The organism is Streptomyces sp. NPDC058401 (assembly GCF_042722885.1).
GTDB lineage: Bacteria > Actinomycetota > Actinomycetes > Streptomycetales > Streptomycetaceae > Streptomyces.
In genome coordinates this window covers 1-56,200 of sequence record NZ_JBHXKA010000028.1, presented here as the reverse complement: position 1 = coordinate 56,200, position 56,200 = coordinate 1, and the positions used below count along the sequence as shown (strand labels likewise).

The 56,200-nt window shown below is 72.0% G+C and carries 55 protein-coding genes (1 of these 55 cut by a window edge); 36 read left to right on the top strand and 19 right to left on the bottom strand.

The genetic code is table 11. The features are described 5' to 3' along the window. Both ACFWNV_RS13450 and ACFWNV_RS13445 read left to right on the top strand, forming a co-directional pair. On the top strand, window positions 1-859 hold the 3' portion of the coding sequence (locus tag ACFWNV_RS13450; protein WP_383945161.1) for a sensor histidine kinase. 437 nt of this gene lie to the left of the window's left edge; the window shows 859 of its 1,296 coding nt (coding positions 438-1,296); its start codon lies off the left edge, out of view; the stop codon is at window positions 857-859. A 45-nt stretch (window positions 860-904) separates the two neighbouring features. Then, window positions 905-1,513 carry a DNA-binding response regulator gene (locus ACFWNV_RS13445; RefSeq protein WP_250745316.1) on the top strand — a complete coding sequence of 203 codons (609 nt, stop codon included), beginning with the start codon at window positions 905-907 and terminating at the stop codon, window positions 1,511-1,513. A gap of 21 nt (window positions 1,514-1,534) precedes the next feature. Here the strand turns inward: ACFWNV_RS13445 and ACFWNV_RS13440 are convergent, their stop codons facing one another. Beyond that, window positions 1,535-2,167: a hypothetical protein gene (locus ACFWNV_RS13440; RefSeq protein ID WP_383945158.1), complete on the bottom strand. Its 633-nt coding sequence runs from the start codon at window positions 2,165-2,167 to the stop codon at window positions 1,535-1,537. Between the two features lie 257 nt (window positions 2,168-2,424). Between ACFWNV_RS13440 and ACFWNV_RS13435 the strand changes: the two genes are divergently transcribed. From ACFWNV_RS13435 to ACFWNV_RS13420, 4 genes are all read left to right on the top strand, one after another. Then, on the top strand, window positions 2,425-3,621 hold the full coding sequence (locus ACFWNV_RS13435) for a YcaO-like family protein (RefSeq protein WP_383945155.1): 1,197 nt from the start codon (window positions 2,425-2,427) through the stop codon (window positions 3,619-3,621). Beyond that, window positions 3,618-5,003, top strand: a complete 1,386-nt coding sequence (locus tag ACFWNV_RS13430; protein WP_383945152.1) for a TfuA-like protein — start codon at window positions 3,618-3,620, stop codon at window positions 5,001-5,003. The genes ACFWNV_RS13435 and ACFWNV_RS13430 overlap by 4 nt, the downstream gene beginning before the upstream one ends. A 160-nt stretch (window positions 5,004-5,163) precedes the next feature. Further along, window positions 5,164-5,922, top strand: a complete 759-nt coding sequence (locus ACFWNV_RS13425) for a response regulator transcription factor (protein WP_383945150.1) — start codon at window positions 5,164-5,166, stop codon at window positions 5,920-5,922. 5 nt (window positions 5,923-5,927) lie between these two features. Further along, a complete protein-coding gene (locus ACFWNV_RS13420) occupies window positions 5,928-6,698 on the top strand; it encodes a sensor histidine kinase (protein ID WP_383945148.1) in 771 nt (256 codons plus the stop codon). Here ACFWNV_RS13420 and ACFWNV_RS13415 read toward each other — a convergent pair. From ACFWNV_RS13415 to ACFWNV_RS13385, 7 genes are all read right to left on the bottom strand, one after another. Next, window positions 6,644-7,138 (bottom strand): nuclear transport factor 2 family protein, encoded by a 495-nt coding sequence (locus ACFWNV_RS13415; protein ID WP_383945146.1) that lies wholly within the window; start codon window positions 7,136-7,138, stop codon window positions 6,644-6,646. The two genes, ACFWNV_RS13420 and ACFWNV_RS13415, sit on opposite strands and share 55 nt — an antisense overlap. 23 nt (window positions 7,139-7,161) lie before the next feature. Continuing rightward, window positions 7,162-7,416, bottom strand: a complete 255-nt coding sequence (locus ACFWNV_RS13410; RefSeq protein ID WP_383945143.1) for an acyl-CoA carboxylase subunit epsilon — start codon at window positions 7,414-7,416, stop codon at window positions 7,162-7,164. A 13-nt stretch (window positions 7,417-7,429) separates the two neighbouring features. Next, window positions 7,430-9,007: an acyl-CoA carboxylase subunit beta gene (locus ACFWNV_RS13405; RefSeq protein ID WP_383945218.1), complete on the bottom strand. Its 1,578-nt coding sequence runs from the start codon at window positions 9,005-9,007 to the stop codon at window positions 7,430-7,432. Window positions 9,008-9,046: 39 nt separating this feature from the next. Continuing rightward, the gene (locus ACFWNV_RS13400; RefSeq protein WP_383945140.1) at window positions 9,047-9,859 is read right to left on the bottom strand and encodes a 4'-phosphopantetheinyl transferase family protein; all 813 of its coding nucleotides are present in this window, start codon (window positions 9,857-9,859) and stop codon (window positions 9,047-9,049) included. Then, window positions 9,856-10,224, bottom strand: a complete 369-nt coding sequence (locus ACFWNV_RS13395) for an acyl carrier protein (protein ID WP_383945137.1) — start codon at window positions 10,222-10,224, stop codon at window positions 9,856-9,858. The genes ACFWNV_RS13400 and ACFWNV_RS13395 overlap by 4 nt, the downstream gene beginning before the upstream one ends. Before the next feature lie 265 nt (window positions 10,225-10,489). After that, entirely contained in the window at window positions 10,490-11,614 is a 1,125-nt protein-coding gene (locus tag ACFWNV_RS13390; RefSeq protein WP_383945215.1) for an FAD-dependent monooxygenase, read from the bottom strand. 167 nt (window positions 11,615-11,781) lie between these two features. Then, window positions 11,782-12,537 (bottom strand): helix-turn-helix domain-containing protein, encoded by a 756-nt coding sequence (locus ACFWNV_RS13385; protein ID WP_383945134.1) that lies wholly within the window; start codon window positions 12,535-12,537, stop codon window positions 11,782-11,784. Between the two features lie 239 nt (window positions 12,538-12,776). On the opposite strand from ACFWNV_RS13385, the gene ACFWNV_RS13380 reads away from it, so the two are divergent. Beyond that, window positions 12,777-13,448: a DUF4097 family beta strand repeat-containing protein gene (locus ACFWNV_RS13380; RefSeq protein WP_383945132.1), complete on the top strand. Its 672-nt coding sequence runs from the start codon at window positions 12,777-12,779 to the stop codon at window positions 13,446-13,448. A 128-nt stretch (window positions 13,449-13,576) separates the two neighbouring features. Beyond that, window positions 13,577-15,865 carry a DPP IV N-terminal domain-containing protein gene (locus ACFWNV_RS13375; protein ID WP_383945129.1) on the top strand — a complete coding sequence of 763 codons (2,289 nt, stop codon included), beginning with the start codon at window positions 13,577-13,579 and terminating at the stop codon, window positions 15,863-15,865. A gap of 79 nt (window positions 15,866-15,944) precedes the next feature. Here ACFWNV_RS13375 and ACFWNV_RS13370 read toward each other — a convergent pair whose 3' ends face one another. Both ACFWNV_RS13370 and ACFWNV_RS13365 read right to left on the bottom strand, forming a co-directional pair. After that, window positions 15,945-16,688, bottom strand: a complete 744-nt coding sequence (locus ACFWNV_RS13370) for a class I SAM-dependent methyltransferase (protein ID WP_383945126.1) — start codon at window positions 16,686-16,688, stop codon at window positions 15,945-15,947. Window positions 16,689-16,897: 209 nt separating this feature from the next. Continuing rightward, on the bottom strand, window positions 16,898-17,371 hold the full coding sequence (locus ACFWNV_RS13365) for a DUF1772 domain-containing protein (protein ID WP_375955133.1): 474 nt from the start codon (window positions 17,369-17,371) through the stop codon (window positions 16,898-16,900). Between the two features lie 195 nt (window positions 17,372-17,566). Between ACFWNV_RS13365 and ACFWNV_RS13360 the strand changes: the two genes are divergently transcribed. From ACFWNV_RS13360 to ACFWNV_RS13265, 20 genes are all read left to right on the top strand, one after another. Then, the gene (locus tag ACFWNV_RS13360) at window positions 17,567-18,799 is read left to right on the top strand and encodes an FAD-dependent monooxygenase (RefSeq protein ID WP_383945122.1); all 1,233 of its coding nucleotides are present in this window, start codon (window positions 17,567-17,569) and stop codon (window positions 18,797-18,799) included. A gap of 144 nt (window positions 18,800-18,943) precedes the next feature. Next, window positions 18,944-19,915 (top strand): ACP S-malonyltransferase, encoded by a 972-nt coding sequence (gene fabD / locus ACFWNV_RS13355; protein ID WP_383945119.1) that lies wholly within the window; start codon window positions 18,944-18,946, stop codon window positions 19,913-19,915. A gap of 82 nt (window positions 19,916-19,997) precedes the next feature. Then, a complete protein-coding gene (locus ACFWNV_RS13350) occupies window positions 19,998-20,420 on the top strand; it encodes an acyl carrier protein (protein ID WP_383945116.1) in 423 nt (140 codons plus the stop codon). A gap of 131 nt (window positions 20,421-20,551) precedes the next feature. Beyond that, on the top strand, window positions 20,552-21,319 hold the full coding sequence (locus ACFWNV_RS13345) for an SDR family NAD(P)-dependent oxidoreductase (protein ID WP_266914467.1): 768 nt from the start codon (window positions 20,552-20,554) through the stop codon (window positions 21,317-21,319). A 42-nt stretch (window positions 21,320-21,361) separates the two neighbouring features. Next, window positions 21,362-21,814 carry a 3-hydroxylacyl-ACP dehydratase gene (locus tag ACFWNV_RS13340; RefSeq protein ID WP_383945112.1) on the top strand — a complete coding sequence of 151 codons (453 nt, stop codon included), beginning with the start codon at window positions 21,362-21,364 and terminating at the stop codon, window positions 21,812-21,814. After that, window positions 21,811-23,088, top strand: a complete 1,278-nt coding sequence (locus ACFWNV_RS13335; protein ID WP_383945109.1) for a beta-ketoacyl-[acyl-carrier-protein] synthase family protein — start codon at window positions 21,811-21,813, stop codon at window positions 23,086-23,088. Before ACFWNV_RS13340 ends, ACFWNV_RS13335 begins: the two co-directional genes overlap by 4 nt. Further along, entirely contained in the window at window positions 23,085-23,579 is a 495-nt protein-coding gene (locus tag ACFWNV_RS13330) for a 3-hydroxyacyl-ACP dehydratase FabZ family protein (protein WP_383945106.1), read from the top strand. Before ACFWNV_RS13335 ends, ACFWNV_RS13330 begins: the two co-directional genes overlap by 4 nt. Further along, the gene (locus ACFWNV_RS13325) at window positions 23,576-24,865 is read left to right on the top strand and encodes a beta-ketoacyl-[acyl-carrier-protein] synthase family protein (RefSeq protein ID WP_383945103.1); all 1,290 of its coding nucleotides are present in this window, start codon (window positions 23,576-23,578) and stop codon (window positions 24,863-24,865) included. Before ACFWNV_RS13330 ends, ACFWNV_RS13325 begins: the two co-directional genes overlap by 4 nt. Window positions 24,866-24,899: 34 nt before the next feature. Next, window positions 24,900-27,266 carry a beta-ketoacyl synthase N-terminal-like domain-containing protein gene (locus ACFWNV_RS13320; RefSeq protein ID WP_383945100.1) on the top strand — a complete coding sequence of 789 codons (2,367 nt, stop codon included), beginning with the start codon at window positions 24,900-24,902 and terminating at the stop codon, window positions 27,264-27,266. Window positions 27,267-27,268: 2 nt separating this feature from the next. Further along, a complete protein-coding gene (locus ACFWNV_RS13315) occupies window positions 27,269-28,378 on the top strand; it encodes a 3-oxoacyl-ACP synthase III family protein (protein ID WP_383945097.1) in 1,110 nt (369 codons plus the stop codon). Between the two features lie 28 nt (window positions 28,379-28,406). After that, window positions 28,407-29,276, top strand: a complete 870-nt coding sequence (locus tag ACFWNV_RS13310) for an ester cyclase (RefSeq protein WP_383945095.1) — start codon at window positions 28,407-28,409, stop codon at window positions 29,274-29,276. Between the two features lie 121 nt (window positions 29,277-29,397). Beyond that, window positions 29,398-30,390, top strand: a complete 993-nt coding sequence (locus ACFWNV_RS13305) for an aldo/keto reductase (protein WP_383945092.1) — start codon at window positions 29,398-29,400, stop codon at window positions 30,388-30,390. Between the two features lie 33 nt (window positions 30,391-30,423). Beyond that, window positions 30,424-31,608: an FAD-dependent oxidoreductase gene (locus ACFWNV_RS13300; protein ID WP_383945089.1), complete on the top strand. Its 1,185-nt coding sequence runs from the start codon at window positions 30,424-30,426 to the stop codon at window positions 31,606-31,608. Between the two features lie 46 nt (window positions 31,609-31,654). Then, window positions 31,655-32,311, top strand: a complete 657-nt coding sequence (locus ACFWNV_RS13295) for a thermostable hemolysin (RefSeq protein WP_383945086.1) — start codon at window positions 31,655-31,657, stop codon at window positions 32,309-32,311. After that, complete coding sequence (locus ACFWNV_RS13290) at window positions 32,301-34,016, top strand: AMP-binding protein (protein ID WP_383945083.1); 1,716 nt, start codon at window positions 32,301-32,303, stop codon at window positions 34,014-34,016. The genes ACFWNV_RS13295 and ACFWNV_RS13290 overlap by 11 nt, the downstream gene beginning before the upstream one ends. Next, window positions 34,013-34,951 (top strand): TauD/TfdA family dioxygenase, encoded by a 939-nt coding sequence (locus tag ACFWNV_RS13285; protein WP_383945080.1) that lies wholly within the window; start codon window positions 34,013-34,015, stop codon window positions 34,949-34,951. The genes ACFWNV_RS13290 and ACFWNV_RS13285 overlap by 4 nt, the downstream gene beginning before the upstream one ends. A gap of 42 nt (window positions 34,952-34,993) precedes the next feature. After that, window positions 34,994-35,563 (top strand): cupin domain-containing protein, encoded by a 570-nt coding sequence (locus ACFWNV_RS13280; protein ID WP_383945078.1) that lies wholly within the window; start codon window positions 34,994-34,996, stop codon window positions 35,561-35,563. Between the two features lie 137 nt (window positions 35,564-35,700). After that, window positions 35,701-36,168: an ester cyclase gene (locus ACFWNV_RS13275; RefSeq protein WP_266886876.1), complete on the top strand. Its 468-nt coding sequence runs from the start codon at window positions 35,701-35,703 to the stop codon at window positions 36,166-36,168. A 163-nt stretch (window positions 36,169-36,331) separates the two neighbouring features. Then, window positions 36,332-37,855, top strand: a complete 1,524-nt coding sequence (locus tag ACFWNV_RS13270) for a DHA2 family efflux MFS transporter permease subunit (RefSeq protein ID WP_383945075.1) — start codon at window positions 36,332-36,334, stop codon at window positions 37,853-37,855. A 155-nt stretch (window positions 37,856-38,010) separates the two neighbouring features. Next, window positions 38,011-38,625, top strand: a complete 615-nt coding sequence (locus ACFWNV_RS13265; RefSeq protein ID WP_383945072.1) for a dTDP-4-dehydrorhamnose 3,5-epimerase family protein — start codon at window positions 38,011-38,013, stop codon at window positions 38,623-38,625. Window positions 38,626-38,698: 73 nt separating this feature from the next. On the opposite strand, the gene rfbB is transcribed toward ACFWNV_RS13265, so the two are convergent. Then, complete coding sequence (gene rfbB, locus ACFWNV_RS13260) at window positions 38,699-39,694, bottom strand: dTDP-glucose 4,6-dehydratase (protein ID WP_383945069.1); 996 nt, start codon at window positions 39,692-39,694, stop codon at window positions 38,699-38,701. After that, complete coding sequence (locus ACFWNV_RS13255) at window positions 39,691-40,758, bottom strand: glucose-1-phosphate thymidylyltransferase (protein WP_383945066.1); 1,068 nt, start codon at window positions 40,756-40,758, stop codon at window positions 39,691-39,693. The genes rfbB and ACFWNV_RS13255 overlap by 4 nt, the downstream gene beginning before the upstream one ends. A gap of 156 nt (window positions 40,759-40,914) precedes the next feature. Here ACFWNV_RS13255 and ACFWNV_RS13250 point away from each other — a divergent pair, with 156 nt between their 5' ends. Continuing rightward, window positions 40,915-41,334: an ester cyclase gene (locus tag ACFWNV_RS13250; protein WP_383945063.1), complete on the top strand. Its 420-nt coding sequence runs from the start codon at window positions 40,915-40,917 to the stop codon at window positions 41,332-41,334. 83 nt (window positions 41,335-41,417) lie between these two features. Here the strand turns inward: ACFWNV_RS13250 and ACFWNV_RS13245 are convergent, their stop codons facing one another. Then, window positions 41,418-42,428, bottom strand: a complete 1,011-nt coding sequence (locus tag ACFWNV_RS13245; protein ID WP_383945061.1) for a Gfo/Idh/MocA family protein — start codon at window positions 42,426-42,428, stop codon at window positions 41,418-41,420. Beyond that, entirely contained in the window at window positions 42,425-43,822 is a 1,398-nt protein-coding gene (locus ACFWNV_RS13240; protein ID WP_383945059.1) for an NDP-hexose 2,3-dehydratase family protein, read from the bottom strand. Before ACFWNV_RS13240 ends, ACFWNV_RS13245 begins: the two co-directional genes overlap by 4 nt. Window positions 43,823-43,991: 169 nt before the next feature. Between ACFWNV_RS13240 and ACFWNV_RS13235 the strand changes: the two genes are divergently transcribed. After that, window positions 43,992-45,164 (top strand): glycosyltransferase, encoded by a 1,173-nt coding sequence (locus tag ACFWNV_RS13235; protein WP_383945057.1) that lies wholly within the window; start codon window positions 43,992-43,994, stop codon window positions 45,162-45,164. 319 nt (window positions 45,165-45,483) lie between these two features. Here ACFWNV_RS13235 and ACFWNV_RS13230 read toward each other — a convergent pair whose 3' ends face one another. Beyond that, window positions 45,484-47,160 (bottom strand): condensation domain-containing protein, encoded by a 1,677-nt coding sequence (locus ACFWNV_RS13230; protein WP_383945055.1) that lies wholly within the window; start codon window positions 47,158-47,160, stop codon window positions 45,484-45,486. A 128-nt stretch (window positions 47,161-47,288) separates the two neighbouring features. Here ACFWNV_RS13230 and ACFWNV_RS13225 point away from each other — a divergent pair, with 128 nt between their 5' ends. Next, on the top strand, window positions 47,289-47,879 hold the full coding sequence (locus tag ACFWNV_RS13225; protein ID WP_383945052.1) for a TetR/AcrR family transcriptional regulator: 591 nt from the start codon (window positions 47,289-47,291) through the stop codon (window positions 47,877-47,879). Between the two features lie 8 nt (window positions 47,880-47,887). On the opposite strand, the gene ACFWNV_RS13220 is transcribed toward ACFWNV_RS13225, so the two are convergent. Both ACFWNV_RS13220 and ACFWNV_RS13215 read right to left on the bottom strand, forming a co-directional pair. Further along, window positions 47,888-48,340 carry a DUF2871 domain-containing protein gene (locus ACFWNV_RS13220; protein ID WP_383945050.1) on the bottom strand — a complete coding sequence of 151 codons (453 nt, stop codon included), beginning with the start codon at window positions 48,338-48,340 and terminating at the stop codon, window positions 47,888-47,890. 388 nt (window positions 48,341-48,728) lie between these two features. After that, complete coding sequence (locus ACFWNV_RS13215) at window positions 48,729-49,160, bottom strand: IPT/TIG domain-containing protein (protein WP_383945047.1); 432 nt, start codon at window positions 49,158-49,160, stop codon at window positions 48,729-48,731. 196 nt (window positions 49,161-49,356) lie between these two features. Between ACFWNV_RS13215 and ACFWNV_RS13210 the strand changes: the two genes are divergently transcribed. From ACFWNV_RS13210 to ACFWNV_RS13195, 4 genes are all read left to right on the top strand, one after another. After that, window positions 49,357-50,568, top strand: a complete 1,212-nt coding sequence (locus ACFWNV_RS13210) for an NAD(P)/FAD-dependent oxidoreductase (protein ID WP_383945045.1) — start codon at window positions 49,357-49,359, stop codon at window positions 50,566-50,568. A gap of 144 nt (window positions 50,569-50,712) precedes the next feature. After that, window positions 50,713-51,021 (top strand): hypothetical protein, encoded by a 309-nt coding sequence (locus ACFWNV_RS13205; RefSeq protein WP_383945042.1) that lies wholly within the window; start codon window positions 50,713-50,715, stop codon window positions 51,019-51,021. A 35-nt stretch (window positions 51,022-51,056) separates the two neighbouring features. Continuing rightward, the gene (locus ACFWNV_RS13200; RefSeq protein ID WP_383945039.1) at window positions 51,057-51,719 is read left to right on the top strand and encodes a serine protease inhibitor; all 663 of its coding nucleotides are present in this window, start codon (window positions 51,057-51,059) and stop codon (window positions 51,717-51,719) included. Window positions 51,720-52,393: 674 nt separating this feature from the next. After that, entirely contained in the window at window positions 52,394-52,747 is a 354-nt protein-coding gene (locus ACFWNV_RS13195; RefSeq protein WP_383945037.1) for a hypothetical protein, read from the top strand. Window positions 52,748-52,891: 144 nt separating this feature from the next. Here ACFWNV_RS13195 and ACFWNV_RS13190 read toward each other — a convergent pair whose 3' ends face one another. Continuing rightward, the gene (locus ACFWNV_RS13190; protein ID WP_383945034.1) at window positions 52,892-53,179 is read right to left on the bottom strand and encodes a hypothetical protein; all 288 of its coding nucleotides are present in this window, start codon (window positions 53,177-53,179) and stop codon (window positions 52,892-52,894) included. A 344-nt stretch (window positions 53,180-53,523) separates the two neighbouring features. Then, a complete protein-coding gene (locus ACFWNV_RS13185; protein WP_383945031.1) occupies window positions 53,524-53,676 on the bottom strand; it encodes a hypothetical protein in 153 nt (50 codons plus the stop codon). 157 nt (window positions 53,677-53,833) lie between these two features. Between ACFWNV_RS13185 and ACFWNV_RS13180 the strand changes: the two genes are divergently transcribed. Continuing rightward, entirely contained in the window at window positions 53,834-55,297 is a 1,464-nt protein-coding gene (locus ACFWNV_RS13180; protein ID WP_383945029.1) for a hypothetical protein, read from the top strand. Window positions 55,298-56,200 lie beyond the last annotated feature (903 nt).

The window sequence follows — 56,200 nt, the reverse complement described above, 5'->3', positions numbered from 1 at the left end:
CATCTCGGGCGTGGTGCTGTGGTGGGCGGTGGGACAGGGCGGCACCGTGCTGGACCTCGCGTACTCCACCATCTCCACCGCGCTCACCGGACTGGTGGTGTACGGCCTGACCCGGCTGACCGACCTGGTCCACGAAGTGCACGAGACCCGTGCGGAGATGGCGCGGATGGCCGTCATCCAGGAACGGCTGAGGTTCGCCCGGGACCTGCACGACCTCCTCGGCTACAGCCTCTCGGCCATCTCGCTGAAGTGCGAGCTGATCCAGCGGCTCGTCGTCAACAACCCCGAGCGGGCCCGCGAAGAGGTCGTCTCCGTGCTCGGGGTGTCCCGCCAGGCACTCGTCGACGTCCGGGCGGTCGCCCGCGGCTACCGCGACATGTCGCTGGCGGCGGAGGCCCTGTCGGTGGCCGACGTGATGGCCTCGGCCGGCGTGGAGGCGGAGGTCGACATCGACTGCGGGCGGCTCCACCCGCTGGTGGACACCGTGCTGGCGACCGCCCTGCGCGAGGGCGTGACCAACATCCTCCGGCACAGCAAGGTGCAGTCCTGCACCATCAGGGCCGCGGTCGACGAGGAGATGGTGGAACTGGTGATGGAGAACGACGGGGTGGTGGCCGTCGGGCTCGCCGACCCGGTGGACCGGGGCAGCGGGCTGGGCAACCTGGCCACGAGGCTCGCCGCGATCGGCGGGACCCTGACCGCGGGCATCGAACCGCGGGGCCGGTTCCGGGTGACGGCGAGGGCACCGATGAGACCGGTCGCCCCCGACCCTCCGGACGGCGTCGGACCACAGGGGCGCGGGTACGACGGGAGCGCAGGAACGGCGTCCGTCGCGGCGCTGGAACGTCGAGCCGGCTGAACCGGCGCGAGCCGACCGGCACGAGGGGTATACGGGGGAACAACCATGCTGTCGCTGCTTCTTGCCGAGGACGTCCACATGGTCCGCGGCGCACTCATCGCATTACTCGAACTGGAGCCTGACTTCCAGGTCGTGGCTTCCGTGGACCGCGGTGACCTCATCGTGGCCTCCGCGCTCGAATCGCGCCCCGACGTGGCGATCATCGACATCGACCTGCCGGGGATGGACGGGCTGACCGCGGCCGCCGAACTGCGCGAACGCCTGCCCGCCTGCCGCACGCTGATCCTCACCAGCCTCGGCAGACCCGGCACCCTGCGCCGGGCGATGGCCGCCCGCGTCTCGGGTTTCCTGCTCAAGGACTCCCCGCCGGCCCGGCTCGCCCAGGCCGTACGGGCCGTGGCCAACGGGCAGCGGGTGATCGACCCCGATCTCGCCCTCAGCGCCTGGGAGGCCCTGGACAATCCGATATCCCCGCGCGAGACGCAGGTGCTCCGGCTGGCCGCCCGGGGCGCCGACGCCGGCGAGATCGCCGAGCAGCTCTTCCTGAGCGAGGGCACGGTACGGAACTACCTGACGGCCATCGTGGACAAGCTCAACGCCCGCAACCGGATCGACGCCATCCGCATCGCCGAGGAGGCGGGCTGGATCCCGTAACGCCGGGCGCGGGCGGCAGGCTCAGGCCGCCCGCAGGACCCGGGTCGACTCCTCGGTGACCTCGGCCGCGGCGGACAGCCCCGCCAGCCGGCCCCGGTAGCCCTCGCCGGCGCGCACGCGCGCCCAGGCACCGGTGTCCAGCCACCACAGCACGCCCAGGTAGGACCGGGGATCGGCGGCCGAGCGGAGCAGATCGCTGCCGCCGAAACCGCTGTCCGACACGCACTGCGCGACGAGGGCGCCGAAGTCGAGCTCGAACTGCTTCGGCGGGCCGTCGAGCACGGCCCGGACCAGCACGACGTGGGCGGCCTCCGAGAGCTCGCCCCCGACCGTCATCCGCCCGACGGTGACCATCAGTTCGCTGGAGGACTCCGTTCCCGGACCCAGCCCCGGGTGCCGCACCGGCGACGGCCCGTCCTCGTGCCCGGACTCGTGCGAGGCCTGGAGCAGCCGGTCCAGGGTGCTCCACTGGTCGAGGTGGACGTAGCTGCCGGGGCGGTCCGGGCAGGCGGCCGTCACGAGCGCCTCGAAGCCCTTGGCGGACTCCCGGTGGCGCGCGTAGCCGACGAGTGCCCGCTCGAACGAGGAGGGATCCCCGGTCGTGGTCATCCGCTCGACGACCGTCACCTGCCGGCCGCGCTCCCGCTGGGACATCGGCGGCTCCCCTCCTGCTCCCTGCACGGCATAACCGGTGCATTGTCGGCACACGCCGCTAGAGCGCCGATGGAACCGGCTTCCGTACGGGCCTCCGCGCCCCTCCCGCGGACCCCGCGGCAGGGTTTTCACCACCCGTGCCGAACTTCTGCCGTTCCCTTGCCGGTCGGCTGGCCGTCGCCCGCGCACGCTGGTGGACAGGACGCCGGGAACACGGCGACCGACGGCCTCCGGGACGGGGCAGGGGAGGACGACGCGTGAAGAAGGTGCACTTCGCGGGGACCCACAGGGTCCGCCACCCCGAGGAGACCTGGGCCCGCCTCGGCGAGCTCCGGGACTCCTTCGGGATCACCCGGATCGCCGATGTCACCGGCCTCGACACCCTCGGCATCCCGGTCTTCGCCGCGGTCCGGCCCGCCGCCCGGACCCGGCCGCTCGCCTACGGCCGCGGAGCCACCCCGCTGCTCGCCAGGATCTCCGCCGTCATGGAGTCCGTGGAGCTCTGGCACGCCGAGTACGCCTGCCCGCCCGCCGAAGTGCTGCGCACGCCCGCGCGTGAACTCGCCCTGCCCTACGACGTACGGGCCCTGCCGCTGCAGCCCGGCAGCCTGCTCAGCGAACACACCCCGCTGGACTGGGTCGTCGCCGCCGACCTGGTCACCGGCGCCCCCGTCCCCGCCCCGCGGGCCTGCGTCGCCGCGGGCGAGGAAGCCGGCCCCGAGTGGCGGCCCCCGCTGCTGCGCGCCACCGCCGACGGACTGGCCGGCGGCAACAGCTTCGAGGAGACCGTGGTCCACGCGCTCTACAACGTGATCGAGCAGGACTGCGCCCTCGCCCCGGCCGCCACCCCCGCCCCGGTTCTCTACGCCCCGGCCGGGCCCGGCGCCACCGGTCCCGTCGACCCCGCCGGCGTCGACGACCCGCTCTGCGCCGAGCTGCTCGCCCGCCTCGCCGCCGCCGGAGTCCGGGTCACCCTCACCCGCCGGGCCAACCGCTGGGCGCTGCCCTGCTTCTCCGTGGGCCTGTGGTCGAAGTCCTTCCCCGTACCCGTCACCGCCGTCGGCGTGCACGGCGACCCCGGCATCGCGCTGGGCCGCGCACTGACCGGCGCCGCCCGCGACCGGCTGCGCGCCCTGGCGGGAGACGGCCCGGCCACCGCGTCCCGGGCCCGCGCCACACCGCCGCGCGCCGCCCGCACCGCCGGGGCGCCCGCCGGGCGGCTCCTCGACTGGCGGGAAGCCTCCGTCCACGCCGCCGGGTTCGCCGAATTCGCCGAGGACACCGACGAGATGCGCTGGCTCGCAGGCCTGGTCACCGCGGTGACCGGGCACCGGCCGGTGGCCGTCGACCTCAGCACCGAAACCGACCTCCGCGTGGTCAAGGTCGTCGCCGCGGGCCTCACCGGGCCCGCCGCCGGCGCCGGCGCCGCACACCCGACCGGGGAGCGCCGATGACCACCCACGTGTTCCTCGGAGCCGCCGTCGACGCCGAGGAGGCCCGCGCCGCGCACCCCGGGGCGGTCCTCCACCCGCCGGCCCGCCACGGCGATCTGCTGGCCCTCGCCACCGGGCCCGGGGACACCGTCGTCCTCCTCGACGGCGTCCAGAGCCACGGCACCCCCGTGCCCCACGAGGAGATCCTCGACCTCCTCGCCGACGGCACCCGGGTCGTCGGCGCCGCCGGGTTCGGCGCCCTGCGCGCCGCGGAGCTGTGGCCGTACGGCATGCGGGGCATCGGCCTCGTCTTCGGCATGTACGTCCAGGGCACCCTGGACGGCGACGCCGAGGTCGCCGCGCACCGGCCCACCCCCACCCACGGGCACCCCACCGTCGCCCTGGTCACCCTGCGCTGGACGGTTGCCAACGCCGTCACCGACCGGATCCTCACCGCCGCAACCGGCGACACCCTCCTCGACCTCGCCGGCTCGATGCACTCCGCCGAGCGCTGCTGGCCCGCGCTGCTCCGGCGGGCCGCGGAGCACGCCGCGCAGACCGGCGAGGCCGCGGCCGCCCTGCACGCGTACGCCCGGCGGAGCCGCTCCACCACCGACCTGCAGCGCGTGGACGCCCTGCTGGCCCTGTCCTGGCTGGCCCAGGAAGCACCCGCGTCCGAAGCGCCGTACACGCCCGAACCCCTGCTCGTACCAGCCTGGTTCCTCACGCCCACGAGCCGACGCGCGCAGTGGCGCGGCACGTTCCGGCCCACCCCGGGAGCCTCGCGCCACCCGGCCGTCCGGGAGCTCGACGTACTCCGCTTCCAGCAGCTCTACGCCCCCGACTTCCCCGCCCGCTACCGGGGATTCACCCTGCACCGGATCGCCGGGCACCCCCTGCCCGCCGGGGAATCCGAGCTGGAGACCTGCGCGCTGGAATCCGCCGCACGGGCCGGCATCACCGCGGACCTGCTCCCCGCCCAGGCGTGGGAGCACTGGCTGACCCCCGGCGAGCGGCGCTCCGGAACCCCCTGGCACCGGCTGCTCACCCTGCTCGTCCGCTCGTTCCGCAGCGCACCGGGCGACGCCCCCTTCCACGGGGTGCCCGCGGAGCTGCGCCGTACGGACGCGGTGTGGGCGGCGAGCACGAACGCGGTGGCCGCCATCGACCGGCTGGGCGGGTCCGCCGCGACGGCCGGCCCGGGCGGCACCCCCCGCCGGATCCCGGTGAGCGAGGTGCGCGGGCACCTGCGGGAGACCTGGGGTTCCGGCAGCCCCGCCGCCCTGGAAGCGGCGGCCCGCGACCGGGGGTTCGCCTCCCTGGCCGAGGCGGAGGAGGCGGCCCGCCGCTTCATGCCCCTGCGCGAGGCCCGGGCGGTCCCCGCCCCGGACGTCCGCCCCTGACCGCGCGGCGGCGCCGCGCCCGGCGGACGTCAGCCCAGGTGGAGGCCCGCTAGCGCCCCGCTCTCGGCCCGCTCTCGCGCCCCGTCCACGGCCTTCCCGCAGCGGTACTGTCCCGAAGTGGGGTCCACTCGCGGGCAGCGGACCGGACCGGGAGGCACCGATGAGGACCGTACTGATCGTCGAGGACGACGACGGAATCGCCGAGGCTCTGGAACAGGCCCTGACCGTGCACGGCTACGCCACGTGCATCGCCGGCACCGGGGCCGCCGCCCTGGAGCAGCTGGACGACGCCGCCCTGGTCCTGCTCGACCTCGGCCTGCCCGACCTCGCCGGCCACGAGGTCTGCCGCCGGATCCGGGAGCGCTCCTGCGTCCCCGTCATCGCGCTGAGCGGCCGGGCCGACGAGCTCGACCGCGTGATGGCCCTGCACATGGGCGCCGACGACTTCGTGGCCAAGCCCTTCGGCCGCTACGAACTGATGGCGCGCATCCAGGCGGTCTTCCGGCGCACCGGCGACTGCCCCCGGCACCACGCCGCCGCCGACGCGAACGAACCGGAGACCGGACCCGATCCCGATCCCGTGGGCGAACACGAGCCCGAACACCCGGCCGGCGCCATCCTGCGGGCGGGCCCGCTCAGCCTGGACCGGCGCACCCGCAAGGTGTACCTGGACGGAGCCGAAGTGCGCATCACCCGCAAGGAGTTCGAGCTGCTGGCCATGCTGCTCGAGGAACCCGGCACGGTCATGGAACGCCAGGACATCATGGCGCGGGTCTGGGACGAGAACTGGTTCGGTTCCACCCGCACGCTGGACGTCCACGTGGGCTCCCTGCGCGGCAAGCTCGGCAGCAACGACTGGATCGAGGCGGCCCGGGGCGTCGGCTACCGCCTGACCGTTCCGCAGCCGGGGGCGTCATGAACGCGATGAACGCGCCCCCCGCGTGGGAGCAGGAGCAGCCCACCGTCGCGGTGGCCGCCGCCCACCAGATGCGCGGCCCGCTGTCCTCCGTACGCCTGCGCCTCGAACTGCTCCAGGACCGCTTCCGGGGCGCGGCCGATCCCGCCCCGGGCCGGGAGGTGGCCGCCATCCTGGGCGAAGTGGCGCGGCTCTCCGAGGTCCTGGAACAGGTACTGGCCTGGGGCGCGGTCGAGCACGCCGTGACCCGGGCCGAGACCGCGGACGCCCTGGCCGTCGCCGGGCTGCGCGTGGAGGCCTGGTCCGCCGCGGCGCGGGCCGCCGGCACGCACCTGGAGATCATCGGGGAGCGGGCGGGCCTCGTCCAGCAGCCCGGCACGCTGGAGCAGACCCTCGACGTCCTGCTGGACAACGCCCTCAAGGTCTCCCCGGCGGGCGGGACCGTACGGGTGTCGGTGGGCCGGGACGCCCCCGGCGAAGTGGCCGTGGACGTCTGCGACGAGGGCCCGGGGATGACCCTGGAGGAGATCGCCCACGCCTGCGAACCCTTCTGGCGCGGCCGTGCGGGCCGCGGCGGCCGGGGCAGCGGCCTCGGACTGACCATCGCCGCCGCCCTGCTCGCCGCCTCGGGGGGCCGCCTCGAACTCGGCGCGCGCGGAGCCCTTCCCGGTCTGCGCGCGAGGGCGGTCCTCCCTGCGGACACCCTCGCGCGGACCGCCCCGGCTCAGCCCTCCGTCCCCACCGCGGGCGGCTCTCCGTTGCTCCACACGACCTCGTAGGTGAACCGCTCGATGCGCCAGCCCTCCGCGGTGCGCACCAGCAGGGCCTCGTAGTGGCCGCCGACGTCGAAGTGCGTTCCCGGGTCCTCGCGCCGCTTCAGGTGCACGGCCAGCGTCTGGGCCCGGACCCGGGCCCGGTCGCCGTCGCCGCCGACGGCGAGGTCGATGTCGTGGTTCGCACTGACGTGATGGCTCCCCGCGAAGCTGGCGCGGCCCATCTCCTGGAAGGCGACGAGCCCTTCGACGCCCTTGTACTCGCCGAAGGGGAAGCTGAGGACCACGTCCTCGGTGAACACCGAGCCGAGCCACGCGTCGTCGTCCCGGTCCCGGTCCATGTGGCTCACGTAGCGGTCGCACAGCCGGGAGATCTCGCTGCGGTCGGTGAGCTCCCGCAGCTGTCCGGCGAGGCTCGCCACGAGGTCTTCGCTGGTCGGAGACATGATCTGATCCTTTCTCGGGGCCGTCAGGCGTTCGGTTCGTACGTGCGGGCCTGCCAGGTGCGGGGTCCGTCGAAGCCCCCGCCCCGCTCGGGGCGGCGCCAGCGGGCGGCCGTGCGCCGCAGCGGGCCGTGGTCGCCCGGAGCCGGTTCCGCGGCCCTGGCCAGCAGGACGGCGGTGAGCGCGGCGACCTCCTCCGGGCTCGCACTGCCCTTCTCCACCCGCACCAGGAACGGGTGGGTCTGCTCGCGCGCGGGGTCTCGTACCTGTACCTCGGTCATCTCCGGGTCCTCCTCACTGGGGCGGGTTGCCGTGCTTGCGGCGGGGCAGCGCGGCGTCCTTCGTGCGCAGCATCGACAGGCAGCGGATCAGCGCCGAGCGGGTCTCGCGCGGGTCGATCACGTCGTCGACGAGACCGCGCTCGGCCGCGTAATAGGGGTGCACCAGCTCGGTCTTGTACTCGTCGATCTTCTGCCGGCGCATCGCCTCGGGATCGTCTGCGGCGGCGATCTCCCGCCGGAAGACCACGTTGGCGGCGCCCTCGGCGCCCATCACGGCGATCTCGTTGGTCGGCCACGCCAGCGCGATGTCCACCCCGATCGAGCGGGAGTCCATCACGATGTACGCGCCTCCGTACGCCTTGCGCAGGACCACGGAGATCCGCGGCACCGTCGCGTTGCAGTACGCGTACAGCAGCTTCGCGCCGCGCCGGATGATGCCCTGGTGCTCCTGGTCGACGCCCGGCAGGAACCCGGGCACGTCCACGAGGGTGACCAGCGGGATGTTGAAGGCGTCGCAGAACTGCACGAACCGCGCGCCCTTCTCGCTCGCCTTGATGTCGAGGACCCCGGCCATGGCCGCCGGCTGGTTCGCGACGATCCCCACCACCTGGCCGCCGAGCCGGGCCAGCGCCACGACCAGGTTCGGCGCCCACCCGGCGTGCACCTCCATGTACTCCCCGTCGTCGGTGATCTCCGTGATCACCTCGCGGATGTCGTACGAGCGGTTCCCGTCGGCCGGGACCGCGTCGAGCAGCGCGTCGCAGTGCCGGTCGGCGCTGTCCTCGCTGTGCACGTCCGGCGGCAGCTCGCGGTTGTTGGAGGGCAGCAGGGAGAGCAGGTAGCGCACCTCGGCGAGGCAGGTCTCCTCGTCGTCGTACACGAAGTGGGCCACGCCCGAGACCCCGGCGTGCACGTCGGCGCCGCCCAGGCCGTTCTGCGTGACCTCCTCCCCGGTGACCGCCTGCACCACGTCCGGACCCGTGATGAACATCTGCGAGATGTCGCGGACCGTGAAGACGAAGTCGGTGAGCGCCGGCGAGTACGCGGCGCCGCCGGCGCACGGTCCGAGCATCACGCTGATCTGCGGGATCACGCCCGAGGCCTTGGTGTTGCGCTGGAAGATGCCGCCGTACCCGGCGAGCGCGGACACGCCCTCCTGGATGCGCGCGCCCGCCCCGTCGTTGAGCGAGACCAGCGGGGCCCCCGCGGCCAGGGCCATGTCCATGACCTTGTGGATCTTCTGGGCGTGGGCCTCGCCGAGCGCCCCTCCGAAGATCCGGAAGTCGTGGGCGTACACGAACACGGTGCGGCCGTCGACCTCGCCCCAGCCGGTGATCACGCCATCGGTGTAGGGGCGTTTGTCCTCCAGGCCGAAGCCGGTCGCCCGGTGCCTCCTCAGGCCCTCGACCTCGGTGAAGCTCCCCTTGTCGAGGAGCAGGTCGATCCGCTCGCGCGCGGTCAGCTTGCCCTTGGCGTGCTGGCGCTCGGTGGCCGCCGGGTTGGCGCCCTCCCGGGTCTCCTCCTTGATGCGGGCCAGTTCACCGAGCCGGTCGGGCGGTGCTCCGACCCCGTCAGCCTGCTGTGTCGTCACCACGGCGCTGCTTCCTCCCCGTTGTCCGGTTCATCGCGTCTACCGGTCGGCAGACGGTTCGTAGTCGGAGCACATCGACGGCTCCGCGGCGATCAGCTCCAGGGCGTCGGCGGCGGTCAGCATCTCCATCGTCACGAAGCGGGCGGTGATCTCGTGCGGTCCGTCGGTGAGCAGGGCCGACGCCGCCACGTGGGCGGGGCAGCTCGGCAGGTTCTGGACGATCCAGCCCTCGGGACGCTCGGGCGCGTCCGGTCCCTCGTCCGTGCCCAGGTAGTCGGCGGACAGCTCCCGTCCGAGCCCGGTGCCCAGGCCCTTGAAGTAGGCCTCCTTGCGCGTCCAGAGCCGGCCGAAGGCCAGTTGCCGGTCCGTCGCCTCTTCTATGGCGGCCAGCTCCTTCTGCTCCACCGGGTGCAGATCGGGCGAGCACAGGTCGGTCGTCTCCAGGGACGGCACCCGCTGCACGTCGATGCCCACGGTCGAGGTCGCGATCCCGATGAGGACCACCCCGTGACTGTGCGACAGGGAGAAGTGCAGCGGGACCGGCGAGTCGAGGAGCACCGGCCGGCCGTGGGGGCGGTCGCAGCAGGGGCAGGCGTCGCGGCCGAACTTCAGCAGGCCCGGCGCGATGCCCGTGTAGGCGGAGAGCAGCCGCCGCAGTGCGATGTGGGCCGACAGGTAGGTCAGACGGTCGTTCGGCCTGATGAACGCGGCGGCCCGTTTGTGCTCCTTCGCGTCGAGCTCGTCCGTGACCAGGGCGTCCTGGTTCTCCTCCGTCAGGTCCGGATGGCACACCCACAGGTGCATGTCCTGGTCGGGTGGGGTGATCCGGGCCGCCCCGGAGGCCTTGCTCATCGGCCCGCGCCGGCGGTCGCGGCGAACTGGGCCTGGGACTCCCGGCGGTCCGGCATCAGCGCGGACAGCAGGGCGGCGACCTCCGCCACGCTGTCGTCGCGCAGCAGGTCCGGCGCCTTCACCGTGACGCCCAGCGCCGTCTCCAGCTTCCGCTTGAGCTGGATGGCCATGATCGAATCCACGCCCTGGCTGCGCAGCGGCCGCCGGACGTTGATCCGGTAGGCGGGCGGGATGTCGAGGGTCTCGGTGAGTTCCTGGCAGATGTACTGCTCGATGATCCGTATGCGTGCCGCGGTGTCCGCGGCGCGCAGGGCCGGCAGATCGGGCAACCGTTCGAGCCAGGTGCTTGTGTTGTGAAGTGTCATGGTTCGTACCGCCTTCTATGAGGGGTGGACGGTGTTTTCGGGGTGGGCGGGGCCCGGTCGCCTCCTGGGGGTGGGGTCGTCCCGTCGCGTCGGTGCCGGCCGGATCATCGGTCCGTGCGCCGCGCCGGGGGCGGCGGAGCGCCGGGCCGGCGGTCCGGCACGGCTGTGGCGGCACCCTTCCCAGAGCGTCCCGACGGGTTCCGGAGGGCGGGTCGCGCCCCGCTTGACGGCCCTTGGACAGAGCTCTGGCCCGGTTCCGGCGGGCTCAGTCGTCAATTCCGCTTGGGGGCTGCTGCTCCTCCGCGCCGGCGCCGAACCACCGCAGCAGGGCCCGCGGCAGAGCCGCCCCGGTCCCGTCCGGCGCCGTCCACACGATGTGGCCGTCGGGCCGTACGAGGACCGCGTCGGTGCCGTGCAGGGGGCCCGGCGGTGCACCGGCCTCGGGGCGGGCGGTCACGAAGGCGACCCGGTCCGCCCAGGGGCGGGCCGCGCAGCGCAGGGCCGGGTTGCCGACGAGGTCCAGCAGGAGCCCGCGGCCCGGGCGCAGCATGGCCGTCGTCGTCATGACGGGTCCCCAGGGCGTGACCAGCCGGGCGTGCGGGATCCGGGCGCCGAGCAGGGTGCGCAGCGACGCGTAGGGGGCCGTACCCGTACCCGTACCGGGCCCGCCGGGCGGCAGGTGCGGCTGGGCCCTGATGGTGGCCAGCACCCGGCGGCCGGCCTCGCGCCGTTCGGTGTCGTAGCTGTCGAGCAGGCCGGGCGGCGCCCAGCCCCGTACGGCCGCCGCCAGCTTCCAGCCGAGGTTGACCGCGTCCTGCACGCCGAGGTCGAGCCCCCGCCCGCCGGCCGGCATCCGCCGGTGGGCGGCGTCGCCCGCGAACAGCACCCGGCCGGGGAACCGTGCCCCCGTCAGGCGCCGTACGGTGCTGTGCCCGCCGTCGCATCCGACGAGGTAGCGGCCGCGGACCCGTACGGCGCCCTCGGGTCCGAACGCCTCGGCCTCCACGTGCTCCTCGGTGACGGTGAGCCCGCGCAGTTCGAAGCGGCGCCGCACGTCGGCGCCGGAGGAGGCCGCCCACCGGCCGAAGTGCCCCCGCACCTCACGGGGCGGGGTGCCCGGGGGATCGAGCAGGCCCCGGCCGTCGAGGATCTCCATGGTGCGGGTGTGCAGGGCGGGGGCCCGCGGCCGCGGAGCCGGGGCCTCCCCGCGATCCAGTACGGTCACCTCGGCGCCGCCGAGCCGCAGTTCACCGGCGAGCATCAGCCCGACGGGTCCCGCGCCCACGACGACGACATCGGTGTCCAGCCGGTCCGCGGCCACGGTCAGCCCTCGTGCTCGGCGTAGTGCTTGGAGCCGTGCTGGGACATGCTCACTCTCCTTGGTATCGATCTCGGCGGACAGCTGACCGGATCGTGCTTCACAGCTTCTTCGGGCCGGGCCGCGGGTTCAACACACCGCGTTTTCAGAGCCTGGCCAGAGTTCTGCAGGCGCCGTCCGCCTGTGTAAGCGGCGACGCACGTGAAGTTCAGAGGAGAGCCAAAGGGGCCCGTCCGCCCTCAGTCCCCGGAATCCTCCGAGTCCTCCGGGGGAGGTGACTGAGGCGCGGGCTTCGTGTGGAGGACCTCGCGGGCCTGCTCCGCGGCGCGGGTTATGCCCTCGCTCACGAAGTCGACGAAGCGGGCGATGTTCTCGAGACGGGTGGCGGCCGGGGTGCCCGGACCGAGGACGCCGACGCCCTGCCGGGCCGTCTCGACGAGCAGGGTGTGGGCGCGTGCGCTGGCGATCATTCCCTGGTACCAGACGTCGTCGTCCACCACGTAGCGCTCGCGGCGGCCCTCGTCGGGCTCCCGGCGGACGAGGGACTGGCCTTCGAGGAAGGTGATGGCCTTGGAGACCGACGCCGGGCTGACCTGGAGGCGCCGGACGAGTTCGGACGCGGTGAGACTGCCCGCGTCCGTGGTGTAGAGCGCGGCCAGCACCCGGGCCGTCATCTTGGACAGGCCCGACTGCATGAAGATGCCGGCGAAGGTCTCCTCGTACGCGCGCACGGCCTCGGCGTCGCGCCCGTCGGCCTGCGGGGACGCCTGCGGCCCCCGGGGCGCGGCCTGCCTGCTCCGGTGGGCACGGCGTTCGGTGGCGCGGTGGGCCAGATCGGAACGGTAGGAGGCGGGACCGCCGTTGCGCATCACCTCGCGGGTGACCGTCGAGGTCGGCCGGTCCAGCCGCCGGGCGATCTCCGCGTAGGCGAGCCCGTCGGCCAGCCCCAGCGCGATCTGCTGGCGCTCCTGCTGCGTGAGTCTGCCTCCCGGCACCGTGCTCTCCCTCTGTAGGTCCGTGATGCTCCCTCCCAGCATAGCGTTCACTCCCAGTCCATTGCAACGTTTGGATGGCTCGCGTTGCATTGAATTCAAGACCATTGCAACGATAATCGGGCTTTGGCCTGGGGTGATGCAGGAACTGCGCAACGAGGATGTTGCCGGATATTGGAATGCAACGTAGCTTTTCCGTTGTCAGAAACAAACGGCACCACCGCAGCGCACAGGAGAGAACCATGCAGAAGTTCGCCACCACCGCCCCGATCGCCGCCGTCCTCGACATCCCCGCCGGCCGCATCCGCCTCATCGCCGCCGACCGGGCCGACACCACGGTCGAGGTCCTGCCCGCGGACGCCTCGAAGGGCCGCGACGTGAAGACCGCGGAGCAGACGACGGTCGCCTACGCCGACGGAGTCCTGCGCATCGAGGTCCCCGCGGCGAAGAACCGGATCCTCGGCGCCGCCGGATCCATCGAGGTCACCGTCCAGCTCCCGGCCGGCTCCCGCATCGAGGCCAAGGTGGCCGCCGCCGACTTCCGGGGCGTCGGACGCCTCGGCGACGTGGCCTTCGAGGGCGCGCAGGCCACGGTCAAGCTCGACGAGGCCGCGAGCGCCCGCCTCACCGTCCAGGCCGGCGACATCGCGGTCGGCCGCCTGGGCGGTCCCGCGGAGGTCAGCACCCTGAAGGGCGACATCACCATCGCCGAGGCCGTGCAGGGCACCGTCGTACTGCGCACCGAGTCCGGCGAGATCTCGGTCGGCGCCGCCGCCGGGACCTCCGCCTCCCTGGACGCGGGCACCTCGTACGGCCGGATCCACAACGCCCTGAAGAACGCCGGGGACGCCGCCGACCGGCTGGAGATCCACGCGACCACCGCCTACGGCGACATCACCGCCCGCAGTCTCTGAGCCGCACCCCACCGCACCGCACCCCGCCGCACCGCACCGCCGCACCGCACCGCACCGCCGCGCAGCACCACCCGCCCGAACCGGCACCGCCACCCGCACCGCACTCGCACCGTCGAAGGAGCAGAGCAATGAGCACCACCGAGCAGTACCAGGCCGCGGAGCGGCTCCTGCATCGCCCCGTCCGCCCCGGCGAGCTCGTCACCGGCGACAAGGTCAGGCCCCAGTGGACCGACTCCGGCGCCGGCGCCCGGTTCTGGTACGCGGTGCACACGGGCGCCGGCCGGCGGTTCGTCCTGGTCGACCCGGCGGCGGGCACCCGTGAGCCCGCCTTCGACCACCCCCGGCTCGCCGCCGCCCTCACCGTCGCCTCCGGGCAGCCGGCCGACCCCGAGGCCCTGCCGTTCGCGGCAATACAACTGGTGGGCGAAGCAGTGGAGTTCGACGCCTTCGGCGAGCACTGGCGCTGCGCACCGGACGGCTCCACCTGCGAGCGGGCCGAGGCCGCGTCCGCCCCGCCCGGCAGCCCGCTGGACGTCCCCTCACCCGACGGGAAGTCCGCCGTGTACCGCCAGGGGCACGACCTGTGGGCGCGCTCCCTGGCCGACGGCCGCACCTGGGCCCTGACCACCGACGGCGCCCCCGGCCACGCCTACGGCGCCGCCCCCGACTGCACGGCCAACGCCACCCTCCTCGGAAAGATCGGCCTCCCGCACCTGCCGCCCGCGGTCGCCTGGTCGCCCGACTCGACGAAGGTGCTGGCCCACCGCACCGACGAGCGCGAGGTCCGCCTCGCCCACCTCGTACAGGCCGCCCCCGCCGACGGCGGCCCGCCCCTCACCCGCACCCAGCGCTACGCCCACCCCGGCGACACGCACGTGCCGCTCGCCGAACTGGTCGTACTGGACCTCGCCGAGGGCACCCTGGTCCGCGCGCAGGCCGAGCCCCTGCTCATGCCGCAGCTGTCCCCGATCACGGCCCGGTGGGCCTGGTGGGCCCCGGACGGCTCCGCGGTCTACTACCTGGCCCGCCCCCGCGACCTGCGCACCCTCACCCTGCACCGGCTCGACCCGGCCACCGGCGAGGTCACCACGGTGCTCGGCGAGAGCGGCCCCACCCGCGTGGAGCCCAACCCGTGGGCGTTCGAGGCGCCGATCGTCCGGGTCCTGTCCGACGAGGTGCTCTGGTACTCGCAGCGCGACGGCCACGGCCACCTGTACCGCTATGACCTGCACACCGGCGCCCTGCTCGGACGGGTCACTTCCGGTCCGTGGGAGGTCCGGCAGATCCTGCACGTCGACGAGGCCGCGCGGACGGTGTACTTCACCGCCTCGGGCCTGGTCGAGGAGGATCCGTACCGGCGCACGGTGTGCAGCGCCTCCCTGGACGGCTCGGCCTTCACCCGGATCACCCCGGACGACCAGGACCACACCGTCGTCACGTCCCCCGCCCACGACTGCTTCGTCGACTCCGCGTCCACCGTCGACACCCCGCCCGTCACCCGCGTCCTCGACTGGAGCGGCCGGGTCCTGGCCGAGCTGGAGCGCGCCGACACCGGCAAGCTCACCGCGACCGGCTGGACCGCGCCGGAGCGGTTCCGCGTCAAGGCGGCCGACGGCGAGACCGACATCTACGGGATCCTCTACGGGCCGCAGGACTTCGACCCCGCCCGGCGCTACCCCGTCGTCGACACCCTCTACCCCGGCCCGCAGCTGGGCCGCGTCGCCCCGGGCTTCGACCCCGGCGGCCTGGGCCTCGACGCCGAACCCCTCGCGGCGCTGGGATTCGTCGTGATCGCCGTGGACGGGAGGGGCACCCCGGGGCGCGGAAAAGCCTTCCACGACGCCTCACAGGGCCGGCTGTCCGACGCCGGCGGCCTGGACGACCACGTGGCGGCGCTGCGCCAACTGGCCGCCACCCGCCCGTGGATGGACCTTGACCGGGTGGGCGCCTTCGGCCACTCCGGAGGCGGTTTCGCCGCGGCCCGGGCCATGCTGGACCACCCCGGGGTGTTCAAGGCGGCGGCGGCCCTGTCCGGCTCGCACGACGCCCGCTGCTTCAACCTCGGCTTCGTGGAGTCCTACGACGGCGCGGACAACCCCGAGGCCTGGGCCCGCACCTCCAGCCTGGACCTCGCGGACCGGCTGGAGGGCAAGCTCCTGCTCGTCCACGGGGAGATGGACGACCAGGTCCACCCGGCGCACACCCTCCGTCTCGCCGACCGGCTCGTCGCCGCCGGCAAGGACTTCGAACTGCTCATCGTCCCCGGCGCCGACCACACCTTCATCGACCACCTGGCCTACGTCCGCAAGCGCTGCTGGGACTTCCTGGTCCGCGAGCTCCAGGACACCCCGCCCCCCACCTACCGCCCCGCCCCGATCCCCCTGGGCCCCGAACTCCTGGCGGACCTGTTCGCCTGAGCCGGCCGAGGGCCGAACCACCGACGGCCCGGCCCCGGAAAACCTCCGGGGCCGGGCCGTCACGGCATCAGCCGCACCGTCAGGCGACGCAGCGCAGCATCTCCAGCGGCGGGTTGTCGGCGAGGTTCGCCCAGTGCTCCGCACCGAACTCCGCCACGCCGGCCTGCGACACCGTCACCGGGATCCAGGTGAGCTCGCCGAATCCGGCCGCCTTCAGGGCGGTCTCGTACACCTCGCGGCGCGGGAAGTTCGCGACGAACGAGACCGGCGGGTCGAGCAGCGCCGTGGTCCGCACCTTGAAGCCGGTCTCGACCGCCTCGCCGGTGAGTTCGGTGCGGAAGCCGTACTTCTCCGGGGTCGGACCGTCGAACCGGTAGTCGGGCGACTGGTTGATCAGGAAGAGCTCCGCGCCGGGCTTCAGGCTCCGGTGGATGTTGCGGCACATCCGCTCCGTGGTGGCGATGTCCGAGGCGTAGTTGAGCAGCTGGACGGCCAGCCCGACGTCGAAGGGCTCGTCGAAGGACCGCAGCCCGGCCGCGTCGCCCACCTCGTAGCGCACGCCCAGCGGGTCGCGCTCCTCGATCGCCTGCGCCACGGCGACCATCTCACCCGAGATGTCGATCCCGAGCACGTCGCCCGCGCCGCGCCGCTTGAGCTCCCGGCTGTAGAAGCCGGTACCGGAGGCCAGGTCGAGGACCGACTTGCCCGTCACGTCCCCGACCAGGGCCAGGAATCCGGGCACGATCGCCCACTGCTCCAGCGGCAGGGCCTTGAACCCCTCGTACGCCTCACCGATCTCGTCGTACTGCTCCTGTGCACTCATCGTGCCGTCCTCCCCGTTGGTTTTCACCGTGCGAGAGGGCCCATCCCCGCCCGTGAACGCGGCGGACCAAGCCCTCCGACCGGCAGTCTCTCCCAAACGGGGAGGTCATCCGCCTTGGCGAAAACCACGAAAACCGGCCACCCGTCCCGGCCTCCCGCACAGCCGTCGCGCCGGCGGGGGGACGGGCGGGGGGACGGGGCGACTGCGGCTCAGGAGGCCGCGAGCGCGACGCACATCCCGCCGAGCGCCACCGCCTGGAGCAGCACCCGGACGTTGATGACGCTGTCCCAGGTGCGCTGCAGCCCACGGGCGTCGGGTGCGACGCGGCAGTCCAGCGCCGCTCCGGTCAGCTCCTTGTTCACGGGCGCGCTCACCTTGTTGTAGATGGCCAGCCACACCACCAGGGCCACGGCGGCCACGCCCGAGGCCACGGACGGCGTGGTCTTGCCCTCGAACCCGGCCACGGCCGCGGTGCCGACCGTGGCCACCAGGCCGAAGACGCCCGGGATGGGCATCCGACTGTCGCCGAATCGGTGGATCTGGCCCATGGCGCTGGTCAGGGCCGCGTCGTCGACGTGGGCCATGGCCGGCCGCTGGACGAGTGCCGAGAACACGTCGGTCCCGTAGACCACCGCGTTGGCCATGGTGGCCACCACGGCCAGCGTGAGCAGGAGCGCTTCCATCACAACCACCTTTGTCGTTCTGCCGGTTGCCGCGTGGCCGTCGCGCCACGGGGATATAGCGATGCTAGATGTCCTACCGACACTATCAACATCGACGCTCGTAATGCTAGCGTTGACAACTACCGGAGTCCGTCAGGGATCTCGTACCCGATGGGAGCGGCCCGGCCGCCCGGACAGCCTTGAGGAGAGCTAGACATGGCCATAGGACGACGTCCCCGTCGCGTACTCATAGCCGGCGGAGGGATCGGCGGCCTCGCCGCGGCCCTCGCACTCCAGCGCAAGGGCTTCGAGGTCGTCGTCTTCGAGCGGGCCGAGGAACTGCGCGACGGCGGTGCCGGACTGCACATCTGGACCAACGGCGTACTGGCCCTGGACCACCTCGGCCTCGCCGAGAAGGTCCTGGAGACCGCCCCGGCCCAGCAGACGGCGCACTTCAGCACCTGGCGCGGCGAGGTGCTCGGCGCCTGGCCGGTGGGCGACTTCGTCACCCGGTACGGACAGCCCACCATCGCCGTCGAACGCTCCGTGCTGCACGGCATCCTGCGCGACGCGCTGGAAGGCCCCGTGGTGCGCACCGGCGCCCAGGTCGTCGGCTTCGACCAGGACGCCGAGGGCGTCACGGTCCGCTTCGCCGACGGCGGCAGCGAGCGCGGCGACCTCCTGATCGGGGCCGACGGCATCCACGGAGCCGTGCGCGACGCCATGTTCGGCCCCGCCAAGAACCGCTTCAGCGGCTACATCGCCTGGCGCGGCCGGGCCCCGATGGAGCACGCCGACATCCCGGCCGGCACCTTCAACGCGATGTTCGGTCCGGGCACCCGCTTCACCTACTACGACGTCGCACCCGGCCTGGTGCACTGGATGAGCGTGGCCAACGGAGCGCCCGGCGGGCGCGACGAGCCCGGCGTACGGGACATGCTGCTGCGCCGCCACGAGGGCTGGGGCGGACCGGTCGCGGACATCCTGCGCGCCACCCCCGAGGAGTGGATCCTGCGCGGCGACGTCGAGGGCCGCAAGCCCGAACGCCACTGGGGCAAGGGCCGCGTCACCCTGCTCGGGGACGCCGCACACCCCATCACCTTCAACATCGGCCAGGGCGCCTGCCAGGCCCTGGAAGACGCCCTGGTCCTGGCCGAGCACCTGGAGCGGGCCGGAAGCGACCCGGTCTCGGCGCTCCGCGGCTACGAGAGCGAGCGCCGCGAGCGGACGGCGCCCCTGCAGCGCATCGCCTGGCGCATCGGCCAGATGGGCTCGGTCGAGAACCCGCTGCTGATCAAGGCGCGGGAGGCCTTCATGCGCAAGAACTGGAACACCAAGGCCTTCGGCGCGGCGGAGAAGGGCCAGGTCGCCTACGGCACCCGCTGGGCCAAGGCCCCCGGACGGACGGCCGCGCAGCCGGCCGCCGCACCCGGCGCCGCCGCCGAATGAAATGAGTCAAGGCGCATTCAAGGAATGCGCCAGAACCTGATGCCAGATTTCACGGGGTCGAGGACCGGTCGCCGCGGCGTGGTGGCTGGGCGGACCGACGGCTCGACGACCTGTCACCCACAACTCAGTGAGGTAGGAACGGGGATGATCGACAATCTCTTCACGATGTTTCCCGGTCAGGGCTCGCAGCGCGCGGGCATGGCCGGACACCTCCTCCGCGAACACCCCCGCACGGTCGGACGCGTGCTGGCCCGGGCGGAGGAGGCCACGGGACTCCCCCTGACGGAACTGTGCACCACGGCCCCCGAGGCGGACCTCGCCCCGACCGAGATCGCCCAGCCCGCCATCGTCGCCACCAGCCTCGCCGTGTACGAGGTCCTGCGCGAGGAGACCGGGTTCCGGCCCGGCGCCGTCGCCGGGCACAGCCTGGGCGAGTACACGGCGCTGATCGCCGCCGGCGTCCTCGAAGCGGGCGACGCGCTGCGCCTCGTACGCCGCCGCGGCGAGCTGATGGCCGGGGTCTCGCGCCGGGTGTCCGGGGCCATGACCGCGGTCATGGGACTGGCCCCCGAGCGCATCGAGCAGCTCTGCACGGCCGCCGCACCGCTCGGCGTGGTGGAGGTCGCCAACTACAACGAGGCCGGCCAGACGGTGATCTCCGGCCAGAGCGAGGCGGTCGCCGAGGTGGGCCGGCTCGCCCTGGAGGCGGGCGCCGAGCGGGCCGTGCCGCTGAAGGTCTCCGCCCCCTTCCACTGTTCGCTGATGCGCGCGGTCGAGGACGAGTTCACCGCCGAACTGGAGCGCACCAGGTTCTCCGCACCCCGGCTGCTCGTCATCAGCTCGGTGACCGGCGGCGCGGTGCGGGACGGGGCGCACGCCCGCGACCTGCTCCGGCGCCAGCTCGCCGGCCCCGTGCGCTGGGTCGACGTACTGGAAGCCTCCTCCGTGCACGGCGTGGACGGCTACCTGGAGGTCGGCCCCGGCCGCGTCCTCAGCGGCTTCGCCAACCGCTGCGTGCCCGGCGCCCTGGTGCGCAGCACCAACGACGAGCGCCGCATCGCCACCCTGCTGCGCGACCTGCGCCCGGAGTCCGCCGTCGGCGCGGCCGCCGCCTAGCCGCGTACGCCCGCCCGTCCCCGCGTCTCCACCTCACACTTTTCGTCCCCTTCGCAAGAATCCACTTGAAAGGCAGCAAACGGTGCCCGAAACCCTGACCACCCTGTCGACCGACTACCTCCCCGCGGTCCAGGCCGCCATAGCCGACGCCCTCGGCATCGACGAGGCCGAGGCCGTTCCCGACGCGACCCTCCTCGGGGCGCTGGGTGCCGAGTCCATCGACCTGCTCGACATCCTCTTCCGGCTGGAGCGCGTCACCAAGGTGAAGATCACCGTGGCCGACATCGCCAACCTGCTCCAGGGCGGAATCCCGGACGAGGAGTTCGGCGACGAGAACGAGGTCGTCAACGACACCGGCCTGACCCACCTGGAGAAGGTCCTGCCGCAGTTCGACCGCAACCAGCTCGCGGAGCCGCTGACCGCCGAAGGCGTCCTCGGCCTGTTCACCGTGCAGAACCTCACCGATCTGCTGACCGAGCGCGCCCACGCGGCCGCCGCAGCCTGACATCCCGTCCCGCATCCGCCCGGCTCCGGACCGCGGGGCCGGGCGGGTGCGGGGTGCGCCGGGGCCCGTATGGCGCCCGTCGGCCGCAGCAGCCAGGACGCCCACCTCGTAGCAGAAACGGGAAGAGACAGATGAAGCTGAAGGACCGCACCGCCCTGGTCACCGGTGCCTCGCGGGGCATCGGCCGGGCCATCGCCCTGGCCCTGGCCGAACAGGGGGCGGCCGTCGCAGTCAACTACCGCTCACGCCGGGAAGACGCCCTGGCGGTCGTCAAGGAGATCGAGGCGGCGGGCGGCCGGGCCGTGGCGATCGGAGCCGACGTCTCCGACCCCGCCGAGGCCGCCGAACTGGTCGCCGAGGCCATCCGACAGCTGGGCTCCCTGAACGTGCTGGTCAACAACGCGGGCACCAGCGACGACGGCCTGATCTACGATTCCGCGCCGGACGCCTGGCTGAACGTCATGAAGGTCAACTTCGGCGGGGCGTACCACTGCACGCACGCCGTCATGGAGCACTTCATGGCCCAGGGCGACGCCACCGTCGTCAACATCTCCTCCGCCATGGGCGAGCGCGGCTGGATCGGCCAGTCCAACTACTCCGCCTCCAAGGGCGCCCTGAACTCCTTCACCCGCTCCGCCGCGATCGAGCTCGCCCGGTTCGGCGTACGGGTCAACGCGGTCCTCGCCGGCTTCACCCCGACCGAACTGGTGGGCGAGGTGCTCCAGCGCGACGGGGGCAAGAGCATCAAGCGCCAGATCCCCCTGCGCCGCTTCGCCACCGTCGAGCAGGTCGCCGCCGCCGCCGTGTTCCTGGCCGGCCCGGACTCCGGCTACACCACCGGCGAACTGCTCACCGTCGACGGCGGATTCTCCGCACAGCTCGGCATCGGCCGCCCGTAGGACCGGAGGGAAGGGAACGGAAGAAGAGGCGAAGAGACGAAGATGCGATTCCATCTGATCGACCGGATCGAGACCTGGACCCCCCGCGAGCGGATCACCGCCCGCAAGGTCACCACCGTCGCCGAGGACTACTGGCAGGACACGGCGAACGGCCCGGCCCTGCCCTTCGGACTCGCGCTGGAGGCGCTGTGCCAGTCGGCCACCTGGCTGATCATGCTCAGCACCGACCACAAGCAGCGCGCGGCGCTGCTCGCGGTCGCAGAGGCCACCGCCCACCGTCCGGTGGTGCCCGGTGAGGTGCTCCGCATGGAGGCCAGGATCGAATCGATGAACGACGACGCCGCGATCCTCGACGGCACCGTCACCGTGGACGGCGAGACCGTCCTGGAAGCGAGCGGCATCATGTGCGCGCTCATCGACGCCGAGCGTCTCGACGACCCGGCGAACACGGCGCGCATGGCGCGACAGCTGCAGGGCGGAGGACCGGTCGGATGAAGCGCGTAGCGATCACCGGAATCGGGGCGGTCACCCCGCTCGGAAACGATGCGGACAGCACCTGGGAAGGCCTGGCCACCGGACGCAGCGGAGTGGGTCCGCTGACCACCTTCGACGCCTCCGGGTTCCCGGTGCGGATCGCCGCGCAGGTCAAGGACTTCGACGCGGCGGCCGCCATCCCGGCGAAGGTCGGGCGCAAGCACCTCTCGCGCGTCGGCCAGTTCGGCGTCGCGGCGGCCTGGGAGGCGGTCCGCTCCGCCGGGGTCGACGAGCTCCCCGAGGAGGTGTACGCCGCCGACGAGCGCGGGGTCGCCATGGGGGCCAGCGTCGGCCGTCCCGAACTCCAGGCGCTCCTCGACATCGGACACCTGCGGGCCACCACCGGCCAGGCGGACGCCTTCATCTGCCAGCCCCCCGCCCTCACCCTGACCGACGACCAGAACGTGCCCCTGGCCGCCATGGCCCGGATGGTCGGCGGCACCGGTCCGATGCTCGGCATCAGCACCGCCTGCGCCGGATCCGGGCACGCCATCGGGGAGGCGTACCGCGCCATCCAGGAGGGCGACGCGAAGCTGATGATCGCCGGCGGCTACGACTCGCTGACGACCTGGCTCGACCTGCTCGGCTTCAGCCTCCTCGGGGCCCTGACGGACCGGTACAACGACGACCCCGAGCACGCCTCGCGCCCCTTCGACGCGAACCGCAGCGGCTTCGTCGTCGGCGAGGGCGCCGTCGCGGTCGTCCTGGAGGACATGGACGCGGCCCGCGAACGCGGCGCCACCATCCTCGCCGAGGTCCTCGGCTACAGCTCCACCCTCAACGCCTACCGCATCACCGACTCCCCGCCGGACGGCTCCGGAGCCATCCAGGCCATGGAGGGGGCCATCGCCGAATCCGGCCTGGGCACCGCCGGCATCGACTACGTCGTGGCCCACGGCACCAGCACCCACGGCAACGACCAGTCGGAGACCACCGCCATCAAGAAGGTGTTCGGCGCCGACTCCCAGCGGATCGTGGTCAGCGCCCCCAAGTCCATGGCCGGCCACCTGACCTCGGCCAGCCTCGGCCTCGGCGTGCTCGCGGCCATCAACGCGATGCGCCACTCCCTGGTGTCGCCCACCGTCAACCTCGACCAGCCGGACCGCGGGCTCGACCTGGACTACGTACCGCACACCGCGCGCCCCATGGAGGTGTCGGCGGCCCTCGTCAACGCCTTCGCGTTCGGCGGCAGCAACACCAGCATCGTCATCGGCGCCCCGCAGGAGGACGCGTGAGCACCGCGACCGACGTGAGCCCCACGACCACCGCGACCACCGCGACCGAGACGGCCACCGCGACCGAGACGGCCACCGCGCCGAGCACCCCCACCGAAGTGCCCCCCGGCTTCGACCGCCTCGTGGAGCTCGTCCCGGGCGAACGGGCGGTCGCCGTCCGCAACATCCCCGCCACCCTGCCCGTCTTCGACCACCACTTCCCCCGCCACCCCATCCTCCCGGGCGTCCTGCTCCTGGAGAGCATGGCCGACCTCGCGAAGGCCGCCGCGGGCGGCGACCCGGCCGGATGGCGGCTCGCCTCCGTACGGGGCGTCCGCTGGAAGCACTTCGTGGCCCCCGGCGACCAGGTCGAGATCACCGTAGAGGTGACGGGACGCACGCCGCAGACGACCGACGTACGGACCACCGCCCGGGTCGAGGGCCGTGTGGTCGCCGCTGCTCGCCTCCTCGCCCTGGTGAGCGCAGAGAAGCCCAGGGAGGGCACAGCATGAGCGACGACAGGCGGCGCGTGATGGTGACCGGCATCGGTCTGATGACCGCGATCGGCCAGGGCGCCGCACCCACCTGGGAGAACCTCCTGGAGGGCCGCAGCGGCATCGGCCCGCTGCGCGCCTACGATCCGGCGCCGCTGCGCACCGGCATCGGCGCGGAGATACCCGACTTCGACCCCACGCAGTGGGCCAGCCGGCGCACCCTGCGCATGCTGTGCCGCGGGGACCAACTGGCCCTCGCGGGCGCCACCCTGGCGCTGCGCGACGCCGGCCTGGACGGCGAGAGCGACCTGGGCCAGCGCGCCGGGCTGTTCCTCGGCAGCAACAAGGAAATGCCCCGCATGGACGAGCTGATCGCCCAGCTCCAGGCGGTCCGCGCCGAAGACGGCACCCCCGACCTGTACAAGCTGGGCCAGACCGCCTCCTCGGTGATCGCCCCGCTGTTCTTCGTCGAGGGACTCCAGCCCGCGGCCGGCTTCCACATCTCCGAGAAGTACGGCATCCGCGGCGCCAACGCCTACTTCGCGGGCACCGCCGACGCAGGCGCCATGGCGATCGGCCGCGGCATGCGGACCGTACGCCGCGGCGAGGCCGACATCGTGCTCGCGGGCGGGTACGACGACGCCACCGGCTGGTGGGCCATGTCCAAGATGGACGGCCTCGGCGTCCTGTCCACCCGCACCGACCTCGGCCAGGAGGCCTTCCGCCCCTTCGACCGGGACCGCAGCGGCTCCGTGTTCGGCGAGGGCGCCGCCCTCCTCGTCCTGGAGGAACGCGAACACGCCCTGGCCCGCGGCGCGCACTGCTACGCCGAGGTCACCGGCTACGGCGCGGGCAACGACTGCGTACGCCCGCCCAGCCCGCAGGCCCGGGCCCGCGGCCTGTCCCGGGCCATCGTCCGCGCGCTCGACGACGCGGGCGGCGTCTTCCACGACGGCGGCTACATCGCCGCCCACGGCTGCGCCACCGTCCAGGGCGACGCCAGCGAGACCCTCGCCCTGCACGACGCGCTCGGTACGGCCGCCAAGGCGGCGCAGATCAGCAGCATCAAACCGCAGACCGGCCACCTGGTCGGCGGAGCCGGGGCACTGAACGCGGCCGTCACCGCGCTCGCCCTGGACTCCGGCATCGTCCCCGCCACGCAGAACCTGCACCACCCCGCCGACGAGTGCGACCTCGACTACGTACCGCTCACCCCGCGCGAAACGCGGCCCGACAGCGCGCTGGCCCTCGCCCGCGGCCTGGAGGGCCAGGCGGTGGCCATCGCCATGGGGCGGACCTCATGACGGACATACGCATACCCCCGGACGGAGAGCGGACATGACCGACGACATGTACGAGCACGACACCGTGCCGGACGGCACCGGCGGCCGGACCCGGACCGTGGTGGTCTGCGGCGTCGGCGCCGTGACCGCCCAGGGCGCCACCGCCACGGCGCTGTGGGAGGGCGTACGGGCCGGATACTCGGCCATCGGACCGGTGCGCGGCATGCCGATGGACTTCTACGGCACCGACATCGGCGGCGAGGTCCAGAGCGAGCTCGCCCCCGCCTACGACTACCTGGCCGCCTTCGGCGGACGCGAACGCGAGCCGGCCGTCGACTTCGCCCTGGCGGCGGCGCAGGAGGCCCTGGACCAGGCGGACCTCGGCGGCCTGCCCGCCGACCGCTGGGGCGTCTCCTTCGGCTCCTGCAACGGCGGGCTGCGCAGTGCGGAGAAGCTCGCCCGCAGAGCCCGGGCCGGCGGCGCCCCCGAGGACGACGGCCGGCACTACCTGCTGGTGCCCCCGCAGGCCATCGCGGAGGCCCTCAGCAGCGCCTTCGGCCTCAAGGGGCCGTCCCTGTCGGTGAACACGGCCTGCGCCTCGGGCGCCCACGCCATCGCCCACGCCGTCGAATCGATCCGCTCGGGGCACTCCGACGCCATGCTCGTCGGGGGCAGCGACGCCTTCACCGAGACGGCGTGGGCCGGGTTCACCAGCCTCCAGTCGCTGTCCAGCAAGCCGGCCGCCCCGTACTCCAAGGACCGCGACGGCCTCTCGCTGGGCGAGGGCGCGGGCATGCTCGTCCTGGCCGAGGAGTCCGTGGCCCGCGCCGCGGGCGCCCCGATCCTCGCCGAGGTCCTGGGCTACGGGCTCTCCGCCGACGGCTACCACGCCACCGCCCCGCACCCCAAGGGCGAGGGCGCGGCCCGTGCCATCCGCGGCGCGCTGACCTCCTCCGGCCTCACCCCCGAGGACGTCGGCTACATCAACGGCCACGGCACCGGCACGCCCAAGAACGACTCCGCCGAGAGCAACGCGGTCCGCGCCGCCCTGGGCGAGGCCGCCGAGAAGACCCCGCTCAGCAGCTCCAAGTCGATGATCGGCCACCTGCTGGGCGCCGCCGGGGCCGTCGAGGCCATCGTCACCGTCCGGGCGCTGGTCGAACAGATCGCCCCGCCCACGGCCAACTTCACCGGTGTGGACCCCAAGTGCGGCCTGGACGCCGTGCCCGACGCCGGGCGCCCGCACGCCATGGACGCCGCGCTCTCGAACAACTTCGCCTTCGCCGGGGCCAACGCGTGCGTGGCCTTCGGCCGGCCCGACGCCCGGCGGTTCACCGCCGAGGTCCCGCCCGCCGGCGAGAAGGTGGTGGTCACCGGCTTCGCCGCGATCACCTCGGCCGGGACCGGCGCCGAGGCGCTGTGGCGGGCCTGGAGCGATGGCAGCCCGCTGGGCGCGGAGGAGGACGGACTGCGCGTCGCGCGCGCGGACTTCGACGCGGCGGCGCACACCACACCCGCCGAGCGGCGCCGCATGGACCGCCTCGGCCAGCTCGCCGTGGCCTCCTGCCGCGTCGCCCTGGAGCACGCCGGCCTCACCGCCGACGAGCGGGTCGGCGTCGTCCTGGGCACCGGACTGGGCCCGATGCGCAGCATCGAGGACTTCCTGCAGCCCGTCCTCGACATCTGCCCCACCTACGGCAGCCCCGCGGTGTTCCCCAACACCGTCTTCAACGCCGCCGCCGGCCAGGTCGCCATGAACGTCGGCGCCAAGGGCCCCACCTCCACGGTGACCACCGGTCACGCGGCCGGGGCCTCGGCCCTCACCGTCGCCTACGACCTGCTGCTCCAGGGCCGCGCGGACGCCGTGCTCTGCCCGGCGGTGGAGGACCTCTCCCCGGGCGTACTGGCGGCCTACCGCGGCCTGCCCCTCTTCGGGGACGCGGCCTACACCCTGTCCGAAGGGGGCATCGCCCTGGTCCTGGAGCGCGAGTCGAGCGCCCTGGCCCGCGGCGCCCGGATCCTGGCCGAGTTCGCGGGACACGCCACCACCTGCGACGCCCAGGGCATCGGCCGCTGGGACGCCGAGGGCGAGGGCGTGGAGCGGGCCATGCGCGGAGCCCTGGCCCACGCGGGCGTCCAGCCGGGCGAGCTGACCGGGATCTGGGCCAACGCGGCCGGTCTGGAACGCGCCGACGGCCCCGAGACGCTGGCCGCCGGCCGGCTCGACGGAGCCGGCTCCGTCCCGGTCCACACCCCCAAGCGGACGCTCGGCGAGCCGGCCGGCGCGGGAGCACAGCTGGCGGCCGTACTCGCCCTCACGGGCTGGGACAACGGCCTGGACAGCGGGCCGGTCCTCATCAACAGCTCCTCGCTCGGGGGGACCCACATCAGCCTCGTCCTGCGTCCCGCTACGGAGAACTGACCATGTCACCCAGCACCGACCGACACGTATCGATCCTCGCCACCGGCGCCCACCTGCCGGGCGACCCCCTCGACAACGACGCCCTGGCCCGGGTCTGCGGCCCGCTCCCCGACGACGTCCTGGAAGGCATCCAGGTCAAACGCCGCCACTGGATGGTGGACCCGGCCACCGGAGAACACCGTACGAGCACCTCCGCCATGGCCACCGCCGCCGCCCGCCAGGCCCTGGAGCGGGCCGGCGTGGAGGCGGCCGAGGTCGACCTCATCGTGCTCTCCACCGCCAGCCCGGACTACCTCCTGCCGGTCGCGGCCACCTACGTCCAGGAGCAGCTCGGCCTGGCCGACTGCGCGGTGATCGAGGTCCGCGCCGGCTGCGTGGGCGCCGTCCAGGCCTTCGACATCGCCCGGCGCCTGCTGGCCGACGGCACCTACCGCACCGCGCTCGTCATCGGCGCCGAGTCGGTCTCCCCGCTGCTCGCCCCCGTCTTCCTCGGCCGCGACCCGCACAAGGTGCGGATGCGCGACCGGCTCACCGTCTACACCTTCGGCGACGGGGCCGGGGCCGTGGTGCTGCGCGGCGGCGAGGAGGGCTCGGCCCACGAGGGCAGCCGCCAGGTGTTCGCCACGCGGTCCATGGGCGGCGCCCGCAAGCCCGGCATGCTGATCGTCGGCGGCGGCACCGACGCCCCGCTGCACGAACAGCAGCAGCGCACGCGGCTGATGGACATCAAGCTCGACATCCCCGGCACCGCCCAGTTCGGCCCCAAGGTCTTCGTGGAGGGCATCCACGACATGCTGCGCCGCTCGGGGCTCGCCCTCTCCGACATCGACGCATGCGTGCTGCCCGAGGGCAACGCCGAGTACTTCGCGAGCGAGTACGGCACGGCCGGACTGTCCGCCGAGGACCAGGCCACCCTGAGCAAGATCATCGTGGAGAACCTCACCGACGTGGGAGCCACCGGCTCCGCCGCGGTCCCCCTCGCCCTGGACGCCGGCTGGACCGAGGGCCGCATCCGGCCCGGGGACACCGTGCTGCTGCTCGCGATCGAGGCCAGCCGCTACCTGTACGCGGGACTCACCCTCACCTGGGAAGCACCCTTCCCCACCAGTTAAGGCCTTCCCCACCAGTTAAGGACGGAACGTGTCGATACAAGAGACGGTGCGCAGCGCGGTGAGCGTGGAGGAGCGCAACAAGAAGACCATCCGTGCGGTCTTCGACACCTTCGTGAACCGGGGCGACTTCTCCATCGTGGAGGAGATCTACAGCCCCGACATGGTCGACCACCAGCCGCTGCCGGGTGCGCCCGAGGGGCTGGAGGGGGTCAAGTACACCATCGCGGGCCTGCGCGAGGGCTTCCCCGACCTGCACGTGACCATCGAGGACATGAGCGCCCACGGCGATCACGTCGTCATCCACAACACCTGGCGCGGCACCCACCGGGGCGAGTTCCTCGGCATGCCGCCCACCGACCGCTACATCGAGTTCCAGGGCGTGGTGGTCTGGCGCCTCCTGGACGACGGCCTGATCGCCGAACGCTGGGGCATCGGCGTCGAGTCCAACATGCTCTCCGTCCTCGGCATGCGGCGCCTCGCGCCCTCCTCGCGCGGCGCCGCCCGCGCCGCCGCGCGCCGGACCGTCGAGCCCGCCACCGTACTGCTGCCGCTCCCCGAGGGCGGCGCCGCGCGCTGGAAGGACGTACAGGCGGAGTTCTCCGGGCCGCGGCTGAGGGAGTACGAGGCCTCCCGGCGCAGGGCCGGCATCCTCCAGGAGTCCTTCGCCCTCCAGCGCCTCGGCGACCGGGACGTGCTGGTGCACCGGGTCGAGGCACGCGATCCGGCAGGGGCCGCGAAGCGGCTGGGCCAGTCCCGCGACGCCTTCGACGTATGGCTGCGCGAGGCCGCGGCCGGGGCGCTCGGCGCCGACCCCTGGGAGGCCTTCGCCGCGGGGAACGCGGGGGAGCAGGAGCACGCCTGGTCCTCCGTCACGAGCGAACTGAGCTCCGCGGCCTGACCGCAGCGACACGACGGGTCGCCGCCCTCCCGGCCCAGCCTCGAGGGCGGCTCCGGCAGTTCTCTAGTCTAGCTCTGCTAGGATTTCTAGCGTCGATAACTACCGCGGAAGGCGCATGATGATGCGGCAACGAAAGCTCGGCAGCCAGGGGCTGACGGTCTCCGAGCAGGGTCTCGGATGCATGGGCATGACCTTCGCCTACGGCCCGGCCGACGACCAGGAGGCCCTGCGTACGGCCCACCGGGCCTTCGAACTCGGCGTGAACCTCCTCGACACCTCGGACTTCTACGGTCCGCACACCAACGAGGAGTTCGTCGCCAAGGTCATCGCGGGCCGGCGCGACGAGGTGGTCGTCGCCTCCAAGGTCGGCAACGAGGTCACCCCGGACGGGCAGATCACCGGCAGGCAGAACGGCCGCCCGGAGTACATCCGCGCGGCGATCGAAGGCAGCCTGCGCCGGCTCGGCACCGACCGGATCGACCTCTACTACCTGCACCGGGTCGACCCCGACGTACCGGTCGAGGAGACCTTCGGCGCCCTCGCCGAGCTGGTGGCCGCAGGCAAGGTCCGCCACCTCGGCATCTCCGAGGCGGCCGCCCCGACCATCCGCCGCGCCCACGCCGTCCACCCGCTCACCGCCGTCCAGACCGAGTACTCGCTGTCCACCCGCGACGTCGAGGTCAACGAGGTCCTGGCGACGGTCCGCGAGCTCGGCATCGGCTTCGTCGGCTACAGCCCGCTCGGCCGGGGCCTGCTGACCGGCGCCATCCGCAACCTCGACAACCTGGCCGCGCACGACTTCCGCCGGGTGGCCCCCCGCTTCCAGAAGGACAACCTCGACGCCAACCTGCACGTCGTCGAGCAGCTGGAGGCCCTGGCCACGGCCAAGGGGATCACCACCGGACAGCTCGCGCTGGCCTGGGTACTGGCCCAGGGCGACGACGTCGTCGCCATCCCCGGCACCAAGCGGGTGAAGTACCTGGAGGAGAACATCGCCGCCAGTGCCGTCGCGCTGAGCGCCGACGACCTCGCGGCCCTCGACCGGATCGCCCCCCACGGCAGCACGGTGGGCGACCGCTACCCCGCCGGCGCCATGGCCACCGTTGACGGCTGACCCGTCCATCCCAACGTGAGTGAGTGAATGACCATGGCGAACATCACGATCATCGGCGGCGGTCTGGCCGGCCTGGCCGCGGCGATCTCCGCCGCGGAGCAGGGTGCGCGCGTCACCGTCCACGAGGCCCACTCGCACCTGGGCGGGCGCGCCCGGTCGGCCTCGGCCCCCTACGTCACCAACGACGGCCCGCACACCATCATGGACAACGGGCCCGTCTGGCACTGGCTGCTCCAGCGCGGCCTGGCCGGCCGCTACGTACGGCTGTCGTTCCACGAGTGGACCCGGATGCGCTTCCGGCACCAGGGCAAACTGCGGATGACCCTGCCGAACGGCTACATGAAGATGTGCTGGCTCCACCGGGACATCGAGGTCCCGATCGACCGCTCCTTCCAGGACTGGGCGAGCGAGCGCTTCGAGCAGCAGACCGTCAACGAGGCCCTCGGCTTCCTCGGCCCCATCCTCTTCGACGGGGACCCGGGCCGGCTGTCCGCGGCCTTCGTCTGGGAGCGGCTGCTGCGCGTGGGCACCCCCCGCTTCCCGCTGCCCAGCCGCTACTTCATCGGTGGCTGGGGCACGGTCGTCGAGCGCATGGAGCGGGTGGCCAAGCGGCACGGCGTCGTCATCGAGACCGGATCGCGGCTCACCGAACTGCCCACCGACGGACCGGTGATCGTCGCCACCTCGCTCGCCTCGGCCCGCAGCCTGCTCGGCGACAGCTCGCTGGACTGGCCCAGCGGCACCTCGGCTCTGCTTGACATGGCCGTGACACGTTCGAAGAAGGACGGCAACGTCTCCTTCGACATGGACGAGGGCGGGTTCACCTCCCAGTACTCCGACCACGACCCCTCGCTCGCCCCGAAGGGCGAGGCCCTCTTCCAGGGAGCCATGCCGCTGCGTCCCGGCGAGTCCAAGAACGAGGCGCTGGCCCGGCTGGAGAAGCTCTTCGACCTCACCACCCCGGGCTGGCAAGACCGCATCCTGTGGCGCCGCGACGGAGTCTCCCGGGGCCGCACCGGAGCCCTCGACCTGCCCGGCCTGAGCTGGCGCGACCGCCCCGCCGTCGACCGCGGGGACGGCGTCTACCTGATCGGCGACGCCGTCGCCGCCCCCGGCATCCTCGCCGAGACCTCGATCAACAGCGCCGTGCACGCCGCCGGACTCGCCGTCGCCGCCAAGCCGGTGACACGGCGCACCGCCGTCGGCAGCCTGCGCTGAGAACCCCTCCCCTCTTCCCACTCCACCCTCCAAAAAGGGGCGGCACATGAGAATCACGCTTTCCGAGCGAGGCACTCCCGACTGGCTGGTCGCCGCAGACCTTTCCCAGAAGGTGTTCGCCAAGCAGTACAAGGCCAGCATTTCTCCCGACCCGGACAGCTTCCTCGCCTTCTTCGAGGACTCCGAGGACGGAACCGAGGAAGCCCTCGCCTGTGCGGGCCTGTCCTTCCCCGAGGGCGAGGGGCCCATCCTGCTGGAGCGCTACCTCGACGCTCCCGTCGAGGAGGTCATCAGCGCCTCCGTCGAATCTCCGGTCAAGCGCTCCCAGGTCATGCAGGTCGGCAACATCTCCTCGATCCGGGCCACCGCCGGCGCCGAGATCATCAAGGCCATCCCGCTGGTCATGGCCTGCCTCGGCCGGCCCTACGCGGTCATGACGATGACCCACCGGCTCGCCGCCCTGATGAAGCGCCTCGGCGTCGTCTTCCACCCCCTCGCCGACGCCTCGCCCGACCGGCTCTCCACCGAGGAGGCCGCCGCCTGGGGCTCGTACTACGAGACCCGGCCGATGGTCGGGTACGCCATAGCCGCCGAGCAGAGCACGCTGCTGCTCGCCGCGATCGGCCGCTACTGCTTCGAGACGATCGACATGCGGTTCGTCAGCAACCGCCCGGAGGCGAAGGTGCTGACCCGTGCCGCGTGACACATCCCGGGTGTCCCTCGCCGGGAGACTGCTGGAACAGGCGGACAGTGACGCCGTGATGGTGCGCGTGCTCACCGCCGCCGGACCGGATGGCGCCGGACCGGACGCCGCCGGACCGGACCGCGCCGGACCGGACGCCGCCGCCGCCGGGACCGCGGCCTCCTGGAGCTACCGCGAGATCATCGGCGCCGCCCTCGTCTGGGCCCGGCGCCTCGAACGCTGGGCCGGGGAGCACGGCCGCCCCGCCCGCGTGGGACTGCTCGCCGAGAACTCCCCCGAGTGGGTCGTCGCCGACCTCGCCCTCCTGTTCGGCGGAGCCGTGGAGATCCCGGTCCCCACCGCCTTCACCGCCGAGCAGGCGGCCTCCCTCCTGGAGAGCGCCGACCTCTGCCTCGTCGACGACGGCGGCGCCCGCGCCCTGGAGCGCTGGACCGGCACCGACGGGACCGCCGTCCTGCCGGCCGGCTGCCCGGTGACCCCCGTCCGCCTGCCCGAACTGCTGGCCGAAGCCCCCGCCGCGGCGCCCCGCCCCGAAGTCCCCGAGCAGGACGCGGTCGTCAAGGTCATCCACACCTCCGGCACCACCTCGGCCCCCAAGGGGGTACGGATCCGCCGGCACGGCCTGGACGAGCTGCTGACCTCGCTGCGGGCACGGATCCGCCCGGCCGACTTCGAGCGCTACCTCTCGGTCGTGCCCCTGAGCCTGCTCATCGAGCAGGTCGCCGGGCTCTACATGCCCTTCCTCACCGGCGGTTCGGTGTCCTTCCTGCCGCCCGGCACCGCACTGGTCGGCACCGCCGCCGACGCCGGCCCCCGGATGCTCGGCCTGCTGCGCCAGGCCCGGCCCACCGCCCTCGTCGTACCGCCCACGGTCGCCGCCCTGTTCCTCGCGCTGTGCGACGAGCGGCCCGAGGAGGGCGTGCGCGAACGCCACCAGCGGATCTTCGGCCACGACGGCCCGGTCTTCATCGCCTGCGGCGGAGCCCCCGTGCCCGCGGAGGTGCTGCGGCGCCTGGACGCGTACGGACTCACCGTCCACGAGGGCTACGGGCTCAGCGAGAACTCCTCGGTGGTCTCCTGGAACGTCCCCGGCGAGGTCCGGTTCGGCACCGTGGGACGCCCGCTCGACCACGTCAAGGCCGAACTGGCCGACGACGGCGAACTGCTGATCCACAGCACCTCCCTCTTCGCCGGGTACACCCGGGAGGACCCCTCCAGCGTCGTCGTGGACGAACAGGGCCGGCTGCACACCGGCGACCTCGCCGAGATCGACGAGGACGGATACCTGCGGATCACCGGCCGCAAGAAGAGCATGGTGATCACCGCGAGCGGGCGCAACGTCTCTCCGGAGTGGGTCGAGTCCCGCTACCGCGAGCTCGGCTTCGTCCGCGAGGCCGCGGTCGTCGCCGACGGGCTCGAACAGGTCCACGGCCTCTTCGTCGTCGACGCCGGCCTGGACCACGCCACCGCACGGCGCCGGATCGACGCGTTCGGCCGCGAACGGCTCTCTGGCATCGAACGCGCCGCCGTCATCCACCTCATGCCCGAGGACGACCCCGGATACGCCACCTGCTTCACCGTCACCGGACGCCCCCGGCGCGACGTCGTACGGGCCCACGTCCTGCGCCTCCACACCGACCACCACCCCACCGACCACCACCACACCGAGCCCCACCACGCCGAGAAGAACCTGGAGAAGGCATGACCTCCGCCGTCATCACGACCGCCGTCCCGACCACCGCTGTCAGGACCACCCCCTACGGCACCGGCACCGGACTGCTCGTGGAGCCCGTCGAGGGCGGAAGCCTCGCGGACATCGACCCGAAGGTCCTGCGCGAGCTGCTGGCGGAGGCGGGCTTCCTGCTGCTCCGCGGCTTCACCTCCGACATGGCGAGCTTCACCGCCCTGGTACAGGCCACCTCCACGTCCACCACCCTCGACCCCGCCCGCGACTTCTACTCCGAGGTCGCCCAGAAGGTGGACGCCGGCTTCGACGAGGTCGGCCTGCACACCGAGAACGGCAACAGCCCCTTCCGCTCCCACCTCGCCTGGTTCTTCTGCGAGAAGGCCGCCTCCTCCGGCTCCCAGACCACCGTCTGCGACGGCTACCGCGTCTGGGACGCCTTCAGCCCGGCGGCGCGCGAGGCCTTCGCCGCGCAGGACATCGTCTACAGCCGCTACGTCGCCGAGGCCCAGTGGCGCGCCATGGCCCACCACCTGCTCGGCGGCACCAAGCCCGCCGGGGAGATCGACGTCGAGGAACTCATCGCCCTCGGCGACCGGACGCCCGGCACCAGGATCGTGGCCCAGGAGGACGGCGGAGTCCGCTACTCCTTCCGGACCCCCGCCGCCGGCCGCACCGTCTTCGCCGAGCGGCCCTCCTTCGCCAACAGCATCCTGGGCCCCTCCTTCAACTACGAGAAGCCGAAGATCACCTTCGCCGACGGCACCGAGCTGTCCGCGGAACTGCTGGCCGAGGTCGAGGCGGTGACGGCCCGGCTCACGGAGAACCTCGACTGGCAGGACGGCGACGCCGCCCTCATCGACAACACCCGGGTCATGCACGGCCGCCGGGCCATCACCGATCCGAACCGCACCATCTTCAACGCCCTCAGCTACGTCGAGGCCCCCGCCGCCTGACCGTCCGTACCGAACCGTCCGTACCGATGGGAGACACATCCGATGGCACGCTCCGGAGACACCCTGCACATGGGGGACGACCGGCTCACCTTCCTGGCCACGGCGGCCGACACGGACGGCGCCTACCTGGAAGTGGAGGTCGACTACGCGAGCGCCGCCCACATGCCGCCCGCGCACTACCACCCGAAGCAGACCGAGCTCTTCCGCGTGCAGAGCGGGCAGATCAACGTCCGGCTCGACGGCACCCTGCACACCTACAGCGCGGGCGCCGAGTTCCACATCCCGCCGGGCGTGGCCCACTCGATGTGGAACGACGGTCCGGAGCGGGCCCGGATGACCTGGCGCGTCACCCCCGCCTACCGGACCGAGCAGCTCTTCGAGACCCTGTGGGGGCTGGCCGGTGAAGGCAGGCTGCGTCCCGACGGCACCCCCTTCCTGCAGATGCCGCTGCTCGCCCTGGGCTTCCGTGACGAGTACCGGGCCGTCACCGGCCGCCCCCACGCCGTCGACATGGCCCTGTCCACCCTGCTCGCGCCGGTCGGCCTGGCCTGCGGCTACCGCCCCACCTACCGCCCGCCGCAGCGCACCGGCCAGGACCGGACCGCCGCCTGACCAACCTGCCCGACCACCGCTTTCGCCCGTACGTCCACCCGCACGAACCGGCATTCGAGCGGGACGCGAGGGCGCGCCGAGGCGTGCCTCCTAGCGTCAGCCGCATCAGAAGACGGTCACTGCGTGGAGGAAATGTCATGGCCATGGAGCACGAGTTCATCCTGCCCGGTGCGGACCTGCCCCAGCCCGATGCCGACCTGCGCAAGAAGCGCGAAGCGGTCATCCTGGAGCACACGGTCGCCGAGATCGCCTGGGACATCGACGGTGTGCTCGCCACCTTCCCGCGCGGCGGCGTCTACCGCATCCAGGCCTTCGAGGAGGGCCCGCTGATCGGCGCGGAAGCCATCAAGAAGGGCTACTTCGCCGAGCTCCAGGCCGCGTTCCCCAACCTGGAGCACGAGCTGCACCACGTGCACCACACCCCCACCGCGGTCATCCTCGAAGCGCAGGCGCGCGGCAAGCAGGAGGCGGACTGGCGGGGCATACCCAACCTCGGCAAGTCCATCGACGCCCCGGTCGCCGTCTTCTTCCACTTCGACGGCGACGTGCTGGTCGACGAGACCCTCTACTTCGACATCGCCACCTTCCAGCGTCAGCTCGGCTGACCGGGTACCCCCTTCGCGCTGATGCGGGGCCCCGTACCGACGCCGGTGCGGGGCCCCGCAGCGTTGCGGCGCCCCACCGGAACTCAAGTTGAACTTGAGGTTCCGTCCGTAGCGTCGTGAGCGCCGGCTCGGCATGTGTCACCCTCCAGAAAGGAAGCTCTGAATGAGCGCCGTCAACTCCCCAGCCTCGGGCGGTGGAAACAAGAAGGTGGTCTTATGGGCCATCATCACCACCAGCGTCGCCTCCTTCATGGCCGGGCTCGACCAGCTAGTGATCATCACGGCGCTGCCGACCATCAAGGACAAACTCGGCGGCAGCCTCACGGACCTGGAATGGACGGTCAACGCCTACACGCTGTCCTTCGCAGTGCTGATGATGTTCGGCGCCGCACTCGGTGACCGCTTCGGCCGGCGCAAGGTCTTCTCCCTGGGCCTGCTGCTGTTCACGGGGGCCTCGGCCGCCGCGGCGCTCGCTCCCGGCATCGAGGAGCTGATCGCGGCACGTGCCGTCCAGGGCGCGGGCGCGGCGATCATCATGCCGCTGTCGGTGACCCTGCTGACCGCCGCGGTCCCCGCGGAGAAGCGCGGTACGGCGCTCGGCATCTGGGGCGCCGTCAACGGACTCTCGGTCGCCGCCGGCCCGCTCGTGGGCGGCGCCATCGTCGAGCACCTCTCCTGGCAGTGGATCTTCTGGCTGAACGTGCCGATCGGACTGGTCCTCGCGCCGGTCTCGATGCGCATGCTGGCCGAGAGCAAGATCTCCGGCTCCCGGCTCGACGCCGTCGGCACCGTCCTGGCCAGCCTCGGCCTCTTCGGCATCGTCCTCGGCCTGATCAAGGGCCACGGCGACGGCTGGACCTCGCCGCTGGTGCTCGGCTCCATGATCGGCGGCGCCGTCGTGATGGTGCTGTTCGTCGTCTGGGAGAACCACACCGAGCACCCGATGGTGCCGATGCGGCTGTTCCGGATCAAGGCGTTCACCGCGATCAACCTGGCCGGCGCCCTGATGTCCGTCGGCATGTTCGGCGCGATCTTCCTGATGACCCAGTTCTTCCAGAGCATCCAGGGCTACAGCGCCATGGAGACCGGCGTCCGGCTGCTCGCCTGGACCGCCATGCCGATGGTCGTGGCCCCGCTCGGCGGCATGGTCTCCGACCGCATCGGCGGCAAGCCGGTGGTCACCCTCGGCCTCGCCATGATGACGGCCGGCATGGTCTGGTGGGCCTTCGTCCTCGAACCGGGCACCTCCTACGTCGCCCAGCTGCCCTCCCTGATGATCTGCGGCGCGGGCATGGCCCTCTTCTACGCGCCGCTGATGAACCTGACCATGGGTTCGGTCAAGGAGCACGAACAGGGCATCGCCTCCGGCGTCACCGCCGCCACCCGCGAGGTCGGCGCGGCCCTCGGCGTGGCCCTCCTCGCCTCGATCTTCAGCGCCAACGGCGGGTACGCCTCGCCGCAGAACTTCGTCGACGGCCTCGTCCCCGCCATGTGGGTCGGCGCCGCCGCGGTGGCCGCCGCGACCCTGTCCATGCTGATCGCCCCGGGCCGCAAGGCAGGCGGCCCGCCGGTGGCGCAGTCCGCGTCCACGGCACCGTCCGCGTCCCAGTCCGCCCCGGCGCCGGCCACCGGCACCGCCGGAGCCGCTGCCGCCGCCGAGGAGTCCGCACCGGCCGCGGTGCGCTGAGGCGCAGCCCCGTAGGCACCCCGACGGCCTCCGCGCCCGCGCGCGGAGGCCGTCGCCATGTCCGCTCCAGCCCGCTCCGAGCGCTGCCGGAGCCGGCCACCACAGACTCTGACCCGGCCCGCAGTCCACCCCTTACGACAACGAACCGAGGAAACATGCCCATTGAGGAGATGAAGATCCAGGACGCCTTCCGGATCACGCCGTCGCCGCTGTCGGACAACCGCGGCAGGTTCTTCGAGGCCTGGCGCATCGGCGAACTGACCGAGCTGACCGGCCAGCCGTTCACCGTGAAGCAGGTCAACTTCTCGGTCTCGCGGCGCAACACGCTCCGCGGCATCCACGGCACGACGCTGCCGCCCGGCCAGGCCAAGCTGGTGACCTGCGTACGGGGCGCGGCCCTCGACGTGGTCGTGGACCTGCGGGTCGGCTCGCCCACCTTCGGGATGTTCGACACCACCCTCCAGGAGGCCGATTCGGGCATCGGCGTCTACCTCGCGGACGGCCTCGGCCACGCGTTCCTCGCCCTGACCGAGGACACCTGCATGAACTACCTCTGCTCCGAGGAGTACGTGCCCGGCACCATGGTGGACATCCAGGCGCTCGACCCGGAGATCGGCATACCGTGGAACGGCTCGGAGCCGTTCATCAGGTCCGAGAAGGACGCCGCCGCGCCGAGCCTCTCGCAGGCCGTCGCCCTCGGCCTGCTCCCGACGTACCAACAGGCCGTCGCCTCCTACGGGGAGTCCTACGCGAACCGCCCCGCCGGCTGACCCGGACGCACGACGAAGACGCGGCGGGCGCCGTACCTGCCCGCCGCGTCCTCGTCGTGCCCCGCCGGCCCCGTCAGGACAGGGCGGCCCGCTGCTGGAGCGGCTCCCACCAGGCGCGGTTGTCCCGGTACCAGGCGAAGGTCTCCGCGAGCCCCTCGGCGAAGTCCCTGCGCGGCCGGTAGCCCAGCTCGGCCGAGATCTTCGAGCAGTCCACCGAGTAGCGCAGGTCGTGCCCCAGCCGGTCGGCGACGTGCTCGACGCTGTCCCAGCCCGCACCGGCCAGGTCCAGGAGCAGCGTGGTCAGCTCCTTGTTGCTGAGCTCCGTACCGCCGCCGATGTTGTACACCTCGCCGGGCCGGCCGCCGGTGCGCACCAGCTCCAGGCCCTGGACGTGGTCGTCGATGTGCAGCCAGTCCCGGACGTTGAGCCCTTCCCCGTACAGGGGGACGCGCAGTCCGTCGAGGAGCCGGGTGGCGAACAGCGGGATGACCTTCTCGGGGAAGTGGTGGTGCCCGTAGTTGTTCGAGCAGCGCGTGACCCGCACGTCGAGTCCGTGCGTGCGGTGGTACGACAGCGCGACGAGGTCGGAGGAGGCCTTCGAGGCCGCGTACGGGGAGTTGGGCCGCAGCGGATCGCTCTCCGGCCAGGACCCCTCGGACACCGAGCCGTACACCTCGTCCGTGGAGACGTGCAGGAAGCGCGCGCTGCCGCCGGGGCGGCGCAGCGCCGCGTCCAGCAGGGTCTGGGTGCCCAGCACGTTCGTGGTGATGAACTCGCCGGCGCCGAGGATGGAGCGGTCCACGTGGGACTCGGCGGCGAAGTGCACCACCTGCTCGTGCCCGGCCACCAGCTCCCGCACCAGCTCCGTGTCACAGATGTCGCCCTGCACGAACCGGAAGCCGGCGTGCCCGCGGACCGGGTCGAGGTTGGCGGGGTTGCCCGCGTACGTCAGCTTGTCCAGCACCGTGATCTCCACGTCGCCCGGCCCCTCGGGGCCCAGCAGCGTACGGACGTAGTGGGAGCCGATGAACCCGGCTCCGCCGGTCACCAGGATGCGTGTCGTGGTCATGAGGATATCTGCACCTTGCTGTGGTCTCCGAGGACGAGCCGGTGGGCGGCGGGCACCGCCGGGGCCGGCGTCACCTCCGCATGGCGTCCGATGATCGAGGCCTCCACCCGGCTGACGCCGCGCACCGAGGCCCCGTCCAGGACGATGGAGAACTCGATCTCGCTGTCGACGATCCGGCAGTCCCGGGAGATCGAGGTGAAGGGGCCGATGTAGGAGCCCGAGACCACCGCGCCCTGCCCGATCACCACCGGACCCACGATGCGCGATCCGGTCACCCGGGCGCCCTCGTCGATCTGGACCCGCCCGATGATCTCGCTCTCCTCGTCGACCTCGCCGCGGGTGTGCGGTTCGGCGAGTTCGAGGACGGAGCGGTTGACCTCCAGCATGTCGGTGACGTTCCCGGTGTCCTTCCAGTAGCCGGAGATCGTCGTGGAGCGGACGTCCTCGCGGGCGTCGATCAGCCACTGCAATGCGTGGGTGATCTCCAGCTCCCCGCGCCAGGACGGCTCGATGGAGCGCACGGCCCGGTGCACGGCACTGGTGAACAGGTAGACCCCGACGAGCGCGAGATTGCTCTTGGGGAACTCCGGCTTCTCCTCCAGCCCCACCACCCGGCCGTCGGGGCCCAGCTCGGCCACCCCGAAGGCCCTCGGGTCGGAGACCTCGGTGAGCAGGATCTGCGCGGCCGGCCGCTCCGCCTGGAAGGCCTCGACGAGGCCGCGGATGCCGCCGACGATGAAGTTGTCCCCGAGGTACATGACGAAGTCGTCGTCGGCGAGGAACTCGCGGGCGATCACCACGGCATGGGCCAGGCCCAGGGGCGCGGACTGCGGGATGTAGGTGACCTGCAGCCCGAACTTCGACCCGTCGCCGACGGCCTCCCTGATCTCCTCGGCGGTGTCCCCGACGACGATCCCGACCTCGGTGATGCCGGCGTCGGCTATCGCCTCCAGGCCGTAGAAGAGCACCGGCTTGTTGGCCACGGGAACGAGCTGCTTGGCTGATGTGTGGGTGAGGGGGCGCAGGCGGGTTCCGGCCCCGCCGGAGAGCACGAGAGCTTTCATGGCACCGAAGGCTAGGACCGGGCACTTGAGCCGGGGTGGGGGCCGGGCACGATCCGAAAGGGGCGGCCCGGCCGTGCAGGCGTCCTCCAGAACGGCTCGACCGGTGGTGGGGATCCTCGGACCACCGACGCGAGAGCCCGAGAGAGGCACCCCGATATGTCTGACAACCACCGCGAACTCATCCAGCGCTTCGTGGACATGATCAACCGTCACGACGTGAGCACGATGGCCGAGCACACCGCTCCCGGACACATCGACCACAACCCGATCGTCGCGGACGGCATCGAGGCCAACACCGCCTTCTTCCAGCAGATCTTCGACGCCTTCCCGGACGTCAAGATCGTCGTGCACGACCTGATCGCCGACGGCGACCGGATCGTCGGCCGCTTCGAGTACTCGGGCACCCACCAGGGCGTCTTCTTCGGCATACCGGCCACCGGCCGCACCCTGACCTTCCAGACGATCGACATCTGGCGCGTCGAGGACGGCCTGCTCGCCGAGCACTGGGACCAGCTCGACGTGGCCGGCATGTTCCACCAGCTGGGCGCCGACTTCTACGCGGGCCAGGGCGAGTAGCGCCCGCCCGCAGGACGGCCGACGGGCCGGTGCACGCGGTGGACCCCACCGCCCGCACCGGCCCGTCGGCCGTCCCGCCGCCGTCAGAACGAGGCGGCGCGCTCCACCTCGTCCACCAGCCGGGCATGGGCCAGGATCGCCTCCGTGTGCGGCGTGAAGTCCTCCCCGCACAGCACGGCCCGGGCGAACACGCCGGCGATGTTCGTGAAGTGCCGGTCCGCCGCGAGCGGGATCTCCGTGACCGTGCCGCCCCGCTCGACCCGGAGCACGGGCGTGAGCTCGTCCGGCGTACTGAAGGCACGCTCCAGACGCAGCCTTCCCTCACTGCCCCACAGCCCGTAGCCGCTGCGGTACCCGTGCTCGACCCCGTACGCGAGCTGCGCCGCCACCCCCGACGGCGCCACGAGCAGCGCACTGCCCGAGGGCTGCGGACCGTACGGGCTGTCCGGGCGCACCTGCGCACCCGCCACCCGCAGTCCGTCGCCGAGGAAGAGCCGCGCGGCGCGGATCGGGTACGCGGCGACCTCCGGCAGGGTGCTCGCACGCCGCGGCAGGCCCTGCGGCCCCGCGTCGGGGCGCAGCGGGATGCCGAACTCCGAGCCGAAGAGCTGGACCTCACCGATCAGGCCCTCCGCCACCAGCCGCCGCACCTCCGCGTGCTGGGAGTGGTGGAGGAACATGAAGTTCTCCATCAGCAGCAGCCCGCTCTCACGGGCGAAGGACACGGCCTTCTCCGCGTCGGCCAGCCGGGTCGCGAACGGCTTCTCGCACAGCACGTGCTTGCCGGCGGCCAGCGCCCGCAGCGTCCACTCCACGTGCAGCTCGGGCGGCAGCGGCACGTACACCGCGTCCACGTCGTCCCGCTCCAGGAGCTCCTCGTACCCGGCCACGGCGACGCCGCCGAACCGCGCGGTGAACTCCCGCGCCCGCTCGATGCCGCGGCTGGCCACCGCCGTCACCTCGACGAGCGGCTGCTGCGCCATCGAGGGCAGCATGCGGCGCCCGGCGATGTCCGCACACCCCAGCACACCGATCCGCAGCCGCCCGGCCCTCGGCTCCGCCCCGCTCCCGCTTCCGTCCCCGTTCCCGCTCACAGTCCGTACTCCCCGTCCAGCGCCCGGGTCGCGCGCAGGCTGGTCAGCAGCGTCCTGGCCTCGATGTTCAGGTAGTTGCTGTGCCGCAGCAGGCCCGCGAGCTGTCCCGGAGTCACCCAGAGGAAGTCCTCGGGAACGTCGAGGGGGAACTCGTCCCCCACCTCGACGAGCACGTAGCGGTTGCCCGCGTGGTGGAAGCGGCCGCCCTCCTCGGACTGCACCGTGTCGTACAGCAGCCGGCCCTGACCCCGAAGGACCAGTTCCAGGTAGCGCGGCCGCTGCTCCGGGGGCAGGGTCAGCGCCCGGGCCGGCTGGCACTGCACGGTCGGGCCCAGCTCCGCCACGTCCAGGACGCCCGCCTCGGACCTGGCCTGCGCGAGCAGGTGCGTCACCCCGCCGATCCGGCGCACCAGGAAGGCGGCGAGCCCCTGCTCGGCCGGGGCGATCAGCGGCTGGGTCCAGCTCTTCACCTCGCGGTTCGCGGCCTGCACGGAGGCGGCGATGACGCTGAAGTGATGCCCCGTCTCGTGCTCGATCGCGTACTCCGTGCGCTGCCAGCGCTGTACGTCCGACAGCGGCATGGTCGTCTGCACCAGCTCCCGCAGCGCCTTGATCTCGGTGAGCCGGTTCAGCAGGTGCTCCGTGCTGTGCAGCGGAGTGCCTTCGCTGGCGAACGAGGGGATCAGCGACAGCACCGTGCGCGCGTCCATGTTGACCACGTTGGACTCGTTCAGCAGCTGGTGGATCTGGCCGAGCGTCAGCCACACGAAGTCCTCGTGCTCCGGCACGTCGCCGATGGCCTCCACGACCATGTTCCGGTTGCGCTTGCGCAGGAACCAGGAACCCTGCTCGGACTGGAGCGAGTCGTACAGGACCCGCGAGCCCACCCGCGGCGGCCGGAAGTACTCGATGTAGTTGACGGCCGCGCCCTTGTGCACGCCGGTGTAGTTGCTCCGCGTGGCCTGCACGGTGGGGGACAGCTGCACCGTCTCGATGTTCCCGGGCTCCATCTTGGCCTGCATCAGGCAGTGCAGGACGCCGTCGAACTCCTTGACGACGATGCCCAGGATGCCGATCTCGGGCTGGTTGATGATCGGCTGCGACCAGGAGGCGCCGTACCCGTTCCACTCCGTCCGCACGTCCAGCCCCACGACGGAGAAGAACCGGCCGCTGTCGTGGACGAGGTTCCCCGTGGACTCCTCGAAGTGCCAGCCGACCAGCTCGGAGAAGGGGATGCGCCGGACGTCGTACCGGTTGGTCCGCCGCTGCTCGGCGAACCACGCGCGGAACACCGGGTTGGGCGTCACCGCACTGTCGAGGGTCTGGGCCGACAGCGTGAACCGTCGCCCGAGACTCGGAACGAGGCCCGCGGGCACCGTCTGGGCTGTGATCATCAATGGCTCCTTCGCCTTGTTCCGCATGCCCAGGGGCAGGCGGCCGCATCGCGAGGATGGGGGCGTGCGATCGGCCGCCACTGGAGCGAGCCTAGACAGGAAACAGACCACTGATAAATTTCCTAGCAGCACTAGACACGGGATGGCGGCGACCCTACGCTGAGGCCTCATGAGAATCCTCTTTGCCAGCGTGGGCAATTTCGGGCACATCTTCCCCTTGCTTCCCTTGGCGAGGGCCGCACGAGCAGCCGGCCACCAGGTCGCGTTCGCCACGGGTGAGCAGTTCCACCAGACCCTTCGTGAGGCGGGGTTCGAGCCGGTCACGGCAGGCCGGTCCGTACCCGAGGCGTTCATCGAAGCAGCGGGCGGTCAAGCCTTCCTCGAGCAACACGGCGGCGAGGTGGGAGCCCAGGACGTACCGGCCTCCGTCCTCGCGGACCTCCACATCAAGGTGTTCGGCTCCGTCCTGCCCCGCTGGGTCGCCGCCGACCTGGCCACGGCCTTCACCACGTACCGCCCCGACCTGGTCGTCCACGAGGTGCTCAACCCGGGCGCAGGCTTCGCCGCACGGCTCGCCGGCATCCCCGCCGTCGCGCACGGCGTGGGCCCCATCTCGCAGGACCACGAGGCCGAGCGGCTCCGCCGGGAGATCCTCGCCACCGCGGCCGACCTGGGCGTCGACGTACCCGCCGACCGCGCGAGCACCCTGGGCAACACCCTCATCGACATCTCCCCGCCCTCCATCCAGGACCGGAGCATCCTCGAGTCCGGCTGGCCGCGCATCGAGCTGCGCCCCGTCCCGTACGTCGAGCAGGGCGAGATCCCGGGCGGACTGGGCGCCTCCGGCGACCCGTTCGTCTACCTCACCCTGGGCACCGCGCTCGGCTCCGCCGACAACCTGCGCACGGTCATCGACGGGCTGCGCCCGCTGGGCGTGCCGGTGCTGGTGGCCACCGGCTTCCGGATCCAGCTCGCCGAACTCGGCGAACTGCCCCCCAACGTGATCGCCGCGCCGTGGGTGCCGCAGTCCGAGGTGCTGGCGCGCGCGTCGCTGGTGGTCCAGCACGGCGGCAGCGGTACGACCCTGGCCACGCTCGCGGCCGGCCTGCCCCAGCTGATCGTCCCGCAGGGCGCCGACGGCCCGGCCAACGGCCAGGCCCTGCACGCCGTCGGCGCCGGCGAGGTCGTCTTCGACCTCTCGGCCGACGCCGTGACGGAGAACGCCCGCCGCATCCTGGGCGACGAGAGCTACCGGGACGCGGCCCGCAAGGTCGCGGCGGAGATCGCCGCGATGCCGGACCCGGAGGCGGTCGCCGCCCGCCTCCCCGACCTCGCCGGCTGACCGGAGCCGCCCCGACCGGCGCCCCCCACCCCCGCCCCGGCCCCCGGCCGGGCCCGGGGCCCGCCGGCCGGGACACCCGGCCCCGCAGCACCGCCGGAGCGCACCCCCCCCGCAGTGCCCGTCGTACCGCATGACCGCATGACCGCATGACCGCATGACCGCATGAGCCTATGACCGCATGACCCCATGACCGCCGGAGCGCAGGGAGCCCCGGCGGCACCGAACTCCCGGACGTCCCACCCCCGTCGTCCGGGCCCATGGCATCCGGTGTGCGCGGATCCTCCCCCGGTCGTGCGCGCACCGGATGTACCGTGGCCCGTCAGCCCAGGGGCGCCGCGGCGGAGCGGGCACGCCCGGCCGCGGCCCCGCCGCCGGCACCGGCCGGCAGGTCCTCGACGGGATCCTGCGCGTCCGCGTCCGTCAGCGCCTCCAGCATCCCCCGCAGTTCGCCCGCCAGCTCCACCGCCTCGGCCCGGGTGAACACCCCGCAGGCGAACTCCAGGCCCAGCAGCGGATCCCCTCCCCACCGCAGCACCCGCAGCGTGGCGTCCGCGGTGGCGCCGCCCAGGTGGCCGTGGTGGAAGCGCGAGGTGAGCGGACCCGCCTCCAGGGTCTCCGGCAGCAGCTCGTCGCAGGCCGCGAAGGCCACCTGCGTCAGGGCGGGCCGGGACCGGTCGGCCGCCGCCCCCAGTTCGCGCGCCAGCGCCGCCGTGTCGAGGTCCGCGTAACCGAGGGCCTCGCCGAACTCGCAGGCGACACCCCGCAGGAAGTAGTCGACCCCGCCCTCCAGCTCGCAGCAGACCGGCACCGTCGCCGAGCACGGCGCGACCGTGCCCATCAGCTCGGCCGTGGGGCGCCGCGGCAGCTCGGTGCCCACCAGCAGCCGTTCGTGTCCGGAGCGCCGCCCCGCCGTCAGCGCCCACGCCGACAGCACCACGACCGAGTGCGGTACCCCGGCCCGCGCGGCCGTCGCGTCGACCGCCTCGCGCAGGCCCGGGCCGAGGCCGAACAGCAGCCGGTCACCGCGGAAGTCGAAGACCGCCGGCCGTCGGCCCGGTCCCGCCAGGTCCACGACCGCGGGGAACTCGCGCAGTCGCTTGACCCGTTCGGCCGCCGGCGCACGCAGCGCACCGGACCGGTCGAGCCCCTCGGCCCGTCGCGCGACCGGGTCGCCCCCGCGCCGCCCGCCCCCGTCGAGCGGCCGGCTCCGCACGGCGCGGCCGTAGTCGGCGAGCAGCTCCCGCCAGACCAGCGCGACGGACCAGCAGTCCAGCGCGGCCTCGTGGTACAGGAAGGTCAATAGGTGCCGGTCCGCCGCCAGCCGGGTCAGGGCGAAGGCGAGCGGCGGCCGCTGCGGATGCCCGGTCAGGCCCTCCACGTCCACCACCAGCCGTGCGTGCGCCGCGGCCACCGGATCCTCGCCCGCCCCGACCGTCACCTTCGCCATCACGACCAGCGGCAGCGCGTACGCGTCGAGCACCCGCCGTACGGGGCCGCGCGGCGAGGAACCGAACGCGGTCCGCAGCCCCTCGTGGCGCGCACTCAAGGCGTCCAGGGCCGTACGCAGCGCACCCAGGTCGAGCGGCCCGGTGAGCTCGGCACTGAGCATCCGGTGCACCGCGGCGGCGCCGGTGTACTGCTGCGCGGTGAGGGCCGCCAGTTGCCCGGGCAGCAGCGCGCGCGGCCCGGAGCAGTCCGCTTCGGGCACGCCGCCGCGCGGCACGGCAACGGCCCGCGCGAGTACGTCGGCCAGGGGGACGGGGCCCAGCAGCTGGGGTATGTCCAGCGAGAGTTCCAGCCGTTCACCGGCCAGGGCCTGCAGCCGCATGGCCTGACCGAGCCCACCGCCGAGGGTCATGAAGGGCGAACCCGAGGCCCGGGCCGGCAGGGTCCGCCGGTCGTGGCCCAGCAGGTCCGCCGCCAGGTCGAGCAGCTGCTCCAGGGGAGTCGGGGTCTGCATGGGGGTGGCCTCTCCGTGGGCGGTCTTGCCCCGCATGCTGCCGACCACACCTAGAAGGCCACTAGACGACGGCTGTGGACACCGGCCGAAAACACGCCCCACCCAAAGACAGAAACCCTATCACTGACAACTAGAATTTCACCGACAGTGCTACCGTAGTTCGCATGACCCTCCGAGAGCGCCGAGTCCGCGAGCAGGCCCAGCGCCGCCAGTTGATCCTCACCACGGCGCGCGAGATGGCCGAGGCGGAGGGCTGGGACTTCGTCACCACGCGACGGCTGGCTGAGCGCATCGAGTACAGCCAGCCCGTGCTCTACCAGCACTTCAAGAACAAGGACGCCATCGTCAGCGCGGTGGCTCTCGAAGGCTTCACCGAACTGACCGCGGCACTCCACGCGGCCCGGCTCTCCTCACAGGACCCGCACGAGGCCCTGGACGCGGTCGCCCGCGCTTACGCCGACTTCGCGGCCCGCGGCCCCGTCCTCTACGAGGCCATGCTCACCCTCGACGTGGGCCTGGAGCACTCGGAAGCCGGCACCCCGCAACCCCTCCTCACGGCCTTCGCCGAGATCAGGCAGGCCGTCGAGCCGGTCGCGGCGGGCCGCGACCCCGACCTCGTCGCCGAGGTCCTGTGGAGCGCCTGGCACGGCCTGGCCACCCTCACGTGGGGCCGCCGCCTGCGCCCGGACCTCACCAGCGAGCGCCTGGCCGCCCTGACCGGCATCCTGACCGGCCCGGCGGCCCACGCGCGGTAAGGCGACCGTCAGACCGAGCTGTTCACGGTCTCGGGCTGCTCGGGCTGCTTCGCGCTCTCGTGCTCCTTGACCCGCTTCCCGAGCAGGATGAAGAACAGCACGAGCCCCACGGTCAGGATGATGTGCCCCAACCCGCCCACCAGGGAGAACAGTTCGGGAACCTCGTTCCCGAGCACGGTCTGGGTGCCCCGGTAGAGCATGCTGAGGCAGGTGATGGAGAGACCGGCGTTGTAGAACCAGAAGAAGCGGGTGAACTGCTTGTCCCCGGACAGCCCGAACACCTTGTCGAGCCCGAGAACTATGAGGAAGACCAGCATGCCCAGCGCGAGCAAGTGCGTGTGGAGGATCGAGAGCTGGGTTTCGCCCTCGAATTCGTTGATCTTGGTCATCTCCCGGTAGTACAACCCGGAGATCACGCCGACAATCATGTAAATGTGCGCCGCGACGTACGACTTCCGCATCCCCGTGCCCGCTCCCTGCTGATCCAATAGCGCCCCTGACGGTGGCCATTGAAGCACCTCGCGTAGCCTGTTCGGCGGAACCAAATGCGTCGCTCAAGCCGGGTTCGAGCGAGATTCCACGGCCCCTCCAGCCCCACCCGCCATCACGGCCCACCACCCCCGCACCGTGCGGCCGGCGTCCGTCGTACTCGCCACCCACGCACTGACCTGCAACGAACCGCCCCCTCCAGCCCGCCTCCACCAAGCCCGAGCCGAAGGCGCGTTGAGCACGCAGGCCCCTCAGGCCGAGCCCCGTCCCCCCACTGGACCAGCCGGAATCCGACCCCCGCGGTCTGGCGGATTCCTCTCCAGCAGTGGCGGGAAACAGGCAGCCGCCGGAACGGACCGCTCACTCGAGGTACGTGTACCCGAGCCCATTGCTCAGCCGCCCGCACGCGGTCCCCGCGTAGACGGAGACGACCGCTGCCGTGGGCCACGGCGGCGCGACGGCGATGACCGCGGTGTCACCGAGCACGACCACCTCCGCGCTTTCCAGCCCCGTGAAACACCCGTCGGCCCCCACCGAGCCGAAGAACACCCGCGTCGAGGAGCCGAGACCGGCGCCGCTCAAGGTCACCTGCGTACCACCGCTGCGCGGTCCGGCATCCGGCTGCAGCGCGACGAGCTCCCCCTGCGCGACCCCGTCCGGACCGGACGTCCCCCCGACCGCACAACGCCCGGGCCCGTCAGCCCCGGCCCACGCCACGGACTGCCCCCACGGCAGGCCGCACAACAACACCAAGGCGAGCACCAGCCCGCTCGGACGCCGAGTACGCGTCATGACAAGAACCCTCCAGGCGAAGACGGAGCCGGGCCACCCCATCATGGGGACCACATACGACCCAATCCAGCACAAACACACCATGCCGCGCCCACACACTCCCCCTGTGACCCAGGTCACACACCACCATCTGTCACACGGTCCGGACCACCGGTGTCTTGTGCCCAGAAGCCCAACCAAGCGCTGGAGACACACGATGAACGAGTCCAAGAACACCGAAGTGGTCGTCATCGGCGGCGGATACGCGGGCGTCATGGCGGCGAACCGCCTGACCCGGCGCGGCGACGTCACGGTGACGCTGGTCAACCCCCGTCCGGACTTCGTCCACCGGGTCCGTCTCCACCAGCTGGTGGGCGGCTCCGACGCCGCGGTCATCGCCTACGGGGACGTCCTGGCCGAAGGCGTCCACCTGGCGGTCGACACGGTGGCGCACATCGACAAGAACGCCCGCACCCTCGCACTGACCTCGGGCGACACGCTCGCCTACGACTACCTGGTCTACGCCGTGGGCAGCGGCAGCGCCAACCCGGCCGTCCCCGGCGCAGCCCGGCACGCCTACCCCATCGCCACCCTGGAAGACGCGCAGCGCCTGCGCCCGGCCCTGGACGCCGCACCCTCCACGGCCATGGTGACGGTGGTCGGCGCCGGCCCGACGGGCATCGAGACCGCCGCCGAACTGGCCGAGCAGGGCCGCGCGGTCACCCTGGTCTGCGGCGGGGTCCTGGGCCCCTACCTCCACGCCCGCGGCCGCCGCACCGTCGCCGCCCGGCTGGCCCGCCTCGGCGTCACCGTCCTCGACGGCCCCGGCACCAAGGTGACGGCCGTGACCCAGGACACCGTCCAGCTCGCCGACGGCCGCGAACTGCCCAGCACGGTCACCATCTGGACCGCCGGCTTCGCCGTCCCGGACCTGGCCGCCCGCAGCGGCCTGACCACCGACGCGCTGGGCCGCCTCCTCACCGACGAAACCCTGACCAGCGTCGACGACGCGCACATCGTCGCCGCCGGCGACTCGGCGGCCCCCTCGGGCCTCCCCCTGCGCATGAGCTGCCAGGCGGCCATGCCGATGGGCGCACGCGCCGCGGACACGGTCCTGAGCCGGATCGCGGGCGAGCAGCCGCAGACCCTCAACCAGCCGTTCGCCGCCCAGTGCATCAGCCTCGGCCGGAACGGCGGCATCTTCCAGTTCGCCAACCGCCTCGACACCGCGGTGTGGTTCAACGTCAACGGCGCCCTGGGCGCGAAGCTCAAGGAGACCGTCTGCAAGGTCATCCCGAAGCACCTCGCGGACGAAGCGGCCAAGCCCGGCGCCTACACCATGCACCTCAAGTCGGGCGGCGCGGCCCGCACCCGCCGCCTGCAGACCACCCCCACCGAGGCCCCCACCACCACCCACCAGACCGCCTAGCCCAGACTAAATCCGCCCTTCATTTTGAACCACTCACACAGCGAGCAGCAGACCGGCCGCCCGGGATGACACGGAACGAGTTCACTATGAAGAATGGGGGGCAGTCGGATGGCAGTGGAGTTCCGCCCTATGTGAGGAGTTGCCGTGACCAGCTACGTCATCACGGTCCCCGGTACGTTCGTCTCGGACGTCCCTGATTCCATCCACCTTGCCATCGAACGGAAGTTGGCATCGCGGCACACGGAGGTCAGCGAGAACGAGGGGCTGCGCCTCCTCACCCTGAACGACGACCGCACCTTCTCCATCCGACTCGAGGTCGAGGCCCCGGACAAGTACGAGGCGGAACTCGACGCCCTGCAGATCGTCACGACAGCCCTGCAAGAAGCCGGCCTCTCAGACCTCGAAGCCCCCCTCGGCCCCCCATCCGTAACCGGCATCGACAGCAACTTGTAACCCCCTCCTGCGGAGCGATGGAAGGCGGGGCTTCGATGGATTTCGTATTCGTCGTGGCAGGCGGAATCTTCGGAGGAAGCTCCCGGAGAGAGGCCAGGAGAGACGCCCGAATCTTTTCCGAGGGTGGATCTCTGGTCTTCCAGGGATGCATCGTGGGAGACCGTTCGTACTGCGCGTCTGCGGTCGTCCACCTCACCGCGGGCCCCGCTGGTCTGAGCACCTCGCCGACGGAGTTCGTGGACCTCCACAGACGGACGGTTCCGGTGGAGCGGCTACAGATCGTGCGAGCCCGCAGAAGAGAGAAGGGCGACCCGCCCGCTGTGTGGTCGTCCTGGCACGTACTGGAGTGCCGTGACGGCGAATCCCCTGTACTGATCGCCTGTGCACCCAGACACCTCGGCTATCTGAGAACCGTGCTGGAGCGAGGAGCCACCCACCAACAAGATGATCTGAATCCAGCCCGACCGGGAGCCGAAGCGACCACGACCCTGGAGGGGACGATGGACAAGAAGAACGAGTGGCCAGAACTGACGGGGAAGTCACCGGAGGACGCCGGCAGCCAGATTCGCGCGGAGTTCCCGGAGATCACGGTCCACGTGGTCCCCGAGGGCAGCATGGTGACGATGGACTTCAACGAGCACCGGGTAAGACTCTTCGTAAAGGACAACAAGGTGGCCCGCCCACCCAAACGGGGGTAGCGGCCGCTCCCAGAGGACGCCGTCACACCCCTGAGCACTACGCGCGACAGGAAAGCCCCTTCGTGGCTGTACCAGGCGAGCCAGACCGTGGCCTCCTCAGTGGCGGCCGTGCTTCCGCCGAGGCCACGAGGGAAGCCGTCCCTGGGGACCCCAGGTGTGGGTACCGTCGCTACTCCAGCGGGCCGGCCCGGCGCCGGTCTCCGGATGGTCACCGTACTCACGGGGTGTCCCTCGAGGGAGTACACCACCACGTTCCTGTCCCAGCTCCCGCGCCAGACGGCCACGGCGGGCCGGCCCGTCCGGGGCGGGAGCTTGGCGGGGGTCGGTGCCCAGAGGGCGACGCTGATCACCCACCCGCACAGTCTCCCGCCAAAACGGCCATGGGCCTCAACTCAAACGTCTTCGCAGTTCAGCGCGCTGGAACGCAGAACCGTACCGATCTGCGTCTGCGGGGCGACGGGCCGTCGCTCAGCGCTTCGGAGGCAGACCGTCCAGCAGATCGTCGACCTCTTCAACGTGGCGATGTCGACGGTGTTCGGGACCGCAGTCACGAGGCCCTGACGGCTGTTTGCGGCTGGTGACAACGTTCCTACCGGCACCCCAAGTCCAAAGACACGTAGCCTTGTTGGGCAACTTCTGTACAGCCAGGTCGGGACGAGTACAGGGAGATCGAATTGTCGCTAGAGGACAGCTACGACCCGGACGGCTACGAAGATCTCGGTTCTTGGCCGCTGGAGGGCGGAGGCATCGTGCGGGAGCGCTTGCTCTACCGCCGAATCGATTCAGCGTGGATGGACGAGGGCGACGGCTGGTCCGTGGCCCTCAGCCCCCGTGACCGTCAGTTGCTCCTTGATGATGCCGAGACTCGAGGGATGACTCCACACGAGTACGTGTACTGGATCGCCCGGATGTCGCGTACGGAACTCCACCGGTACAAGCGGCAGGCTGAGGCAGGAGCCATGGATCGCTGGCTGTACAACATGTGGGTGACTACTCGCCTATGGGTGATTGCCCAGGACGTCGACTAAGCCCACGCTCTGGGGCAGTACGACCGGGCCGCCCCCGGTATTCCGTCGGAATACCGGGGGCGACGGACTAGAGGGTCCAGCCGGTCCCGTGATGGCTGGACGTCCCCACCGCACCGTCCTGACCTGCGGTGGGGAGGAAACCGGTTAGTTCACCGACCGGTCCCAGATGAGGTAGGGCACGGCCACCGTGGCGTAGGCGCCGAAGGCGGTGAGAGCGGCGTCGATGGGGTCGGCCCAGGACGGTGCGAGCCGTACGACCAGGAGCGCGGCGACGGCGATGGCGCCGCCGAGGGCCAGGAGGACGGTCAGAACCCTGAGGAGCCGGCTGGTGCCGGGCTGGGGGCCGGCGTCGGTGGTCTCGGTCATCTGCACCGTCTCGGAGGTGCGGGTGGTCGTCTGGGTGGTGCGGGTCGTGTGCGTCGTGGTGGGCATGGTGTTCCTCTCAAAGGTCCGGCGCGGCGCCGGGTGTTGGTTGGGGCGAGAGCCACTGTGCGAGGCCGACAGCGGTGGGTCGAGTTCTCGCGAATTTCCGTTCCGTACCTGGTCAGAGGCCTGTAAGTGCGTCCGTGACGCAGATTCGCGAAGGCTTGACACAGGCGCAGTTCGCCAGGCGTTCGCCGTTGCGGGTTGAGGATGCGACGTCCGGGGGTTAGCCCCGCAAGCCCCGGCTTCGAAGGCTGTGAGTGAGTCGAACGCCTCGTGGACGGAGCCGAACCGGAGGCACGCGATCAGGCCGGGGTCCTGCGGCGTGCCGAGTCATCCTGCGTGCGGCTCGGTCAGGAAGTGGTGCGGTCGGTGTTCGCGTTCCGGTTGCGGAGCTTGGCCCGGATCTTCTTGGCTGTGTACCCGGCCCCGCTGATGAGGGCCGCGGCCAGGGCGTTGCCAAGAAGGCCATGGCCGAGGAATGCGTAGAGCGTGGACAGCGTCACGGGCTTCTCCCCTATTGGCAGGGCGTACTGGGGTGGGGAGAGATTGACCGGCGCACGCCTGTCCAGGGGCCAGCGGCCGTATCGCCGCTGGTGGGAGGGGGGATCGGGTTGGTCATGAGGTGGTCAGAACTGCACGGAACGGCGGGGGAGGAACGCGATGGCTCCGCGTGAGATCGACGAGGAGACCGCCGCCGGACAGCTCGCGCTGTTCCTGGTCTGGTTGACCAAGGGCGCGACGGTCCGGCAACTGGCGGACCGCTTCGAGCCCAGCAGCTCGACGTGGGGGAACTACCTCAACGGCTCCCAGCTCATCCCCAAGCCCGTCCTCAAGGCCTTGTTAGAGGCGTTCACCGAACCCGGACCGGCCCGCAACACCGCGGTCAGGGACGCCTGGGAACGCTGGAAAGCAGCGGACACCGAACGCAGCTCCGCCCGCGCGACGCCCGGCAGGGAAGTGATGCGCCAGCACCAGCGCCTGGAGGACGCCCTCGAGCAGGTACTCAGGTACCAGAAGTTCGTCGCGAAGGCGCAGGAGCACCTGGCGGAGCTGCGCGTGATGCTCGCTTACACCGAGAGCCGGCTGGAGAAGACCGAGCTCCAGCTGCAGATGGCCGATGAGCGGGAGCGGGCCCGGGCGGAGCTCCGCCTGGGCCAGGCCAGAGAGCGGCTGAGCCGGGTTCGTATCCAGCAGGAGCGCGCCCGCGGCCGGCGGATGACGGCCGAGGAACAGCAGGAATTTTGGATGACGGAGGCGCTGAACGCTCAGGAGGAGATCAGCCGCCTGGAGCGTGAGACGCGGGACCTGATCGTCGTTCCGCAGGGTTCGCTGCAGCCGGTCCGCCAGGACACGGCGGACGAGGTGGACGACGCGGCCTTCGAGAACCGCTTGGCGCACATCACCGCCGAAGGCCTCGAGGACGAGGCCCTGATCGAGGAAGACCTCCAGCCCGACACCGACCCTGATGGGCCGTACCTCCTTCTGACTGTCCAAGACGCTGTCCAACCCCTGTCCAAAACCCCGTTGGACAAGCCCCCCACCAGCAACGACATCGATCGTCAGGCCGCGCTGACCAGGGTGGCTCAGACCCTCCACGCCGCTGGCCCAGCCCGCCTGGCCACAGCTCTCCACGCGACCGGACCCACCCGCCTCGTACCGGCCCAACGCGCGGCCATCACCCCGGAAACAAGCCCCAATCCGCCGCCGGAGCCCCTGTGGCGGGCGCTTCTTCTATGGCTGGGGATTTTTGCCTACGAGCCAAACCCGACCTCTAGCCCCATCGCCACCGCTCTCGCCCTGGAGCCGGCTCCGGAAACCCCGTCTTTCTGGGCCAAGGACAGCATCAAGCCCTTGGGCCTCCTGCTCGGCTTTGCGCTCTTCGCCATCGCCGTGACCTGGTACTTGATGGCTCAGGGTGAGGCCGCTCAGTACGACAATGTCAGCGGCCGGGTGCCCGCAGTCATCACGGCGACGATCCTGTGCCTCATACCCCTCTACTGCGCCCTCAGGCTCATGACAGTCCCGAAAATGACCGCACGCATCCTGGCCTCTGCCTTGCACCTGGTCTGGATCACTTTGATGCTCTTCGACCTCTTCCCGTGGCCCGCGATCTCCAGGAAGTAGCGCAGCTCCATGGCTAGACCCCGGCGTGGGCGTTCAGCTCAGCACTTCCGAGGGCGACATCAGCCGGGACAACACTGGCCGCTTCAGCGGAGTTAGGCACCCTGCCGGATCACCGCCCGAGCAAATTAACCGCACTTTTTTTGGGGTTTATCGATGAATCTATCTGCTTGAATTTGAGGGCTTGTTTTTTGGTGCTCTAAATTCCTGGTGGCGACGCTTTGAATTCTCCGATCAGATCTGACGGTGCGTCAGTTGTGTGTGTTTGAGCGTGCGGTGGGGGTGCGTGGGACCCCTGGTCGGAATTCCGACTGGGGGCCGGACCCGCTGTGTGCTCGTGTGGGGGCGTTGGTTGCCCGCTGGCCCCCTGGGGGCGTTCCGGCTGTTCAGAGGCCAGTAGGGGGCGCCTGGGAGCCGCTCGTGGCCATGACTTCGGAGGTACCTCGCCTTCTGGGCCGGGCAGGGTCCTGCTCGGAGGTTGGGGGAGGGGCCGGCCGGTTTTAGGCTCGGATCCCACCGAAAACGGCCCGTCATGTTGGGGACAGGGGTAGTGTGGTGACTAACAGTCACGAAATCGCAAGCTCGGCTTTGGATTCGGCCGGGGCCGGTCACCCCCTCTCCTTGCTAGCCGCCCGCGGAGCGGGCCAGGGGCCGGGGAGCGAAGCGACCGGGCCCCAGACCCGCACAACCCAGCAATACCAAGGGGGAGCGAAGCGAGCCCGACCCGCACACAGGGGTCTGGAGCGCAGCGGAAGACCCCGGGCCCAAGCCCGCGAAGCGGACGCCGGCCCGCCCCGCGCGAAGCGCGGGGCCCTCACACTCCGTCACCAAGGGCGCGCAGCGCCCGCGTTCGGTCCAGACCGCGCAGCGGGGGGGTAGCAGTCTCTTTTAAACAAATGTAGCTGC

Coding starts and splice junctions, on each gene's coding strand:
- ACFWNV_RS13235 (WP_383945057.1), top strand. CDS start 43,992: ATGAGAATCCTCTTTGCCAGCGTGGGCAATTTCGGGCACATCTTCCCC.
- ACFWNV_RS13430 (WP_383945152.1), top strand. CDS start 3,618: ATGACCACCCACGTGTTCCTCGGAGCCGCCGTCGACGCCGAGGAGGCC.
- ACFWNV_RS13360 (WP_383945122.1), top strand. CDS start 17,567: ATGGCCATAGGACGACGTCCCCGTCGCGTACTCATAGCCGGCGGAGGG.
- ACFWNV_RS13440 (WP_383945158.1), bottom strand. CDS start 2,167: ATGTCCCAGCGGGAGCGCGGCCGGCAGGTGACGGTCGTCGAGCGGATG.
- ACFWNV_RS13265 (WP_383945072.1), top strand. CDS start 38,011: ATGCCCATTGAGGAGATGAAGATCCAGGACGCCTTCCGGATCACGCCG.
- ACFWNV_RS13180 (WP_383945029.1), top strand. CDS start 53,834: ATGGCTCCGCGTGAGATCGACGAGGAGACCGCCGCCGGACAGCTCGCG.
- ACFWNV_RS13190 (WP_383945034.1), bottom strand. CDS start 53,179: ATGCCCACCACGACGCACACGACCCGCACCACCCAGACGACCACCCGC.
- ACFWNV_RS13325 (WP_383945103.1), top strand. CDS start 23,576: ATGAGCGACGACAGGCGGCGCGTGATGGTGACCGGCATCGGTCTGATG.
- ACFWNV_RS13345 (WP_266914467.1), top strand. CDS start 20,552: ATGAAGCTGAAGGACCGCACCGCCCTGGTCACCGGTGCCTCGCGGGGC.
- ACFWNV_RS13280 (WP_383945078.1), top strand. CDS start 34,994: ATGGCACGCTCCGGAGACACCCTGCACATGGGGGACGACCGGCTCACC.
- ACFWNV_RS13425 (WP_383945150.1), top strand. CDS start 5,164: ATGAGGACCGTACTGATCGTCGAGGACGACGACGGAATCGCCGAGGCT.
- ACFWNV_RS13445 (WP_250745316.1), top strand. CDS start 905: ATGCTGTCGCTGCTTCTTGCCGAGGACGTCCACATGGTCCGCGGCGCA.
- ACFWNV_RS13375 (WP_383945129.1), top strand. CDS start 13,577: ATGAGCACCACCGAGCAGTACCAGGCCGCGGAGCGGCTCCTGCATCGC.
- ACFWNV_RS13410 (WP_383945143.1), bottom strand. CDS start 7,416: ATGACCGAGGTACAGGTACGAGACCCCGCGCGCGAGCAGACCCACCCG.
- ACFWNV_RS13320 (WP_383945100.1), top strand. CDS start 24,900: ATGACCGACGACATGTACGAGCACGACACCGTGCCGGACGGCACCGGC.
- ACFWNV_RS13305 (WP_383945092.1), top strand. CDS start 29,398: ATGCGGCAACGAAAGCTCGGCAGCCAGGGGCTGACGGTCTCCGAGCAG.
- ACFWNV_RS13255 (WP_383945066.1), bottom strand. CDS start 40,758: ATGAAAGCTCTCGTGCTCTCCGGCGGGGCCGGAACCCGCCTGCGCCCC.
- ACFWNV_RS13215 (WP_383945047.1), bottom strand. CDS start 49,160: ATGACGCGTACTCGGCGTCCGAGCGGGCTGGTGCTCGCCTTGGTGTTG.
- ACFWNV_RS13340 (WP_383945112.1), top strand. CDS start 21,362: ATGCGATTCCATCTGATCGACCGGATCGAGACCTGGACCCCCCGCGAG.
- ACFWNV_RS13370 (WP_383945126.1), bottom strand. CDS start 16,688: ATGAGTGCACAGGAGCAGTACGACGAGATCGGTGAGGCGTACGAGGGG.
- ACFWNV_RS13200 (WP_383945039.1), top strand. CDS start 51,057: ATGGATTTCGTATTCGTCGTGGCAGGCGGAATCTTCGGAGGAAGCTCC.
- ACFWNV_RS13420 (WP_383945148.1), top strand. CDS start 5,928: ATGAACGCGCCCCCCGCGTGGGAGCAGGAGCAGCCCACCGTCGCGGTG.
- ACFWNV_RS13270 (WP_383945075.1), top strand. CDS start 36,332: ATGAGCGCCGTCAACTCCCCAGCCTCGGGCGGTGGAAACAAGAAGGTG.
- ACFWNV_RS13225 (WP_383945052.1), top strand. CDS start 47,289: ATGACCCTCCGAGAGCGCCGAGTCCGCGAGCAGGCCCAGCGCCGCCAG.
- ACFWNV_RS13230 (WP_383945055.1), bottom strand. CDS start 47,160: ATGCGGGGCAAGACCGCCCACGGAGAGGCCACCCCCATGCAGACCCCG.
- ACFWNV_RS13210 (WP_383945045.1), top strand. CDS start 49,357: ATGAACGAGTCCAAGAACACCGAAGTGGTCGTCATCGGCGGCGGATAC.
- ACFWNV_RS13300 (WP_383945089.1), top strand. CDS start 30,424: ATGGCGAACATCACGATCATCGGCGGCGGTCTGGCCGGCCTGGCCGCG.
- ACFWNV_RS13240 (WP_383945059.1), bottom strand. CDS start 43,822: ATGATCACAGCCCAGACGGTGCCCGCGGGCCTCGTTCCGAGTCTCGGG.
- ACFWNV_RS13315 (WP_383945097.1), top strand. CDS start 27,269: ATGTCACCCAGCACCGACCGACACGTATCGATCCTCGCCACCGGCGCC.
- ACFWNV_RS13285 (WP_383945080.1), top strand. CDS start 34,013: ATGACCTCCGCCGTCATCACGACCGCCGTCCCGACCACCGCTGTCAGG.
- ACFWNV_RS13395 (WP_383945137.1), bottom strand. CDS start 10,224: ATGACACTTCACAACACAAGCACCTGGCTCGAACGGTTGCCCGATCTG.
- ACFWNV_RS13220 (WP_383945050.1), bottom strand. CDS start 48,340: ATGCGGAAGTCGTACGTCGCGGCGCACATTTACATGATTGTCGGCGTG.
- ACFWNV_RS13380 (WP_383945132.1), top strand. CDS start 12,777: ATGCAGAAGTTCGCCACCACCGCCCCGATCGCCGCCGTCCTCGACATC.
- ACFWNV_RS13275 (WP_266886876.1), top strand. CDS start 35,701: ATGGCCATGGAGCACGAGTTCATCCTGCCCGGTGCGGACCTGCCCCAG.
- ACFWNV_RS13415 (WP_383945146.1), bottom strand. CDS start 7,138: ATGTCTCCGACCAGCGAAGACCTCGTGGCGAGCCTCGCCGGACAGCTG.
- fabD (WP_383945119.1), top strand. CDS start 18,944: ATGATCGACAATCTCTTCACGATGTTTCCCGGTCAGGGCTCGCAGCGC.
- ACFWNV_RS13365 (WP_375955133.1), bottom strand. CDS start 17,371: ATGGAAGCGCTCCTGCTCACGCTGGCCGTGGTGGCCACCATGGCCAAC.
- ACFWNV_RS13335 (WP_383945109.1), top strand. CDS start 21,811: ATGAAGCGCGTAGCGATCACCGGAATCGGGGCGGTCACCCCGCTCGGA.
- rfbB (WP_383945069.1), bottom strand. CDS start 39,694: ATGACCACGACACGCATCCTGGTGACCGGCGGAGCCGGGTTCATCGGC.
- ACFWNV_RS13400 (WP_383945140.1), bottom strand. CDS start 9,859: ATGAGCAAGGCCTCCGGGGCGGCCCGGATCACCCCACCCGACCAGGAC.
- ACFWNV_RS13295 (WP_383945086.1), top strand. CDS start 31,655: ATGAGAATCACGCTTTCCGAGCGAGGCACTCCCGACTGGCTGGTCGCC.
- ACFWNV_RS13250 (WP_383945063.1), top strand. CDS start 40,915: ATGTCTGACAACCACCGCGAACTCATCCAGCGCTTCGTGGACATGATC.